The 57,671-nt window shown below is 55.9% G+C and carries 53 protein-coding genes and 2 pseudogenes (2 of these 55 running past the window's edge); 29 read left to right on the forward strand and 26 right to left on the reverse strand.

The genetic code is table 11. The features are described from left to right. A protein-coding gene (locus tag ACR3EH_RS03075) for a FecR family protein (protein WP_253746365.1) crosses the window boundary here: on the reverse strand, nt 1-157 show its start. 788 nt of this gene lie to the left of the window's left edge; 157 of the gene's 945 nt are visible here — the first part of the coding sequence; the start codon lies at nt 155-157; its stop codon lies beyond the left edge, outside the window. A 469-nt stretch (nt 158-626) separates the two neighbouring features. Here ACR3EH_RS03075 and ACR3EH_RS03080 point away from each other — a divergent pair, with 469 nt between their 5' ends. From ACR3EH_RS03080 to tolA, 5 genes are read left to right on the forward strand one after another with little or no spacing between them, the layout of a single operon-like run. Next, entirely contained in the window at nt 627-1,061 is a 435-nt protein-coding gene (locus ACR3EH_RS03080) for a hypothetical protein (protein WP_171182559.1), read from the forward strand. Next, nucleotides 1,058-1,723 carry a MotA/TolQ/ExbB proton channel family protein gene (locus ACR3EH_RS03085; RefSeq protein WP_171675458.1) on the forward strand — a complete coding sequence of 222 codons (666 nt, stop codon included), beginning with the start codon at nt 1,058-1,060 and terminating at the stop codon, nt 1,721-1,723. The genes ACR3EH_RS03080 and ACR3EH_RS03085 overlap by 4 nt, the downstream gene beginning before the upstream one ends. Before the next feature lie 31 nt (nt 1,724-1,754). Beyond that, nucleotides 1,755-2,081 carry an ExbD/TolR family protein gene (locus tag ACR3EH_RS03090; protein WP_171182555.1) on the forward strand — a complete coding sequence of 109 codons (327 nt, stop codon included), beginning with the start codon at nt 1,755-1,757 and terminating at the stop codon, nt 2,079-2,081. Between the two features lie 4 nt (nt 2,082-2,085). Then, nucleotides 2,086-2,463: an ExbD/TolR family protein gene (locus ACR3EH_RS03095; RefSeq protein ID WP_171182553.1), complete on the forward strand. Its 378-nt coding sequence runs from the start codon at nt 2,086-2,088 to the stop codon at nt 2,461-2,463. Then, nucleotides 2,460-3,587 (forward strand): cell envelope integrity protein TolA, encoded by a 1,128-nt coding sequence (gene tolA, locus ACR3EH_RS03100; protein ID WP_171182551.1) that lies wholly within the window; start codon nt 2,460-2,462, stop codon nt 3,585-3,587. Before ACR3EH_RS03095 ends, tolA begins: the two co-directional genes overlap by 4 nt. A gap of 203 nt (nt 3,588-3,790) precedes the next feature. Here the strand turns inward: tolA and ACR3EH_RS03105 are convergent, their stop codons facing one another. Further along, nucleotides 3,791-4,702, reverse strand: a complete 912-nt coding sequence (locus ACR3EH_RS03105; RefSeq protein ID WP_171182549.1) for a LysR family transcriptional regulator — start codon at nt 4,700-4,702, stop codon at nt 3,791-3,793. 113 nt (nt 4,703-4,815) lie between these two features. Here ACR3EH_RS03105 and ACR3EH_RS03110 point away from each other — a divergent pair, with 113 nt between their 5' ends. Next, nucleotides 4,816-5,751 carry a VOC family protein gene (locus ACR3EH_RS03110; RefSeq protein ID WP_171182548.1) on the forward strand — a complete coding sequence of 312 codons (936 nt, stop codon included), beginning with the start codon at nt 4,816-4,818 and terminating at the stop codon, nt 5,749-5,751. A 14-nt stretch (nt 5,752-5,765) separates the two neighbouring features. After that, nucleotides 5,766-6,386 (forward strand): alpha/beta hydrolase, encoded by a 621-nt coding sequence (locus ACR3EH_RS03115; protein ID WP_171091852.1) that lies wholly within the window; start codon nt 5,766-5,768, stop codon nt 6,384-6,386. Here the strand turns inward: ACR3EH_RS03115 and ACR3EH_RS03120 are convergent. Continuing rightward, nucleotides 6,348-7,322 carry a LysR family transcriptional regulator gene (locus ACR3EH_RS03120; protein ID WP_171182546.1) on the reverse strand — a complete coding sequence of 325 codons (975 nt, stop codon included), beginning with the start codon at nt 7,320-7,322 and terminating at the stop codon, nt 6,348-6,350. The two genes, ACR3EH_RS03115 and ACR3EH_RS03120, sit on opposite strands and share 39 nt — an antisense overlap. Before the next feature lie 283 nt (nt 7,323-7,605). Between ACR3EH_RS03120 and ACR3EH_RS03125 the strand changes: the two genes are divergently transcribed. The 9 genes and pseudogenes from ACR3EH_RS03125 (at nt 7,606) to ACR3EH_RS03165 (ending at nt 17,035) form a co-directional block, all read left to right on the forward strand. Further along, nucleotides 7,606-7,860, forward strand: a complete 255-nt coding sequence (locus ACR3EH_RS03125) for a DUF1427 family protein (protein WP_171182544.1) — start codon at nt 7,606-7,608, stop codon at nt 7,858-7,860. 30 nt (nt 7,861-7,890) lie between these two features. Then, complete coding sequence (locus ACR3EH_RS03130) at nt 7,891-8,595, forward strand: hydrolase (RefSeq protein ID WP_171091846.1); 705 nt, start codon at nt 7,891-7,893, stop codon at nt 8,593-8,595. Nucleotides 8,596-8,726: 131 nt separating this feature from the next. Next, a complete protein-coding gene (locus ACR3EH_RS03135) occupies nt 8,727-10,460 on the forward strand; it encodes an amidohydrolase (protein WP_171182543.1) in 1,734 nt (577 codons plus the stop codon). 24 nt (nt 10,461-10,484) lie between these two features. Continuing rightward, nucleotides 10,485-10,793 (forward strand): GNAT family N-acetyltransferase, encoded by a 309-nt coding sequence (locus ACR3EH_RS03140; protein WP_171091841.1) that lies wholly within the window; start codon nt 10,485-10,487, stop codon nt 10,791-10,793. Next, nucleotides 10,777-12,387: an MFS transporter gene (locus tag ACR3EH_RS03145; RefSeq protein ID WP_171646749.1), complete on the forward strand. Its 1,611-nt coding sequence runs from the start codon at nt 10,777-10,779 to the stop codon at nt 12,385-12,387. The genes ACR3EH_RS03140 and ACR3EH_RS03145 overlap by 17 nt, the downstream gene beginning before the upstream one ends. After that, nucleotides 12,384-13,286, forward strand: a complete 903-nt coding sequence (locus ACR3EH_RS03150; protein ID WP_171182539.1) for an efflux RND transporter periplasmic adaptor subunit — start codon at nt 12,384-12,386, stop codon at nt 13,284-13,286. Before ACR3EH_RS03145 ends, ACR3EH_RS03150 begins: the two co-directional genes overlap by 4 nt. A gap of 55 nt (nt 13,287-13,341) precedes the next feature. Continuing rightward, entirely contained in the window at nt 13,342-13,794 is a 453-nt protein-coding gene (locus ACR3EH_RS03155) for a (2Fe-2S)-binding protein (RefSeq protein WP_171182537.1), read from the forward strand. A gap of 1 nt (nt 13,795) precedes the next feature. Continuing rightward, entirely contained in the window at nt 13,796-15,976 is a 2,181-nt protein-coding gene (locus ACR3EH_RS03160; protein ID WP_171182535.1) for a xanthine dehydrogenase family protein molybdopterin-binding subunit, read from the forward strand. Between the two features lie 81 nt (nt 15,977-16,057). Beyond that, nucleotides 16,058-17,035: pseudogene (locus ACR3EH_RS03165) on the forward strand (pirin family protein). Nucleotides 17,036-17,081: 46 nt separating this feature from the next. Here ACR3EH_RS03165 and ACR3EH_RS03170 read toward each other — a convergent pair. From ACR3EH_RS03170 to ACR3EH_RS03210, 9 genes are read right to left on the reverse strand one after another with little or no spacing between them, the layout of a single operon-like run. Then, nucleotides 17,082-17,903, reverse strand: a complete 822-nt coding sequence (locus ACR3EH_RS03170) for a 3-oxoadipate:acetyl-CoA acetyltransferase (protein WP_171182533.1) — start codon at nt 17,901-17,903, stop codon at nt 17,082-17,084. A gap of 1 nt (nt 17,904) precedes the next feature. Next, entirely contained in the window at nt 17,905-18,789 is an 885-nt protein-coding gene (locus ACR3EH_RS03175) for an intradiol ring-cleavage dioxygenase (RefSeq protein ID WP_171182531.1), read from the reverse strand. Nucleotides 18,790-18,828: 39 nt separating this feature from the next. Beyond that, nucleotides 18,829-20,586: an FAD-dependent oxidoreductase gene (locus ACR3EH_RS03180; RefSeq protein WP_171182530.1), complete on the reverse strand. Its 1,758-nt coding sequence runs from the start codon at nt 20,584-20,586 to the stop codon at nt 18,829-18,831. 1 nt (nt 20,587) lies between these two features. Next, nucleotides 20,588-21,685 carry a branched-chain amino acid ABC transporter permease gene (locus tag ACR3EH_RS03185; protein WP_171182528.1) on the reverse strand — a complete coding sequence of 366 codons (1,098 nt, stop codon included), beginning with the start codon at nt 21,683-21,685 and terminating at the stop codon, nt 20,588-20,590. Then, entirely contained in the window at nt 21,685-22,548 is an 864-nt protein-coding gene (locus ACR3EH_RS03190; protein WP_171182525.1) for a branched-chain amino acid ABC transporter permease, read from the reverse strand. The genes ACR3EH_RS03185 and ACR3EH_RS03190 overlap by 1 nt, the downstream gene beginning before the upstream one ends. Beyond that, the gene (locus ACR3EH_RS03195) at nt 22,545-23,255 is read right to left on the reverse strand and encodes an ABC transporter ATP-binding protein (protein ID WP_171182524.1); all 711 of its coding nucleotides are present in this window, start codon (nt 23,253-23,255) and stop codon (nt 22,545-22,547) included. The genes ACR3EH_RS03190 and ACR3EH_RS03195 overlap by 4 nt, the downstream gene beginning before the upstream one ends. Next, nucleotides 23,255-23,974: an ABC transporter ATP-binding protein gene (locus ACR3EH_RS03200; protein WP_171182522.1), complete on the reverse strand. Its 720-nt coding sequence runs from the start codon at nt 23,972-23,974 to the stop codon at nt 23,255-23,257. The genes ACR3EH_RS03195 and ACR3EH_RS03200 overlap by 1 nt, the downstream gene beginning before the upstream one ends. Before the next feature lie 49 nt (nt 23,975-24,023). Then, nucleotides 24,024-25,298, reverse strand: a complete 1,275-nt coding sequence (locus ACR3EH_RS03205) for an ABC transporter substrate-binding protein (protein ID WP_171182520.1) — start codon at nt 25,296-25,298, stop codon at nt 24,024-24,026. Nucleotides 25,299-25,323: 25 nt separating this feature from the next. Further along, the gene (locus ACR3EH_RS03210) at nt 25,324-26,385 is read right to left on the reverse strand and encodes a maleylacetate reductase (RefSeq protein WP_171182518.1); all 1,062 of its coding nucleotides are present in this window, start codon (nt 26,383-26,385) and stop codon (nt 25,324-25,326) included. Between the two features lie 105 nt (nt 26,386-26,490). Between ACR3EH_RS03210 and ACR3EH_RS03215 the strand changes: the two genes are divergently transcribed. Further along, entirely contained in the window at nt 26,491-27,420 is a 930-nt protein-coding gene (locus ACR3EH_RS03215; protein ID WP_171182516.1) for a LysR family transcriptional regulator, read from the forward strand. A gap of 193 nt (nt 27,421-27,613) precedes the next feature. Here ACR3EH_RS03215 and ACR3EH_RS03220 read toward each other — a convergent pair. Then, a pseudogene (locus tag ACR3EH_RS03220) lies at nt 27,614-28,321 on the reverse strand (IS6 family transposase). Nucleotides 28,322-28,451: 130 nt separating this feature from the next. Here ACR3EH_RS03220 and ACR3EH_RS03225 point away from each other — a divergent pair. Next, complete coding sequence (locus ACR3EH_RS03225) at nt 28,452-28,727, forward strand: hypothetical protein (protein WP_171182514.1); 276 nt, start codon at nt 28,452-28,454, stop codon at nt 28,725-28,727. A gap of 105 nt (nt 28,728-28,832) precedes the next feature. Here ACR3EH_RS03225 and ACR3EH_RS03230 read toward each other — a convergent pair whose 3' ends face one another. The 5 genes from ACR3EH_RS03230 to ACR3EH_RS03250 form a co-directional block, all read right to left on the reverse strand. Continuing rightward, a complete protein-coding gene (locus ACR3EH_RS03230) occupies nt 28,833-29,795 on the reverse strand; it encodes an ion transporter (RefSeq protein WP_171182512.1) in 963 nt (320 codons plus the stop codon). Next, on the reverse strand, nt 29,788-30,978 hold the full coding sequence (locus tag ACR3EH_RS03235; RefSeq protein WP_171182510.1) for a low temperature requirement protein A: 1,191 nt from the start codon (nt 30,976-30,978) through the stop codon (nt 29,788-29,790). The genes ACR3EH_RS03230 and ACR3EH_RS03235 overlap by 8 nt, the downstream gene beginning before the upstream one ends. A 199-nt stretch (nt 30,979-31,177) precedes the next feature. Further along, on the reverse strand, nt 31,178-31,831 hold the full coding sequence (locus ACR3EH_RS03240; protein WP_171182508.1) for a DsbA family oxidoreductase: 654 nt from the start codon (nt 31,829-31,831) through the stop codon (nt 31,178-31,180). A 3-nt stretch (nt 31,832-31,834) separates the two neighbouring features. Continuing rightward, nucleotides 31,835-32,554 (reverse strand): glutathione S-transferase family protein, encoded by a 720-nt coding sequence (locus ACR3EH_RS03245; RefSeq protein WP_171182506.1) that lies wholly within the window; start codon nt 32,552-32,554, stop codon nt 31,835-31,837. Then, nucleotides 32,541-33,149 (reverse strand): NAD(P)H-dependent oxidoreductase, encoded by a 609-nt coding sequence (locus ACR3EH_RS03250; protein WP_171182504.1) that lies wholly within the window; start codon nt 33,147-33,149, stop codon nt 32,541-32,543. The genes ACR3EH_RS03245 and ACR3EH_RS03250 overlap by 14 nt, the downstream gene beginning before the upstream one ends. Before the next feature lie 124 nt (nt 33,150-33,273). Between ACR3EH_RS03250 and ACR3EH_RS03255 the strand changes: the two genes are divergently transcribed. The 9 genes from ACR3EH_RS03255 (at nt 33,274) to ACR3EH_RS03295 (ending at nt 45,903) form a co-directional block, all read left to right on the forward strand. Continuing rightward, complete coding sequence (locus ACR3EH_RS03255; protein WP_253746361.1) at nt 33,274-33,645, forward strand: winged helix-turn-helix transcriptional regulator; 372 nt, start codon at nt 33,274-33,276, stop codon at nt 33,643-33,645. Nucleotides 33,646-34,253: 608 nt separating this feature from the next. Beyond that, the gene (locus ACR3EH_RS03260; protein WP_171182502.1) at nt 34,254-34,838 is read left to right on the forward strand and encodes an ANTAR domain-containing response regulator; all 585 of its coding nucleotides are present in this window, start codon (nt 34,254-34,256) and stop codon (nt 34,836-34,838) included. Next, nucleotides 34,835-36,004, forward strand: a complete 1,170-nt coding sequence (locus tag ACR3EH_RS03265; protein WP_171646739.1) for an ABC transporter substrate-binding protein — start codon at nt 34,835-34,837, stop codon at nt 36,002-36,004. Before ACR3EH_RS03260 ends, ACR3EH_RS03265 begins: the two co-directional genes overlap by 4 nt. 270 nt (nt 36,005-36,274) lie before the next feature. Next, complete coding sequence (locus ACR3EH_RS03270) at nt 36,275-37,639, forward strand: CmpA/NrtA family ABC transporter substrate-binding protein (protein ID WP_171182499.1); 1,365 nt, start codon at nt 36,275-36,277, stop codon at nt 37,637-37,639. A gap of 73 nt (nt 37,640-37,712) precedes the next feature. Further along, complete coding sequence (locus tag ACR3EH_RS03275; RefSeq protein ID WP_171182497.1) at nt 37,713-38,795, forward strand: ABC transporter permease; 1,083 nt, start codon at nt 37,713-37,715, stop codon at nt 38,793-38,795. A 5-nt stretch (nt 38,796-38,800) separates the two neighbouring features. Then, nucleotides 38,801-40,480, forward strand: a complete 1,680-nt coding sequence (locus tag ACR3EH_RS03280; protein ID WP_171182495.1) for an ABC transporter ATP-binding protein — start codon at nt 38,801-38,803, stop codon at nt 40,478-40,480. Between the two features lie 4 nt (nt 40,481-40,484). Next, entirely contained in the window at nt 40,485-42,920 is a 2,436-nt protein-coding gene (gene nirB / locus ACR3EH_RS03285; protein ID WP_171182493.1) for a nitrite reductase large subunit NirB, read from the forward strand. After that, entirely contained in the window at nt 42,917-43,249 is a 333-nt protein-coding gene (gene nirD / locus ACR3EH_RS03290; protein ID WP_171091868.1) for a nitrite reductase small subunit NirD, read from the forward strand. The genes nirB and nirD overlap by 4 nt, the downstream gene beginning before the upstream one ends. After that, complete coding sequence (locus ACR3EH_RS03295) at nt 43,249-45,903, forward strand: nitrate reductase (RefSeq protein ID WP_171646737.1); 2,655 nt, start codon at nt 43,249-43,251, stop codon at nt 45,901-45,903. The genes nirD and ACR3EH_RS03295 overlap by 1 nt, the downstream gene beginning before the upstream one ends. 307 nt (nt 45,904-46,210) lie before the next feature. On the opposite strand, the gene ACR3EH_RS03300 is transcribed toward ACR3EH_RS03295, so the two are convergent. From ACR3EH_RS03300 to ACR3EH_RS03325, 6 genes are all read right to left on the reverse strand, one after another. After that, on the reverse strand, nt 46,211-48,190 hold the full coding sequence (locus ACR3EH_RS03300; RefSeq protein WP_171182491.1) for a bifunctional 2',3'-cyclic-nucleotide 2'-phosphodiesterase/3'-nucleotidase: 1,980 nt from the start codon (nt 48,188-48,190) through the stop codon (nt 46,211-46,213). A 285-nt stretch (nt 48,191-48,475) separates the two neighbouring features. Next, on the reverse strand, nt 48,476-49,183 hold the full coding sequence (locus ACR3EH_RS03305) for an IS6 family transposase (protein WP_171675456.1): 708 nt from the start codon (nt 49,181-49,183) through the stop codon (nt 48,476-48,478). A gap of 94 nt (nt 49,184-49,277) precedes the next feature. Then, the gene (locus ACR3EH_RS03310; protein ID WP_170353132.1) at nt 49,278-49,730 is read right to left on the reverse strand and encodes a GNAT family N-acetyltransferase; all 453 of its coding nucleotides are present in this window, start codon (nt 49,728-49,730) and stop codon (nt 49,278-49,280) included. Between the two features lie 55 nt (nt 49,731-49,785). Further along, complete coding sequence (locus ACR3EH_RS03315; RefSeq protein WP_171675454.1) at nt 49,786-51,852, reverse strand: oxidoreductase; 2,067 nt, start codon at nt 51,850-51,852, stop codon at nt 49,786-49,788. Between the two features lie 75 nt (nt 51,853-51,927). Next, nucleotides 51,928-52,596: a TetR/AcrR family transcriptional regulator gene (locus tag ACR3EH_RS03320; RefSeq protein WP_371810722.1), complete on the reverse strand. Its 669-nt coding sequence runs from the start codon at nt 52,594-52,596 to the stop codon at nt 51,928-51,930. 172 nt (nt 52,597-52,768) lie between these two features. Then, complete coding sequence (locus tag ACR3EH_RS03325) at nt 52,769-53,098, reverse strand: DUF6614 family protein (protein ID WP_170463965.1); 330 nt, start codon at nt 53,096-53,098, stop codon at nt 52,769-52,771. A 77-nt stretch (nt 53,099-53,175) separates the two neighbouring features. On the opposite strand from ACR3EH_RS03325, the gene ACR3EH_RS03330 reads away from it, so the two are divergent. Then, nucleotides 53,176-54,468 (forward strand): NAD(P)/FAD-dependent oxidoreductase, encoded by a 1,293-nt coding sequence (locus ACR3EH_RS03330; RefSeq protein WP_170463967.1) that lies wholly within the window; start codon nt 53,176-53,178, stop codon nt 54,466-54,468. A gap of 21 nt (nt 54,469-54,489) precedes the next feature. On the opposite strand, the gene ACR3EH_RS03335 is transcribed toward ACR3EH_RS03330, so the two are convergent. Next, complete coding sequence (locus ACR3EH_RS03335) at nt 54,490-55,842, reverse strand: MATE family efflux transporter (protein WP_171675452.1); 1,353 nt, start codon at nt 55,840-55,842, stop codon at nt 54,490-54,492. Between the two features lie 27 nt (nt 55,843-55,869). Next, nucleotides 55,870-56,508 carry a TetR family transcriptional regulator C-terminal domain-containing protein gene (locus ACR3EH_RS03340; RefSeq protein ID WP_171189129.1) on the reverse strand — a complete coding sequence of 213 codons (639 nt, stop codon included), beginning with the start codon at nt 56,506-56,508 and terminating at the stop codon, nt 55,870-55,872. Nucleotides 56,509-56,671: 163 nt separating this feature from the next. Between ACR3EH_RS03340 and ACR3EH_RS03345 the strand changes: the two genes are divergently transcribed. Next, nucleotides 56,672-57,671, forward strand: partial view of a phytoene desaturase family protein gene (locus ACR3EH_RS03345; protein WP_371810725.1) — the 5' portion only. Its footprint extends 614 nt past the window's final position; 1,000 of the gene's 1,614 nt are visible here — the first part of the coding sequence; it begins with the start codon at nt 56,672-56,674; its stop codon lies off the right edge, out of view.

The following is a 57,671-nucleotide window of genomic DNA, read 5'->3' on the forward strand; positions in this document are numbered from 1 at the left end:
ACACGACATCCATCCCTGAATACACAGGCTGAGCTTTTCCCTCACGAATAAGCTGGGCACCTTGCTTGGCACTGATAACTTTTCCAATGCTGGCAACGGCTTGCAACGGCATGATCACAACAAAGCAAAGAACCAACACAATCTTTAACCACGACAAAATCGAGCCCCTTCCCCCTTTGGGTCCTGATACGTGCAAATTGCACTGTGCTCGATGTCCGCCCCTTAAAAAGTATACTTTTTGTTATTATAATGACGAAAAAATATAGACAAATATGCATTATTTGATGCGCGATTAGCAAGTTTTATATGCAAAGCATGTCCAATCCACCGTTCTGGCGTAACCCAGCATTTAAGCGGGCAAGCTGTTGTGTCTGCCCTAGATTGAAACTTTCGCCCTTTGCTCGCGGCGCCGCTACGGCTGGGTTTGATGTTCACAAGCGCTGTTGAAATTCTTTTTGTGCTTCGTATTTCTTACGATGTAGACGCACTCATCAACTTACGATGACGATCCTTTTACTCCTCGACCCTTCGTTACCCTTTACATAACGAACAACTGGGACAACAAACAAACGGCCAACTGATGGTCATCGCCCGCAAACTGAGCGCAACAAAATTGGAGTAAACTTATGTTTCTTAGTCGCCTTTTTGCAGCGGCCGTGTTGTGCGGGGGGCTGTCGTCATACGCGCTTGCGCAATCTGACGCCGAACAATCAGGCAAGCTGTTTATGGAATTGAACACGATCGAGAATATCGAGGGCTCCTGCAGGTTTACGTTTCTGGTCAAGAATGAAACCGGACATTCGATAGACAACGCGGTGTTTGAAACAGTCTTGTTTGATGTCGATGGTGGCCTTCTACAACTCTCTATTTTCAGGTTCGGTGAATTGCCGGCCGACAAAGCACGCGTTCGTCAGTTCGAGTTACCAAACCTGACTTGCGCCTCGGTTGGGAAAGCCCTGATCAATGGCGCACAGTCCTGCGTGGTGGACGGGTCCGAAAGTGAAATTTGCGAAGATGCCCTGTCGCCGAGCAGCCGGGTAGACATGGAGCTTTTGGGATGAGTCCACTGACCGCACTTCGTGAAATCTTTGCCCTTGGTGGGCCCGTCGTCGCGATCCTGATCGCGATGTCGGTTCTGACGCTGGCCGTCACGCTTTACAAACTCTGGCAATTTGCGGTCTGTGGTGTCGGTCGGCACAAGGTTCTGTCCGAAGCACTCGCCGCGTGGGACGCAGGTAACCAGAACGCAGCACGCGCAAAACTGGCTGGCAGCAAAAGCTATCTTGCGCCTATCGTTAGCGCTGCAATGGACGCATCGGGTGTGCCCGGGGCCGATGACAGGCTGGATGCCGAGGCGAGCCTTGTGCTCGCCGGGTTGGAGCGTGGCTTCCGCCTGCTGGACACAGTGGCACAGCTTGCACCCTTGTTGGGTCTTTTTGGCACGGTTCTGGGTATGATCAGCGCATTCCAAAGCCTGCAAGCCGCAGGGTCATCAGTTGATCCATCGGTTCTGGCCGGTGGGATTTGGGTGGCCTTGATTACAACTGCCGTAGGTCTGGCCGTTGCAATGCCGACTTCGATGGTTTTGTCCTGGCTGGAAAGTCGAACCGCGCGCGAGCGTGTTTTTGCAGACAAGGCTTTGCGCACGGTTCTGGTGCCAGGGCCCTCAATAACAAGCGCAGTTGGAACCGACGCGGTTTCAGTTGCAACGGAACATGCGTAACACCGCGCCATTTGTCCGGCGGCGTATGTCGATGACGCCCCTGATCGATGTGATCTTTCTGCTTTTGCTGTTTTTCATGCTGTCCTCGACCTTTTCACGGTTCAGCGAGATTGAACTCAGCAGTGCGGCTGCGGGCGAGTCAAGCGACGCGGAACCAACCGAGCGCTTTTTTGTTCAACTTGGCGCCACGCGGGCGGTGTTGAATGGCCAGCCCATGTCGCTTGACGACCTGGCCGAGCAAACCCTGACCGGTCAGGTTCTGGTCAGCCTTGATAGCGACACGTCCGCACAACGTCTTGTGGATCTTCTTGTTCGGCTGCGTGGTCGCGAAGGTCTGACGGTTAGCGTGCTGGAGTAAGTCGATGATCCGCGAAATCCGACCCGGCCGACACCGAGATTCAACTATTCCGCTGATCAATGTCGTCTTCCTCATTCTGATCTTTTTTCTGATCGCGGGCACGATAGCGCCGCCGTTGGACTCGGAACTGGATCTGGTAAACACCGCAGATCTAGAAGGCCGCGAGCCCCCAGATGCGCTTGTCCTGTATCCGGATGGCACGTTGCGCTTTCGAGGCAGACCGATAAGCGCCGAGGCATTCATGCAAGACCACGACGGCGGGCCTGTGCGGATCGTGCCGGATAGAAATGCATCTGCTCCCGTGTTGATGGAGGTTACCAGCAATCTGCGCCGGTTAGGTGCGCCTTCGGTTTTTCTGGTGACAGAACAGGCCCTCGAATGATCCGGCGGTCTTTATTCGTCGCACTCCTTGCGATCTCGGTTTCTGTGCTGGTGCATCTTGGGGGCCTAACCCTGACTGTGCCAAACTTTTCAAACCAAGCCACCGGAGAAGACCAAACTGACACTGTCGAGCTAGGCAATACATTCGAAGAGTTTGTCGATACCCAACTTGAACCCGTTCAGCCGGAGCTGACCGAAGCTCCGCCCCCGCCAGAAGAACCACCAGTTGAGCCGCGCGAGGCCGAGAGTCCCACAAGCGATGCCCGTGTCGCGTCGCCCGACCCAAAGCAAACCTATGCGCCCGATACCGGAGACTCGACGATCATTCAGCCCAGAGCGCCTGACGAAGCCGTCACCGAACCTGTGGAAAAAGCCCCTGATGACAATGGTGAAAGCGCTGAAGCCGCGGGATCAGATACCGCGACCGAAAACCCGGAAGCAACGCCCGATCAAACCATTTCACCGGTCGAGCCCTCTTCTGTCGAAGAACCGGTAAATGACGTACAGATTGCCGCATTGCCACCCGAGCTCTCTCCGGTCGACACCGAAGAAGCTGAAACCATCGAGCCCGTGACACCGGATACAGCGTTGAACCCTTTAGAGGATGACGCTGATGTACCTCTTCCCGAAGCGGAATCAGAGCAAACGGATCAGGCCCCTACATCGTCGCTTCGACCGCGACCACCAAATCGCAATGCGCAAACAGAACAGCCAAGATCATTGGAGGTTTTCAGAAACTTCGACAATCTGCGCTTTCCCGAACAGACAATTGAATCGCCTCTCACGGCCTTCAAACGAGAAGGTGTGGATGTCTTCCGACAGAGCAGAGGCAGCAATCGGTCTGGGGGACGTGGCCCCGGAAACTCGGACACAACAAACTATGCCGGTGAGGTTCTGGTTCATTTGAACCGAGCGCCAATCGTCTACGTTGCTGCGCGCGGATATGCGCGCGTGTTTTTTCAGATCGATCCCGATGGTTCTTTGGCTTGGGTCGAAGTCGTCGAAAGCTCTGGCTCGCCCGACATAGAACGTGCCGCAAAGGAACAGGTCCGAACCGCCGCACCTTTCCCACGCCCGCCCGGAGGCGCCAGTCGCAAGCTGTCATTCTATTACCAGATACGGTGATCTGATCTGCATCGAAGGGGCAACCAGAGTTCTGGCAAAGATGGGACGTGCTTGCTTTGCAGGCGCGCTGGACTTTTTGCCAGTCAAAAACGCTGTGGGCTTTGATGGCGCTGCGGTCAGACGAATTCGAACCAGTCTGAGTTTGCCGCGAAAACCGTGATCTTATTTGGTACAAAGTTGACAGCACTCGGCAAGTCCACGTGCTAAGCTGTTGTTTCCAGGTTCGGATGGCTCTGCACAAACGCTTCAAAGTACTCGGCAAACGTTCCGACGATCGGTGGGAGTTGTTCGTATGGCGGGTAGTACAGCGTAAGCCACAACGATGTGATAGACCAGTTTGGCATCACCTGCTCGACTTGCCCGCTGGCCAATCCCTTGTAAGTTATGAAATCGGGTAGAACACATATGCCGTCTCCAGCGACCGCAAGAGCGTAGAGGAAGTCTCCATTGTTGGAGATTACCTTTCCGCCTGCTTGAATCGAAACGTTGCTACCTGCATGAGAGAATTCCCAGGTTTCGGAGCGGCCTTGCGCGCTGTATGACATAAGAAAGTCTGGGTTCAGATCGCGCGGATGATCAGGCCTGGGAATGCGGTCAAACAGAGACGGCGCAGCAATCATGTGTCGTGGGACTTCGCACAGTTTGCGCCAAATTGTTGATTTATCGGTAGGCGGGCCCGATACACGTACAGCTAAATCGCAGTTTTCCTCGATCACATCGAGCAGGGTATCGGTGAAGTTGATCTCGACTGAAATATTCGGATAGACGAGACGAAACCCCGAGATCACTTGCGGCAGCAAAGTTACGCCCAGTGATACCGGCGCGGTCAGACGCAGATGGCCCTTGTCAGGTTGGTTGGCCCGTTGAAGGTTTCGTGTAACCTCCTCAAACCCCTCCAACAACGGTCGGTACTGCGCAAGGACAGTTGCTCCGGCGCTGGTTAATGAAACTTGACGTGTGGTGCGTACCAGAAGCTGTGTGCCGAGGTCTTTCTCAAGCTGCGCTATGATGCGTGTTGCTGATGCCGGAGCGATACCCAGTTCGCGCGCGGCCAAGGAAAAGCTTTTCTGGTCTGATACAGCGCGCAGGACGCGGATGGGCTTAAGCTCGATCATGTCAGCTTAATAATTCCGTTTTCGTCAATAATAAACCCACATGATTGTCTATTCACTTCAATAATAGATACGCCATCTTTGATGCAAGTTGAACACTCGCCCAGGAGCGGAACATGATCAAAGACATCAAAGGGCTGCACCACGTCACATCGATGGCTGCAGACGCCAGCATCAACAATGCTTTCTTCACCAACACCCTGGGTCTGCGCCGGGTGAAAAAGACGGTCAATTTCGACGCACCTGAGGTTTATCACCTTTATTACGGGGATGAGATCGGCACGCCGGGCTCGGTCATGACCTATTTTCCATTCGGCCAGATGCCTCGGGGGCGTCGTGGTGCCGGAGAGGTTGGAATAACGGAGTTTGCCATCCCTACAGGTGGTATCGCGTTCTGGAAACAGCATCTTGCATCTGGCGGTGTGACCGGGCTGACCGAAAACACCGTCTTCGGAGAAAAGCGTTTGTCCTTCGACGGTCCCGATGGCGACAGCTTTGCCTTGGTCGAAACTGACGTGCGAGGTCGGACAGCCTGGACCCAGGGCGGTGTTCCCGATGACGCTGGAATTTTGGGTTTCCGAGGCGCACGCTTTGCGTTGAAGGACGTCGACGCGACGGGTGAACTGCTGACATTCATGGGGTACCAGAAAGCTGAATCCGAAGGTGACGCTACTCGTTACGTGATCGAGGGGGGTAACGCTGCAGACACGATTGATCTGCAACAGCTGCCGTCAGGTGCTCCGACCGCTGGTCAAGGCGCTGGGTCCGTTCATCACATCGCTTTTGCCGTCGAAGACCGCGCCGCGCAGCTGCGTGTTCGGCAGGCTTTGCTGGATACCGGCTATCAGGTCACGCCGGTTATTGACCGCGACTACTTCTGGGCGATCTATTTCCGCACGCCGGGTGGTGTGCTGTTCGAAATCGCCACGAACGAGCCCGGTTTTGACCGTGACGAAGATACGGCCCATCTGGGTGAAGCGCTCAAGCTGCCCACCCGTTACGAGCCACATCGCAGCAAGATAGAAAGTCTTCTGCCCTCACTTGAACCATGATGACGGAGGTTGAGATGTCCAAAGATCTCTATCAGGCGCTGGTGCGGGCGCCGCAATCTGCCCGTCCGCTGGTTTTTGCCTTTCACGGCACCGGAGGGGACGAGCATCAGCTTTTCGAACTGGCTGGCGAGCTTGTTGCCGGAGGCGGAGTGGTCTCGCCGCGCGGTGATGTCTCTGAGATGGGCGCGGCGCGGTTTTTCCGTCGCGCCGCAGAGGGGATTTATGACATGGAGGACCTTGCGCGCGCGACTGAAAAGATGATCGCGTTCATCGAAGCCCATCGCTCAGAATATCCCGGCCACCCCGTCTATGGTTTCGGCTATTCGAACGGGGCAAATATTCTGGCGTCCGTCTTTCTTAAACGTCCGGACCTTTTCGAAGCGGTCGGGCTCTTGCATCCGATGGTGACTTGGGAACCCGAAGTAAATCCGCAGCTAAAGGGACGGAAGGTTCTGGTGACGGCGGGTCGGCGCGATCCGATCACGCCGCTGACGATGTCGGAACGCCTGATCAAATGGCTGTCCGAGAATGGCGCCGTGGTCACATCAGATATTCACGAAGGCGGGCACGAATTGCGCAACTCCGAGCTGACGGCCCTAGCGACCCACTTCAACGGGGACGTCAGCCTCGGCTGAATGATCAAGCAGCGCATTCAACGTAGACAACACAGCGGCTTCTTTGCGCGCCCAGGACATGAACTCATGGATATGCTCTTCACGCTCGCGCCCCGGGTGGCAACAAATGAAATAGTTGAACCCTGTCTCTACTACAGGACCGAATGGGCAGATCAGCCGACCGTCAGAAAGTGCCGAGTAAACCAGCAGCGATCCACACAGCGCTACACCCGCGCCTGCGATCGCGGCGTCCACAATCTGACCGCCCGGTGGTCTTTCGAACCGCATGGCTTTGGAAGGGTCTACCGCATTCGGGAGACCAGCGTGTTGGCTCCAAAGAACCCAGCTGGGAACCGATCCGGCCAGCATCGGCGTTGTGTCGTACAAAACCTGCGCGGCGTTAATATCGGCAGGAGACCTTATGCCAAATGTGTTCAGCACAGCCGGGCTGGCAACAACCAGCATCAGCTCACGGTGGAGCAACTGCGCATACCGGTCCGAAGGCGGCTCGCTTGCATATCGGATCTCGATATCGGCCGTGGCGTGGGTTTTGTGGTCCGAGGGGTTTTCGGACTCGATATGGACCTGAACGTCAGGGTGGTCCTTGGTAAACTTGTGAAGCCTAGGCAAAAGCCACTTACTGATCAGCGCATTACTGGAGCTTATACGAAGCTTCGGTGCTTTCTTGGGGCGGACCTCATCGACCACTTGGCGAATCTGCAGAAACGCTTCGCTGATCGTCGGCTGCAAGCGCTGTCCTTCAGGTGTCAGATGGATCGCGCGGGTCTTTCGCACAAACAAAGGCACTCCAAGGTCGGCTTCCAGCGCCTTTATCTGCTGGCTGACCGCGCCCGGCGTGACCGAAAGTTCATAGGCTGCTTCCTTGATTGATCCGCGCCGGGCCGCCGCCTCAAAGGCGCGCAAACTCAGCAAGGAAGGCAATCGGGTCAGTGGCATGGCAGCTCAAATTTATAGTTTAGCCCAGCTAATGCATACCCGCAGAACTTCTGCTTTGTCGAGTTCAAACTACACCCCACATCGTTACACAACAGAACCTGGAACTGAGTGAAATGATCGCGATTTACCAAAAGGCCTTGCAAGGACGTGCGCTGGACGGAGGGCTGGACAGCCGTCAAACAGCCTCGTGCCGTCGGTTTCAGCACCGAACCAACATGGGGACCGCACGCCCAGAAAACTCAGTCGTCAAAGCAATCGCATCCAAATTCCAACGAGGTCCAACGTGACTTGGCAACCCTACCTTATATCGCTCGCAGCGGGCCTTGGCATCGGGGTCATCTACGGCCTGATCGCAGTCCGCAGTCCGGCCCCACCAATCATCGCCCTTTTGGGCCTCTTGGGCATGCTTGCCGGAGAAGCCGCCGTGCAATGGATCAGGGGCCATTCCGACGCCGTGTCGCAGGCCCTGCATCTGAAATCCTTCGCCGTGACGAAGGCGGACCAAGTCGCAGAACCCAGCAAAACCGAAACCCTTTAACCCCATCCAAACTCAACCAAGGAACGAACAATGTCCAAACTTGATGTCCTGACCCCAGAGAACAGCCAGATCATCTTCATCGACCATCAGCCGCAGATGGCGTTTGGTGTGCAATCGATTGATCGTCAGACGCTGAAGAACAACACCGTTGCCCTGGCTAAAGCCGCCAAGATTTTCGGCGTGCCCACAATCATCACAACGGTCGAAACAGACAGCTTTTCGGGGCAAACCTATCCTGAACTTCTGGACGTTGACCCCCAGGCGCCTTTGCTGGAACGCACGTCCATGAACTCTTGGGACGACCAGAAAGTCCGCGATGCGCTGGCACGCGGGGCAGTTGAAGGCCGCAAGAAAATCGTGGTCTCCGGCCTTTGGACCGAGGTCTGCAATATCACCTTCGCGCTGAGCTGCATGGCCGATACGGATTACGAAATCTACATGGTTGCGGACGCGTCGGGGGGTACGTCGGTTGATGCCCACAAATACGCGATGGACCGGATGGTTCAAGCCGGAGTCATCCCTGTGACCTGGCAGCAAGTTCTGCTGGAATGGCAACGAGACTGGGCACGGCGCGACACGTACGACGCTGTCATGGACCTGGTGCGCGAACACTCCGGTGCCTACGGCATGGGCGTGGATTACGCCTATACGATGGTCCACAAGGCCCCATCGCGCACCCGTCACACTGGTCCGACACTGGACGCGGTGCCCGCCGGCAAGGTCGCCGCAGAATAATCTGCCGCGCCGCGCTCGCTCGGTCCCCTCATCCCTCCCCGTGAAACCGAGCGGGCGATTTCTCAAACCATTCTCATCTGTGCCCGACCGGCGGGCACCGACCAGTCCCGCTTTGCCAAAGGATGCAAATCATGGCCGCCCCAGACAAGATACTCTTCAACGGCAAGATCACGACAATGGATCCCGACATGCCCGAAGCTACAGCTGTGGCCATATCGGGGGATCAGATCACGGCTGTTGGTACAGACAAGGAGACACTCGGGCTTGCGGGTCCTAAAACCGAGACAATCGATCTGGGCGGCCAACGTGTGATCCCCGGGCTGATCGACAGCCACACGCATATCATTCGGCAAGGCAATAACTTCGCGATGGAGCTGCGCTGGGACCACGTTCCGTCTCTTGCCGACGGTCTGCGTATGCTAAAGGCGCAGGCGGAGCGTACACCTGCGGGTCAATGGATCCGTGTCGTAGGCGGCTGGTCCGTTGACCAATTCGCCGAAAAGCGTCTGCCAACAATTGATGAGATCAATGCGGTTGCGCCGGACGTGCCTGTCTACGTGTTGCACCTGTATGATCGCGCGTGGCTGAACAAAGCCGCCCTGCGTGCAATCGGCATCGACAAGCATTTCTACGAACCCTTTGTCTCGGGCCGTCTTGAGCGGGACAATCAGGGCAACCCGACCGGGTTGGCACTGGCGCGGCCCAACGCTCAGCCGCTTTATGCGCTGTTGGACATGGCACCCAAGCTGGATTTCGAGCAGCAGGTCACCTCGACCAAGCACTATTTCAAGGCGCTGAATGGGCTTGGATTGACCTCAGCTTTGGATTGCGCGGGTGGCTTCCTGAACTATCCCGATGATTACGGTGTGATCACCGAGTTAAATAAGCGCGGCGAGCAAACGGTGCGCATCGGCTATCAGCTTTTTGCACAACGTCCGATGTTCGAACTGGACGATTTCAAACGGTGGAATGACATCGTCAAACCAGATGAAGGCAACGACTACCTGAAATGCGTGGGAGCGGGCGAGATGCTGGTCGCGTCGGCCTATGATTTCGAAGACTTCAGCTACCCACGCCCCGATCTGCCCAAGCGGATGGAAGGAGACCTCAGGCCAGTACTGGAGTTTCTGTTCGAAAACCGATGGCCGATCCGTTTCCACTGCACGTATGAAGAAAGCGCCCACCGGTTGCTGAGCCTTATCGAAGAGGTCGGTCGTGACAAAGGGCTGGAAGAGCTGAACTGGATTTTCGATCACGGTGAGACGATTTCGGAATCCACCATGGAATGGGTCGCCCGGCTTGGCGGCGGTATCAGCTACCAAAACCGCATCGCTTTTCAGACGACAGCCTATCGCGACCGATACGGTGAAGACGCCCTGCGCGAGGTTATGCCGGTCAAGAAGATGATGGCATCTGGTGTGCCTCTTGCCGCTGGCACGGACGCCACGCGAGTATCCTCATACAATCCGTGGTTGGCCATTCACTGGGCCGTTTCTGGCAAGGGTCGCGGCGGAGACGTCATCTGGAGTGCGGCGAACCGCTTGGATCGGCACGACGCGTTGCGTCATTGGACAGCTGCAGGGGCTTGGTTCAGCCGGGAAAACGGCAAGAAGGGTCAGATCAAAGCAGGTCAATGGGCAGATATCGCCGTGCTCGACCGGGATTATTTCTCGATCGCCGAGGACGAGATCACCGAGATCGAGGCCGACCTGACGCTGACAGGCGGCAAGATCGTGCACGCCAAGGCCCGTTTTGCGGCGCATGAACCAGCCCCATTGCCGGAGCTTCCCGATTGGTCACCCGTTCCTATTTTCGGTGCCCCCGGCGCTACGGCGCAAAACCAAGGCAGCCTTGCCGCTGAATAGCGGAAAGACCTCAGGAGATATCCCATGTTGGACGACCAAAAGCTAAAAATCACTTACAGCGAAAGCGACACAAAAGCTCGGTACGGCGCTTCGGTGTCCGGGATCGTGAGTGAGGCGGAACTGACACTATCTAAGGTCACGCCCAGCCTTGTCATCGCCGATCATACGTTTGTCCCGGATGAGCTGCGTGGCCGTGGCCTGGCGAGGGCCTTGGCTGCACAGCTTGTGGCAGACGCGCGCGACAAGGGTCTCCGCATAGTGCCTCTTTGCCCGTTTGTGCGGTCCTACGCCGAAAAAAACCGCGAGGAGTTGGCAGATGTCATCCAGTGGTAGCATCGCAAAACCTGCACCTGCGGCATCAAACTCGGCTTGGGCCCCGTTCAAACATCGGGCGTTTGCACTTCTTTGGGTCGCGACCCTAATCTCCAACGTCGGCACGTGGATGCATGATGTGGGCGCGGGTTGGTTGATGACAACGCTCAACTCATCCCCTGCTGTGGTCTCGTTGGTGCAGGCGGCAACAACCCTGCCGGTTTTTGTCTTTGCCTTGTACGCCGGAACGCTGGCGGATCGGCTTGATAAACGCAAATTGCTAATCACAGTGAACGTGGTGCTTCTGGTACTGGTGTCGGTGCTAACCGTGTTGGTTCAGCTTGAACTGGTAACACCCACGCTGCTGATCCTGTTCACGTTGGCCATCGGAACTGGCACAGCTTTCATGGCTCCTGCCTGGCAAGCGATCGTGCCAACCCTGGTGCCGCGTGATGCGTTGCAGCCAGCCATTGCGTTGAATTCAATGGGCATCAACATCAGCCGTGCCATTGGCCCTGCTTTGGCGGGCGTTCTGATTGCATCGGTCAGTCTGGCGGCCCCGTTTGCTGTCAACGCGGTCAGCTACCTTGTGATCATCGGCGCTCTGTTGCTTTGGAAGCACGAAGGCGGTGTTTCGAAGACATCTCAGCCTGTATTCAACGCAATGATGACTGGCATGCGGCACGTCGCTCATAACGGACCGCTCAAGGCAACATTGATCCGATCCTTTGCCTTCTTCATCTTTGCCTCTGCCTATTGGGCGCTATTGCCATTGGTTGTCCGGACAATCGAAGGCGGCGGGGCGACGCTTTATGGTCTGTTGCTGACTTTGATCGGTGCAGGGGCTGTTGCGGGTGCTTTGACCCTCCCGCAGTTCCGCGCGAGGCTTGATGCAAGCACGACAGCTGCAGGCGGCACCATCGGCACTGCCGTTGCCATGGCTATTCTTGCAACGGCGACAACACCTCCGTTGGCTTATGTCGCCGCATTGTTGGGTGGCTTTAGCTGGATTGCCGTTCTCACCACGTTCAATGTTTCGGCGCAGACGGCGCTGCCCAATTGGGTCAGGGCCCGAGGATTGTCTGTGAATCTGATGGTTTTCTTCGGGTCCATGGCGTTTGGATCAGCAATCTGGGGCCAGGTGGCCACGGCATCATCTGTGTCGATTACCTTGCTACTCGCAGCAGGAGGCCTGATCGTCGGCATGCTTCTAACACGCAAGTTCCAGCTTGGTCAGGGCGTCGATCTGGACCTAACGCCCTCTATGCATTGGCCTGCACCACAGGTTGCCCTTGAGGAGGACGGCATGGAATCCCGCGGTCCTGTCATGGTCGAAGTCGATTATCGCATCCGCCCCGAAGACGAAGCGGCATTCCTGTCCGCGATCCAGGAATGGTCGGGCGAGCGCTGGCGCGATGGCGCCTATGATTGGCGTGTCTTCCAAAGTGCCGAAGACCCCGAGCTATGGGTCGAAGCCTTCATGGTTTCATCTTGGGAAGAACATCTGGCTCAGCACGCTCGGGTGTCGCGGCAGGATCAGGATGTTCAAAAGACCGTCGCAGCTTTCGACACAAGAGAAAGCGGACCCGTCGTCCGCCATCTGATTGCGCCATGATGAGAGTGTTTGAGATGCTTTGCCCATCCACGTCAAAATGGCGCGGTTTGCCGGTCATGGTTCTTGCAGCTTTGTTCGGATTTCACGGGCCTGACTGCGCGTCAGCGGGAGACCTAGGATTTGAAGGCCGTATCGAAGCAGTTGAACGGTCGGACGTGTACAGCCGCGCAGAAGGCATTGTCGAAGAGGTACTTGTCGCCCAAGGCGATTATGTGGAGGCAGGCACTCCACTGCTTTGGCTGCGAAATGATCTCGAAAAACTGGCGGTTGATGCCGCAATTTCAGAGCTGGCCAAGGCCGAGGCTTTGCTGGATCAAGCGCGCGATAAAATGGAACGCGCCGCTCAGTTGTCCACGCGAGGAACCGCAACAGAGGTCGCCTTGTTCGAAGCGGAAACCAACCTGAAATTGGCTGAGGCGGAAACCGCATTGGTGGAAACGGAGTTGAAGGTCGCGCAAACGAATTACGACGACACGTTCATCCGCGCGCCGATCTCTGGCCATGTTGAAGATCCACAGGTCGGGCCGGGGTCACTGGTTGAGTTCAGCTCTGGTGACCCGCCCTTGTTTCAGATCGTGAACCTTGACCGCCTGCGCGTTGTTTTTGAGATCCCTTACGCCCACTGGGTTGAGGAGATGAACGGGAATGACGCGCGTCCAAGGGCATCTTCGGATTTGGCCCAGTTTCGCATTGTGTCGGAAACTGGCGCGGTATTGCAAAAGCCATTCACGCAAACTGGTTCGGCCGTCTGGGTGGACGACAAAAACGGCAAAATTCGGGTGTGGGCGGATTTGGAGAACCCCAACCCGGCTTTGCTGCCGGGATTGAAAGTTCGTGTCACGCCTGTGGTCCCTTCGGGCACCGGAGTCCGGCAAAACCACTCCATGGTCAGGCCATGACGAAACCCACTCCACGCGACCCCATCAATATCAGGCATCAAAAGGACTGTTCCAAATGATCAAATTCGAATTGAACGGCCGACCCGTAGAGGTTGATACCCCCCCTGACGAAATGTTGCTGCTGGTCCTTCGGGACACACTCAAACTGAAGGGCACGAAATACGGATGCGGTGCTGCCATGTGTGGGGCCTGCACGGTGCATGTGGATGGTGTTGCGAGCTTCGCGTGTCAGATGTCGGTTAGCGACGTGGAGGATGCGCAAGTCACGACGATCGAAGGATTGTCCGAAGACGGCTCGCATCCTGTTCAGAGGGCCTGGATCGAAGAGCAGGTTGCACAATGCGGCTATTGCCAGTCGGGCCAAATCATGCGCGCAGCGGCACTTCTGGCGGGCAATCCATCCCCGACACGACAGGAAATCGTCGATGAGATGAGCGCGAACCTTTGTCGCTGCGGAACCTACAACCGCATTTTCAAAGCCATCGAACGCGCAGCCAAGGAGGTTTGAGATGACTATGACCATGAACCGCCGAGGTTTTCTAAAAGGCGCCGCTGGCCTGACGTTCTTCATTGGAGTGGGCGGGCTGTCATCGGTCCGCTCTGAGGCCGCAGTTGGAACGCTGGATGTCAATCATTGGTTGACGATCCGGGCCGACGGAAGCATCCGGATCGTCTTCCCCTCGACCGAAATGGGGCAAAGCAGCTATTCCACACTGCCGCAGATCCTCGCTGAGGAACTGGATGCAGCATGGGACGACGTTGAGATCGAACAGTTGAACGCTGATGATCGGCGCTTTGGAAATCAGCTTTTTGGCGGTGTTTTGTACACGGCTGGCAGCACTGGAACGCAGTTCTACTTTGACCCGATGCGCAAGGCAGGCGGGCAGGCGCGCGACGTTCTATTGCAAATCGCAGCGCGCGAATGGGGTGTGGACAAAGCCAGCCTTAGGACCGAACCAAGTGTTGTTTTGGGCCCGGATGGCCAGCAGGCAGGGTATGGTGAACTTGCGGCGCTCGGTTCAAGGGATGTGACGGTACCAGACGCTGAAACCGTGCCTCTGAAAGACCCATCCGCGTTTCGGATCATCGGGCAAGACCTACCGCGTCGCGACGTTCCGGCCAAAAGCACAGGTCAGGCTGAATATGCCATTGATGTGGAAGTGCCCAATATGGCCTATGCAGCTGTCCTGCGCGCACCAGTCGAGGACGAGGTGCCGCTTTCCATCAACGACGCTGCCGCACGCGAAGTACCGGGCGTCATCGATATCGTAACAGTACCGGACGGCGTCGCCGTCGTCGCGGAAAGCCTTTGGTCTGCCTTGGGGGCACGGGGCTTGCTTGAGGTCGAATGGTCCACCACCTCACCCTTCCGAACCTCAAAAAGCGAAGAGACGCTGGCCGAATACGCCGCAGCTGTCAGCGCTCCTGAAGCGTCGGGTGCAACCTGGGCCGAGAAAGGCGACGCCCCCGCAGCCATTGGCAACGCTGACCGTCAGTATTCGCAGCTTTATTTGTCGGATTATGCCTACCACGCTCAGATTGAGCCGATGGCAGCTGTCGCGGCAGTCGATGCGGACGGGCAAGGTGCTGAGGTTTGGGCAGGCACGCAAACGCAGTCGTGGACCGCGCGCACCGTGTCGGAGGTGTTGGGCATCCCTGTCGAAAGCGTTCGACTGAACATGATGACAATGGGCGGAGGATTTGGTCGACGCACAGCCCTGATGCAGAACTATGTGCGCGATGCAGTGCTGTGCTCGAAAGCTATTGGACGCCCTGTCAAAGTGATCTGGCCGCGTGAAGACGACTTAAAGCAGGGAACCTTCCGTCCCGCTGCAGCGCAAAAGCTTGAGGCAGGTCTGACTGCGGACGGAAAACTCGACGGGTGGTATCACAAGGTCGCTACACCAACGGTGATCGGGTTTTTCAATCCCGTGCGTTGGGACGCGGTTAACCCGAACGATGTGATCTCGATGCGCGGTGCAGAGAGCAAATTCTATGGGATTAAGGATTTCCGCGCCGATCACCTGATCATGGAAAGGCACGCGCGCCTTGCCCCCTATCGCGGTATTGGCGCGTCCTACACGGCCTTTGCGGCAGAGTGTTTTATGGACGAACTGGCAGAACAAGCCAGGCGGGATCCGTTGGAGTTCCGGCTGGACCTTGTTTCAGAAAACCCGCGCGGGCGGCACCTGCTCGAGAAAGTGGCCGAAATGTCCGATTGGTACAATCGGGGTGATCGAAACTTAGGTCTTTCCTTCGCTGGCTACAGTTCATCAATGGCGGCAGGTGTGGCGGAAGTTGAAGTCGACGCGGACAGCGGAGAGATACAGATCACCAACTTCTGGGCGGCCATCGATGCGGGCCTGATTGTCACGCCGGACAACGCGCTCAATCAAATCGAAGGTGGGATCGTATTTGGAATCTCGATGGCTCTTTCCGAAAAGATCGACATCGAAAACGGCGAGGTGGTGCAGAGCAACTTCTGGGACTACGAGATCACACGCGCGTCGCAGATGCCTGAGATAGAGATCTACGTCGCGGAGGTCGATGCGCCGCCTGTTGGTGTCGGCGAGGTTGGCACTCCGATGGTGCCTGCGGCCATTGCTAACGCGTTCTACGCCGCACAAGGCAAGCGCTTGCGCCACATGCCGTTTACACCGGATCGCGTCACCGCCACGCTGGAAACGTAGGGGCCTAAGGATGCTGCCGGTCATTTCCTGTGACCGGCGGCGCATTTGCCAAGACCCGACTACAAACAAAGGACCCACTGCATGAGCTGGAACCCCACGCATAACCCTGAGTGCCCAAATGCCTCAGCAGACAGTGTTGAAACTCTGATCATTCCGCGCGCCCGTGATCTAGGTGGCTTTGAAGTCAGGCGCGCGTTGCCTGCGCCTGAACGCCAGATGGTCGGGCCATTCATCTTTTTCGATCAGATGGGTCCAGCAGAGTTCATCACGGAAGGCGGCATAGACGTTCGCCCACATCCGCATATTGGTCTTGGAACCGTAACCTATTTATATGATGGCGAATTTGAACACCGCGACAGCCTCGGCACCCATCAGATGATCTATCCGGGAGAAGTGAACTGGATGGTTGCAGGCAAGGGCGTCACGCATTCCGAACGCACCAGCGCGGAAACGCGGGCGAAGCGCAACCGGTTGTTTGGTATTCAAACCTGGATCGCGTTGCCAAAAGACCGCGAGGAGATGGCACCGGACTTTGAACATCACAAGAACGCGGCTCTTCCAGAGCTTCAAGATACAGGCATCCAAGCAAAGCTCATACTCGGATCTGCCTATGGCAAAACCGGCCCCGTGACGATGCAGTCCGAGACGTTTTACATCGACGTCATTCTTTCTCCGGGCGCGCATTTTCCATTGCCTGACGATCAGGAGGATCGTGGAATCTATGTCACTGAAGGGTCTGTTGAGGTTGCTGGCGACGTCTTCGAAGCCGGGCAAATGATGGTCTTTCGACCCGGTGACAAAATCAGCGTTCGGGCTGTTGAAAAGGGTGCGCGTCTCATGGCGCTGGGCGGTGCAACCCTGAGCGAGGAGCGTTATATCTGGTGGAACTTCGTTTCATCGTCGCGAGACAGGATTGAAGAGGCCAAAGAGTCTTGAAAAGCGGCGGATTGGGCCAATGGTCCATTCAAACTGCCGCCGGGTGACGACGCCGAGCATATCCCGATCACGCCAGAACTTGAGCAAACCTTGCCCAATAGAATAACCGAGCCTTCGGCCTGACTGTCAGACCGGGATTGTAGGATTTCCAAAGTGCGCAAAACCCGGTCTAGAGGCCCAAAATATTTCGTGCCTGGCCGGCTGTCGCAACCGGGCGGTTGTATTGGTCACAGATCTCTGCAGTGCGCGTTACAAGCGCTGCATTTGATGGTGCCAGCGTATTGCGATCCAGGCGTACGTTGTCTTCGAGGCCGGTTCGTGCATGGCCGCCAGACGAAATTGCCCAGTGGTTCAGAACCTCCTGCTGGGCGCCAATGCCAGCAGCGCACCACGGTGCACCCGGAAACAGTCGGTCAACTGTCTTCACGTAGAAGTCGAATACGTCCCGATCCGCAGGCATTGCGTTTTTCACACCCATGACAAATTGCACATAAGGCGTGTCCTTGATTTGCCCTTTCTTGTGCATCTCGGCCGCCTTCAGGATGTGGCTCAGGTCGAAGGCTTCGATCTCTGGTTTGACGTCATAAGTCACCATCTCTGCTGCCAGCCAATCGACGAGATCGGGTGGATTTTCGTAAACGCGCGTGGGAAAGTTGTTCGACCCTACCGACAACGAGGCCATATCCGGCCGCAAGGGCAACATGCCGCCGCGCGTCTTGCCTGCCCCCGACCGCCCTCCTGTCGAAAACTGGATGATCATGCCAGGGCAGTGTTTCTCAAGCCCCTCTTTCAACCGTGCGAACTTATCAGGGTCACTCGAAGGCGTTTCGTTGTCATTTCGAACATGGGCATGGCAGATGGATGCCCCTGCCTCAAAAGCTGCCTGTGTACTTTCGACTTGTTCCTCGACTGTTATGGGCACCGCCGGGTTATTGGCCTTGGTTGGCAAGGACCCGGTTATTGCAACACAGATGATACAGGGTTCGGACATTTCAGGCCTCTTTCGGTGCGAGGACAAAGTCGAATTCGACATCCCAATAGGGCCCCTCAAAGCCAACTCCCGCAGAACGTGTCGGGTCATCGACGCGGCGGAATTCGGCGATCAGGCTTTCTTTGACACCAAAAACGGAATCCGAATGGAGGTATTTGTCCTCGGGGTCAAAAATGTGGGTTGTCAGTTCGTCATACCCTTCCTTTGACACAATGTAGTGCAAATGGGCCGGGCGAAACGGATGGCGACCCAACCGGTTCAACAAATCTCCGACGGGGCCATCGTCAGGAATAGAATAATGTTTGGGCCTGACAGCGCGGAACCAGTATTTTCCGTCCGGTCCCGTTCTAAAAACACCGCGCAGGTTAAAGTCGGGTTGGATGCCTTTTTGCTGAACGTCATAGAACCCTTCGTCGTTTGCCTGCCAGACGTCGATTTTGACGCCTTCCAACGGTTTGCCGTCAACGTCTGTCACACGCCCGCGCACCACCATATCTTCGCCCTTTTGATCAAGGCATATGTTATGCCCCATTGCGTATTCAGGGGCATCGCCAACGTGAAATGGGCCCAACACGGTGTTTTCGGAGGCTCCGGTTGGGCGACGAGAATTCACGGCATCCACCAGCATCGACACGCCCAGAACATCGGACAGGAGAATATACTCCTGCCGCCAGTCATCGCACATGTGCCCGACCTTGGTCAGGAACATGATCGCCTCGAACCATTCCTGCTGCGTTGGTTCGATTTCCTTCACTGCTTCATGAAGCTTTCGGGTGATGACCTCCATCACCTGCTTCAGCCGTTCGCTTTCTGCGTTTTTGTTCCGTGCGGTGACGACCTCGGCCGAGTTTTCTTCGGTAAAGTATCCCATCTCATGCGAGTCCATTTTGGCCTCCTAACTTGTATAAGTTTGCTCTGGATTGGGTCATCGGGAAAGCACCTTGGTCAAAGCGCGGCGCAGTTCGGCTTCGGCATCCGTAGCCATCTCGGCTGAGCGCCATGCGACGTGTTGATCAGGGCGGACCAACAAACAGCCCGTATCTGAAATCTCGGACGCCCGCGCCCAATCCCCGGTGTGGTCAACATAGGTCTGGCGCGGGCCGATGACGTGACAGCGAATGGGCATGCCCAGCTCTTTCGCGATCATTTCAGCCGCTTTTACCCAGGCCTCGCCACCAATTCCGGTCAGCACAGTGAATTCTCCGCGACCGCACAAATCCAAAGTTGAATGCTTGTTCCCAGTATCATGATCAAACACCCAGACATGTGGAATGCGCGCACCAGGCCAAGTCGTCGGCTGGTAGTGCAACTCAGCATCCTGATCAAAACCGGGATTGGTTTGACCATCCGTTTCAATCGCACAGGAGTCGTAGCGTTGGTTCATTTCCACGCCATGCGCATCGAACTCATATTTCTTGAAGGCAATCGCCTCGCGAATGGCTTGTCTTTGTGCCGCAGCTTCAGGCGTTGATCCCGAGCGTGCCTCAAGGTTGCTTTGCATGACCTCTGGATCGACGCCTTCGGCCATTCCGAGCGATTCAAAGATCGGTCCGAATTCACCGATGGATTGATTGGCCCGTGTGACGATCTGCTTTGCCACTGGCGAACGTTCTTCGCTGTAGCTTTCCAGCAGGTTCTCTCCGGCATGGCCTTTCAGGACAGCCGCCAGTTTCCAGGCGAGGTTGAAGCTATCCTGAATCGACGTGTTCGACCCCAGTCCGTTCGACGGAGGGTGTCGGTGCGCCGCGTCGCCCATGATGAAGACGCGATCTTTCTGCATATGGGTCGCGTACATGTTGTTGACGGTCCAGGTGTTAGCGCTGATCAGTTCGATCTCAAGCTCGGGGTCGCCAACAAGCTGGCGCGCTACCTGCGTTGCCATGGCCTCGTCAACTTCGGGTGCTGGTTGGTTGATGTCATAGCCCCAAACAATGAGCCATTCGTTCCAAGGGCGGACCATGCGGACCAAACCCATGCCGATGCCACCGACATTCGCACCCGGTTGCATCACCCAGTATAGGACCGAAGGCCGATGCGCGACATATTTACTGAGATCTGCCCGGAACAGGATGTTCATGGACCCGCCGACGCCCATCTGACCTTCGAAAGGCAGACCGGCATGTTCGGCGACCAGAGAATTGCCCCCATCCGCGCCCACCAGATATTTCGACCGGATCGTGATTTCTTCGCCCGACAATCGATCCAAACACGTCGTTGTCACACCATCTGCATCTTGCTCATGTCGCAAGTATTCGGTGCTCATCCGCGCTTGCGTGCCTCGGCGGCAGGCCGTGCCAAATAAGATCGGCTCCATGAATGTTTGCGGAAGGTCGTTCATCATCGTCGGGCTGGACAGCAGGTGTTCAGCCTTGGACAGTGGATGATTGCCCCAGCTTTTCATCCGTCCGATTTCCTCACCCGCGAGGCTTTCGCAGAACACATTTTCACCCATCAAGTCCTGATGCGCGGCATGCATATAGGCTTCGGCCTCGACCTCGTGACCCAGATCGCGCAGCACCTCCATCGTGCGCTGATTGGTGATATGTGCCCGCGGCGTATTGGCCAGCCAGCGATAGCGGTTGATGACCATATTCTCGACGTCGTAGCTGGACAGCAAAGCCGCCGTTGCAGAACCCGCAGGTCCGGTCCCGATAATCAGAACATCCGTTGTGATGGTGGCCATGTTACGCCTCCCTCTGTTTGTCAGATTGAATTGAGTTGAGGCCGTCCTTTGGGTTCGTCAGCACAAGGCGACGGCGCACAGGGAAAATCTGAAGCCCAGTCTTTTCTGAGATCAGCCCCCACAGACCGCGGGGGGCGAAGAGCATGACGGCGATCCCGATTAGACCAAGCACCATGAGATACCACGAGCCGTAGTCGGCCAGCAGGCTCTGCAAGATGAAGAAGATCAGCACGCCCAGGATCGGGCCTTCAATGGTTCCAATTCCGCCGATCACGACGATGAAGATCACATAGGCCGTCCAGTCGGTGACCGAGAACGCTGCATCCGGAGAGATGCGCAGTTTCTGCACATAGATCAAAGCACCGGTCAGCCCGGTTCCTGCGGCTGAGACCAAGTAGACCAGCCATTTCATCCGCACCGCATCCACGCCGACGGATTTCGCTGCTTCGACATTGTCGCGTACCGCAGCCAATGCCAGCCCGCGCTTTGTTCTGAGCAGCCAGTAGATACCCGCAATCGTTGCGATCACCAGCGCCAAGGCCAGCCAATAGGTCAGGATGTCCCGCGCTGCTGCACCGCGAACGTCAAACGTGGTCTGTATCCATTCGGTGGCCCACATCTCACGCGTTGCGGTGCGCGGCAGAGAGGTTCCGGTGCCTCCGCCGAGCACTTTCCATTGCGCCACTAGCAGACGCATAACCTCGGCGATGACCCATGTGCCGATGGCAAAATATGCCCCTTGCAGGCGGAAGGCGAAAAAGGCTGTGGGTATGGCTACAATCAGGGCTGCAACACCGCCCAAAAGGATCGCCGGAACCGGGTCCATCCCCCAAAGGATGACACCGCCAAACATGGCATAGGCTCCGATGCCTACGAAGGCTTGCTGCCCGACGGACACCAGCCCGCCATATCCTGCGAGCAGGTTCCAGAATTGCGCCAAAACCAACATCGTGAAGATAAAGAACAGGTCTTGGATCAAGCCTCTGCTGGCGAAGGTCGGCAGCAGGATGAACAGGATGATCAGAGCGATACAGACAGCTCCGGCGCTATAAGAGGCGCGGGTCTGGGTCTGGACACGATACGTCGAAATATCAGCCATCAGTCCACCGCCCTTGGAAACAGGCCTCTGGGCTTGATCAGAAGCACGATGAGAAAGGCCAGATGACCGGCCAGGATTTGCCATTCGGGATTGATCGCCGCGCCGACAGTCTGAGCGACACCGATAATGATGCCTCCGACAAGCGTGCCCCATAGGCTGCCGAGGCCACCAATGATCACAGCCTCAAAGGCATAGATCAGGCGCGCTGGGCCGATATTGGGGTCAAAATTCGCCCGCATGCCCAGATAAAGCGCTGCCAAGGTCACCACGAGCATTGCGATGGCTGTAGCGCTGGCGAAAATACGTTCTGGGCGGATACCCATCAAACCCGCCGTCACCGCATCATCCGAGGTCGCGCGAAACGCGCGGCCCAACTCCGTGCGGTAGAAAAGTTGGTTCAGACCGACGATCACAAGGATCGCCGAGGCAAAGGTCAGCAGCGGCAGCACGCCGAGGTTCAGCCCGCCCATCTGAACGGACGCCGTTGCGATTTCACCCGCAGGCAGACGTTGGCTATCCGCCGAGAACCCTTCGAGTAATGCGTTCTGCAAGACGACCGACAAACCGAACGTCACGAGCAAGGGCGGCAGGATATCAGGCCCCAGCACGCGGTTCAGCACATGTCTCTGCAAGGCCCAGCCCACGCCAAACATAATCGGCGCGGCTATGATCGCGGCCAGAAACGGAGAAAGACCAAGCAACGAAACCAGCAGAAGGATCAGATAGGCGGCAAAGACAATCAGATCGCCATGGGCCAAGTTGACCAATCGCATGATCCCGAACACGAGGCTCAGGCCTGCCGCAAACAGCGCGTAGAGCCCGCCCAACAGAACGCCTTGAATGATGGTGTCGATCCAAATCATGCGGCGGCTCCTCCGAAATAGGCATCGTGAATGGCCTCGCGGCTGAGCGTGTCTGCGGTGCCTTCCAGCGTGACGCGACCCTCCATCATGCAGTAGACGCGGTCTGCGACTTTCATCGCCTGGCCAATGTCCTGCTCCACCACGATCAGGCTAGCTCCGGCCTCCTGAATGCGAGGGACGGCATCGTAGATGTCCTTGATGACCACGGGTGCCAGACCAAGGCTAATCTCGTCACAGAGCAGAACGCGCGGGTTGCTGATCAGGGCGCGGCCTATGGCTACCATCTGCTGTTGCCCACCAGAAAGGGCTGTGCCCGGGTGGTTTCGACGCTCTTTCAGGATCGGGAACAGGTCGTAGATTGTTTGCAGGGACCAATGGCCCGATACCTTTCGGCCATAGGTGCCTATCAGTAGGTTTTCCTCGACACTTAGGGAAGGAAACAGCCGACGCCCCTCGGGCACCATTGCCACTCCGCGTGCCATGATCTCATCTGAGGTCAGATCGCCGATGGGCTGGCCGTCAAAACGCACCTGATCAGACCCGTTGGTCAGAACCCCCGAAATCGAGCGCATGAGGGTCGATTTCCCGGCCCCGTTTGCGCCGATGATGGCGACGGTTTCACCTTCGTTCAGGTGGACGTCCACACCGTACAGGGCTTGGAAGTCTCCGTAATGGGCGGTCAGCGCGTGGGTTTCCAGCAGGCTCATCAGACTTCGATCCCCAGATAGATTTCTTTGACTTCCCGGCTGTTCATGATCTCGTCCGGATCGCCCAGACCGATGACCTTGCCGAAATCCAGAACCAGCAGCCGTTCAACGACTGAGGTGAGCGCATGCAGGACATGTTCGATCCAGATGATCGTGACGCCACTGCTATGCAGCCCTTTGATCGTGTTGATCAGCGCGGTGCATTCTGCGTCGGTCAAACCCCCGGCGATTTCGTCCAGCAGCAGCAGCTTAGGATTGGTTGCCATCGCACGGGCCAACTCCAACCGCTTGCGTTGCAACAGCCGCAATCCACCGGCCGTGTCATTGGCCACATCCAACAATTCCGTTTGCTCAAGAATGCGGGCGCAATCCTGTTCAACCTCGTGTTCGGATTTGCTCTGCCCGTGCGTCGCGGCCACCAGCAGGTTTTCGAACACTGTCAGATGATCAAACGGCTGAGGGATCTGGAACGAGCGCCCTATACCTGACAGGCAGCGTTGCATGGGGGGCACGCGGGTCACATCCGTCCCGTCAAAATGGATCGATCCCGCGTCAGAAGTCAGATTGCCCGTTATCAGGTTGAACAACGTGGACTTGCCCGCGCCATTCGGACCAATGATCCCAAGGGCCTGCCCCTGCGAGACATCAAAACTGACATCGTCAGTGACAGTGAGCGCACCGAAGCTTTTTGAGACGTTTTTGAGCGAAAGAATGGTCATACCGGAGTTCCTGCCCCGGAAAAGATCCGGGGCACTGGTTTCGTTGCGATCAGGAGATTTCTTCCATCACACCTGCGGTCGGGATTTCGGGTGCCGAGGAGTTGTCGACGATCACGAGGTCATAGCTGCCATTGTCGAGTAGCCGCCATTGCCCCCCGACCAAGGGTGTTTTCGCAACGTTCTGCGCGGCGAAGGGCGGTAGGCCCGCACCATCAAAGGCGATCCGGCCAACGATCGAGTCCAGCTGCGTAGCTGCGATGGCTTCGGCGACCGCATCGCCATCACCCGCGTCATCAACGCGGCCCATGACATTTGCTGCCATTTCGAACAGCGCATGCACAAAGCCGATGGGTTGGGTCCACTGACGGTTGGTGGCGGCCATGTATCCTTGCGCCAGTTCAGCTGAGCTTGCGCCGGTCAGCGATGACGAGAACGGATGGGTGGGGGACCACCAAACTTCAGAGCTCAGGTTGTTGCCTGCGTCGCCCAATGCCTCGACCGCTTGCGGGAACAAGATGGCCTTGCCGATACTCGCGGCTTTCGGGGTGAAACCTTGCTGCTTGGCTTGGCTCCAGAATGTGGTGAAGTCAGGCGGGATCGGAACGCCGGTTACGATTTCAACATTCGCCTGCCGGAACGCGTTGATCTGGGCGGAGAAATCGTCAGTCAGGTTCTGGTACCGCCCGGGATCCGTCAGCGTATAACCCAACTCTGAGAGAACAGGTGGGAAACCTACATTCGGGTCGCCCCAGGCATTGCCATCACCGTCATTTGGGAACAGAGCGCCGACTTGTTTGTTGGTCTCCAACTGGTTCCACATTGCCGTGAAGACCGAGATCACGTCCTCAAGACCCCAGAAAAAGTGATAAGCGTAATAGAACGGCTCCCAACTGGCTGGATCACCGGGATTGCCCTGCTGGCCAATGAACCATGGCTGCCACGGGGCAACGGTCGAAATGCAGGGCACTTCCTCGGCCTCACAGGTCGAGGCAACCGGGTTGGTGGTTTCGGGTGTCGAGGCAACCAACATGAGGTCGATCTCATCGTCCACGATCAGCTCGCCCGCGACATCTGCGGCGCGGTTCGGGTTCGACTGACTGTCCTTAACGATGACCTCAAAATTCGCACCGGCCTCGGACGCGGCGAAGTTTTCCAAAATGTACCTGTCTGCCTCAGAGAACGCAGCCAAAGGCCCTGATTGTGGGCTAACGTAGCCTAGTTTGATCTTTGCGCCCTGAGCGATAGCGGGCGCGGCGAGCGTGCCGGCGGCCAGCCCGAGGCCGGTTGCAGCGCTGGATTGCAGCAATTTGCGACGTGTGATCATGTGTCCCTCCCTTGACACGGTGAACTCAAACGCCTGGGGCGTTTCCTGCCCAAGCATTTTGAAGCAGCGCCCGCAGTCCATCAGCAGTGACCGGCTGCGGGTTCCAATACGGGTTCTTGAGTGCGATTTCTGTGGCGCGGTCCAGATCGGCCTCAGACAGGCCAAAGTCTTTTAGAGCCATCGGTGCGCCCATGGATTTGGAAAAATTCCAAAGCGCCTGACCGGGCTCGGAGCCTCCAAGAATGTCCGACACAGGCGTCAACAGGCCCGGTACACCCGCCGCGTTGTAGGCGATGGCATGGGGCAGAATGACTGCGTGGGTTTCCGCGTGTGGCAGATTGAAGGACCCGCCCAGCGTATGGCAAAGCTTGTGATGCAACGCCATTCCGACCAGACCAAGCACCGTACCGCAGGCCCATGCGCCACGCTGCGTTTCTTCTCTGGCTTTCAGGTCGTCGGGGCTTGCCACAACGGTCGGCAGGCCCTCCGCAAACGCTTTAAGGCCATCGATAGCCAATTCCGTGGTCTGATCCGTACGATCCTTGGCATAAAGCGCCTCAGTTGCATGAGCCATTGCGTTCAAGGCGCTGGTCACGGTCATTGCGGGTGGCAATGACGCCACAAGTTCGGGATCGTACAGAATGACCCGCGGCAGAACCTTTAGGTCTGTAAGGGTGGTTTTGATGCCATCCTCAGTCTGACCCAGGATCGGAGTAGCCTCGCTGCCGGCATATGTGGTCGGGATGGCGATTTGTGGCAAACCGGTCCGAAGAGCAATCGCTTTGCCTAAGCCAATCGTCGAACCTCCACCGATAGAAACAATGCTATCGGCTTTGACTGACAACGCGTGTTCAACCGCTTCTTCGGTCACGTCGACAGGTGTGTGCATCGTTGCCCGGGTGAAGACGCCTGCCGCTCGATCCCCAACAGATGTTGCAAGCTCCATTGCCATATCGACTTGCTGAGGCGTCGACAGGATCAGCGCCTTGTTCGATCCCAGCTCCGCCAGCTCCGCGCAGATGTCGTTGCGCAAACCTGCGCCGAACCGGACTTTCTGGCCATTGATGCTGGTAGTGCTGAGAGCCATTGGGCGGGTTCCTGACAAGCGTTGGATTGCGGGTCTGGAGGGAACGCTAGCAGGCAAAGACAGCGCTCTTGATCGAATTATCGGCTGTTAATATAACTTTGAGGTATGAAGCTTGATCCAAGACATCTCGAGATTCTCGCGGCTATTGTCGAGGCCGGAGGGTTGACCGAAGGCGCTGCTTTACTTGGGAAATCTCAACCCAGTGTCTCCAGAAGTGTCTCGTTGTTAGAAGACCGAGTGGGGGAGCCTTTGTTCCTGCCCACCCGAAGGCCCTTGCAACCAACTGAGCTTGGTCTCGCTTTGGCTCAGGAGGGACAAAGAATTCTGAACGCGGGTCGTCATGCGAGCCGACTGGTCGACGAGCACCGTCAAGGCCTTGCTGGTGCGGTTCGGGTTGCGGGCACACCGATCTTCATGGACGGCGTCATCTCGAACGTGATTGCAGAGTTTCAGGCCGAGTACCCCAATATTCGGATCGACCAATCCTATGGGTACCCCACTGAACTTTTGTCCCAACTGTCCGCCGAAACTCTGGACCTCGCCATTCTTCCAATGCGCCCGGCTGACGTTTCTGATGAGTACGAATTTCGTCAAATTCTGCCTGGTCGAAACGTCATTGCGTGCCGCGTTGGGCATCCATTGGCGCGCAAAAAAGAGGTAAAGCTGGAAGATATCACCGAGTTTTCCTGGATCGCGCCACCTGCGAACAGCCCGCTGTTTCGTGACTTGAGAAACACGCTGGACGGCATCGGTATGCGAGACTTGAAAATCAGTTTTACCGGCGGGTCTTTGAGTGCGGTTGTCAACGTTCTGACGGGCTCAGATTCCCTAACCGTTTTGCCTTTTTCTGTAGTCTACATGATGCAAAAGCAAAAAACTCTGACAGCACTGCCGATAAAAATCGGTGATCCCGACCGACACTTGGGTTGCGTTACGCTAAGCGCCCGAAGCATGCCGGCTTCGTCAAACCGCGTGCTTGAGTTCATAAAGCAGAAGTTTGAAATGCTTGATCGATTGATTTGTAACGCGGGATGATCTTTCTGAATGGTCTTGTGTAATAAAACATGAGAAATGGGGTGACTATGTGAAGCCCACACGAAGTTTGGGGCGGATGTTGTTCAATGCGTGCAGCCTCAAGGGTCCTTTTGGGTTTGGTGGTCATCTGTGTGTTTCAAGGTGCTGTAAGACGAATTCTAACCAGCCTCAGTTTGACGCTAAAACCGCGTACCTATCTGGAACAAAGTTGACGCCACTCGGTGAGAACAGCGGTGCGTGTCAGCTTGAAGGTGTCTCGGCTGGCTAGCGTTCTTTCCTTGTTGAAGTTGTTGTCGACAGAGGAGTGGAAGGAGGCGAACTTCTGCAGGCTTCGCATGCGCCTGAAACGTTGCATGGCGCGTTCGCGCCGTCGGAACGGAAGGTGCGAATTCCCGACGTGGTTGTTGAGCCACCTGTTCGTCCTTTGTTTTTCGGTAACGCCAAGCAATCTGAGAGCGGCCCGGTACGATGCGAAACGATCCGTGACGACAGTTTCCGCTTTGCCGTGCCGCTTCATCAATTTCTTGTGGAATTTCAGTACTGAAGCTGTGTTTCGGCGTTTGGTGACAACGGCTTTCAGTACCTCGCCTTCGTTATAAACAGTCCGCCAAAGATAATGCCGCTTGCCATTTATCTTCACGAAAACCTTGTCCACGTGCCATTTCCATTTCGAGAACGCGCGCAGTTGCTAAAAACGCTTCCGGCTTATCTAAGCGGCAAACATCGGGCCAAACCTGTTCCACCAATATCGGACAGTTTCGCGACTCACGTCGATGCCTCGCTCGTGCAACAAATCTACGACACTCCGAGGCGAGAGCGGGAACGGGATGAACAGCATCACCGCAAGGCGGATGATCTTGGGACTAGTAAAAAAGTAATTGAAAGAGGTAGGTCTGATCATTGGCAAAAGCTGCGCAACACCCCTGCCCGGCTCAACCCACGTTCTTGTGACAAGACCCTCCGAGGTTCTATCCGGTCTCGCGAACAGGCAATTTGCTAAAATCGAAGCGGCGAAACAGCCCGATCCAGTAATGCACCTAAAGACCTATCTCGATCGATTTCTGGCGTCCAACTTGTCGCTGCCTGATGACGCGCAGCTGACTGTGCGAGCGTTATTGGACGTTCACGCAAATGCCAAAGTTTGGCCTATGAAGGCCTATCTGGACAGCTTGAATGAGATCGCCAGCCACACCCCGGTCGGGCAGGAATTAAGTAAAATCAAACTCCACGCCCGGGTATTTCAACTGATCGGAGCCGTGCGGTATTTTGCCATTTCGATGAACGCGATTGGGGGAATGTACGGATAAACGAATACCGGCGAACTGACGGCTCGTTTTTCCAAGCAAATCTCAGACACGGTAGACAGCTTGTTCGGGTCGTCACGCTGACGAGTGCAGAACGGAAGAGACTGTTCAAGGCCTGTCACTTTGCTTCGTTGGCTGACCGCAGGTAGGACAGTGATCAACCTGTGACATCGTTTCGGTATGCACGCGGTTTCGGATATGATCGGCAGCGCGGCGCGAGAGACCCAATTGCTTGCGAACTGCGTCAATTTCTTTCTCATCGGCCTCGCAGATATCGCCGTCTTCCAATGCCTTTCGAAATTCACGTTCCAGGCTGGCCCGTCGGCGGTGCAATTGGTCGTTCAGGCCACTGGCAATGATCCCTGCAGGCAACGCAGCCATACCGATTCCAATCACCGTGATCGCAGCGCCGAAGATCTTACCGGCAACTGTCACGGGCGTCACGTCGCCGTAACCAACGGTCGTCAGCGTTGCCATCGCCCACCACATCGCCGCTGGGATCGAGCCGAATGCCTCCGGTTGCGCCTCGTGCTCTGCCAGCCAAGCACCGCTGGCCGCAAAGATCAGCATCACCATCAGGATGAAGAAACCCGCAAAGAATGCGCCAGCCTCTTCCTCAAACACAGCAAGCAGCATGCCGAGTGCAGGCGAGTACCGAGTGAGTTTGAGTAGCCGCAACATACGGAAGGTTCGCAGTAGACGCAGATCAACCGGGAAGATCAAGTAGAGCAGCGCAGGTAAAATCGCCAGTAAATCGATGATGGCGATCGGGGAGACGGCCCATGCAGCGCGCGTTTTGTAATTTGGGTTTTCAGTGGCGACCCACAGCCTTGCCGCGTATTCGACCACGAAAACAAACAAAGAAAGACCCTCAAAGAAGTTCAGCGCCAAGCCCCAACGGAAATATATGGAGTCAACCGTTTCCAGGATAACGGCGGCCACGTTCAGCGTGATTAGGGCAATTAGAGCTATTTCAAGCAACCAGGGACCGGTGGCCGCCCGGTCCGGGCGCTCGAGCCACCAATAGACTTTTCTTTTTAGATAGCCTGAACTTGTAAGTGCCTCACTCATGTCGAAACTGCGTCCAGGCGCGCGTCAGGGGGATCACGATTTGCGATAGCAAAGCTGTCCCCCAGATCAGATTGCCTACCAAAGAGGGGACATGTGGGACGACAAAGAAACAGCCGATTGCAAGAATGATCCCAAACACCCGCACATCCCAGCGTCCAAAGTCCGATGCGAGGCGGTGTTCAATAACGTTCTGAAGCACCCAAAGCATAGCGATATATCCTGCCAGGCCGAAACAGCCTATGGCGGCATATTCGGTAGGATATGGTTCCCAAAATCCGACTTTGACCTCGGCAGCAAGAGCCACGCCGACCATGACGCCGCAAAGCATCAAGATCAGGTGCGCAAGCCACCAGATGACCAACGTCGACACCTTTTTGTCCTTTGGTTTGGCGTTGCCGACAAAGTCGAAATAGATCCAACACATCACGAACATCGAAACGCCACCGATGACGAAGTTGACCAGCACATCAGGTGATACTTTGTAAATGCCTTTCTCGGACAAGGTGACGACCAGTTTGAAGAACCCTTCGCCCAAAACGATCAGTGTCAGCAGAGCAAACCGTTCGGCCATGTGGCCAAGGCGGGGAACGAACCGCTCAAACCGCAGGACAGTGACTCCCGGGATCATGTACATTGCCTGCGTGGCCACCATAGCTGCCGCGAATACCCAATAGGCAAGCGAAGTTGGCAAAAAAGCCGCGATGGCAAAGATCACCGCAAAGACCGAAAAATTGCGGATCTGGGCGGTCGACATCGACTTGCCTGATGAATTGGCTCGCCGGGCGCGATAGTACAGCGCCGCGATCATGGCCCTGTTCGCAGCAAATCCTAACGCGAAGAAAACCCAACCCTTTCCGTCAATAGCCGGGATCGCAGCTGCCATGAACATCACAGTGCAGATCATCACGGCCATAATCAGCCTGTGCCAGAAATCGGTGCTGACGTAGATTGAGTTGAATATGCTGAGTTCGCCCCATGCGTACCAGAGCGTGATGAAGACCCCAGCGAACACAAGAAACCCATGTAGATCGAGATGATGCGACAAGTAGTTGCCCAGCAGAAAGATCGTCACGACATGGATCAGGTCGTAAAACAGCTCGGCCCAGTGGACATGGTCGTGCGCGTGGTCGAGGTCTTGGTGATGTTGCGGCTTCCGCCAGATGGGGTGATCATGCAGTGCCATGAATTAGGAACTCTTACAGGTTGAGAGGCTATAGTGGCCGGCTTGCGGCCACCCCGACTGAGGTTTTACTTTAAGAGGAAGGTTGTCGCGGAGACTAACGTCATGCAACCCCAACAATGGTTATTCAGCGATGGCACGCCGGGCAACACCCGTTCGATCGTGGAGTTGTTGCGCCGGAAGGGTCCGGAAGTCACGGGCGTTAAGCGGCCCTGTTGTCTCGTAAATGCAGCAGGATGCGGGCGTAGTTTTCCTCGCCCTGTGCGCCGGTCACAAGGTGATGGTGATCGAACACCATTGCGGGCACACCCTGAACACCTCGGCTGATCCAGTATTGCTCTTTCTGGCGTATGCGGTCAGTCCGGTCACGGCTTTGCAACATTGCCTGCGCGTCCGCGTGGTTCAGCCCGATGCCAGCGGCCGCATCGGCCAGAACCTTTATGTCCGAGATGTCCTCGCGGTGTGTAAAGAACGCCGAAAAAAGCGCCTGCTTCATTTCGTGGCCTTTGCCTTGCTCGGCGGCCCAGTCAATCAATTGATGCGCGCAGAAGGTGTTATACATGCGCATGTCATCGGCGTAATTGAACGTGAACCCCAGTGCTGCACCCATCTCGGTCAGGCGGGCTCGTGCCTGGATCGACCCTTCCAACGTGGTCCCGTATTTCGATGCCAGATGGTCGCGCAGGTTCTCGCCGCCTTCTGCCATCTCAGGGTTCAGTTCGAATGGTTGCCAGTGGAGATCAAGTTCGACGCCGGTGTCGCGTGCGGCTTTGGCCAGCTGGTAGTAACCAATCACACACCACGGACAAACAACGTCGGACACGATATCGACACGGAGTGGGGGAGCATCTGGCACGGCTTAGGTTCCTTTCACGTCGCCGGAAAAACGCGCCGCGTTTTCCTTGGCAAAGGCGCTGGCATCTGCGCTGGTGTCCCAGAACTGAGGGTTAGCCTTGGGGATGGTCAGCGCTCGCTGCACGGCGGGCCGGGCATCGATACGGTCAAACCAGGCGTTCAGATGCGGAAGATCCGACACATCCACCCGGGCCCAGACATAGGCACGCGCCCACGGGTACAGCATCATGTCAGCGATGGTGTATTCGTCCGCTGCAATCCATTCACGCCCGTCCAGCCGTGTGTTCATCACCTCCATCAATCGGCGGCTTTCGTCCACGTAGCGACGGATCGAGAACGGCTCTTCATGGCCATTTGGCGCAGCGATATGCTGGAAATACATCGCCTGTCCCATCATCGGTCCCACATGGCCGACCTGAAACAGCATCCACTGCACAACCTCGGACCGCTTGACCGGGTCCGACGGCAGGAATTTTCCATATTTCTCGGCCAGATGCCACAGGATCGCGCCGGATTCGAAGATGGCACGGCCTTCCGAGCGGTCCTCAATCGTTGGGATCTTTCCGTTTGGGTTCAGCGCTAGGTAATCCGGCGCCTTCTGTTCCTGTTTGGAAAAGTTGATATGGGTCAGTTCGTAGGGGATACCTGCCTCTTCCAGAAAAATGACCGGCTTGTAGCCGTTCATCGTGCCTGCGGTATACAGGTGAATATCAGGCTGGGACATGTTCAACCTCGACAAAAGTGGATTTCAGATGCGCGTCAAATCGAGCGAAATCGGCCTCGATTTCGGGGTTCTTCATAACATCGAAGGCAGCGAATGTCGGTAGGGCCTGCATACCGAAGAACTTGGCGTTGAGATGAATCGGGCGCAGCAGATCGTCGACGCTTGCTCCGGCAAAGAACGGCTCGGCGGGGTTGTCGAATGCTTCTTTCGGCGCATTGAATGTCACCGACAGCATGTATGTCATTCCGTTCAGTGATCCACCCATGCCGTAGTTGGCTTTTGGTGCGTCGGCGGTGCGACCGTCGCCTGTGCATAGGCGGCCATCCATTCCGGCTGTGTAGACCTCATCCATATATTTTTTGAAGATCCATGGGACGCCCATCCAGTTTACCGGGAACTGCATGATGACCGTATCTGCCCAAACGTGCGCCTCGACCTCTGAATTTGCGTCATAGCCATCAGCAACGGTGGTCATGCGTACTTCGTGGCCCATTGCGGCCAACGTGTCACGTGCGCGTTCGACGAGGCTGGCGTTCAACTGTCCGGGGGCGAACTCGTAGGGCTGGGCGCCGTTCACGATGAGGATTTTACTCATGTCCGTATCCTATATGTGCATTCTCTGAACCCTTGACTTTCGCCGGGTTCAGAGAGCATTTGAGAGTGCAGGTGTGAGAAATCAACTAGTATACTTTTAGTAACCTAGCTATCTGAGCGAAAGGATGACGATGCGAGCGCGGATTGAAGAGGACGCCAAGGGCCGTCGACAGGTCTCAGAGACCTGTCTGGAGCCATGCGCAATCGAAAGAGGGATGCGGATCATTGGTGGAAAATGGACCGGATCGATCTTGTGGCACCTCAAAGATGGTCCCGTACGTTTCAACGATCTGTCGCGTATGATCGGTGGAGCAAGCAAGAAGATGATCGCTGAGCGGTTGCGCCAGCTAGAGGATCAGGGGCTGGTGAGCCGACACGTGATGGATACCGCGCCGGTTTCCGTGCAGTATTCTATCACTGACCTTGGACGCACGGCACTTGGGTTTCTCGACGAATTGCGAAAGTGGAGCGAGGAGTTGCCTAACCGCTTACAGTGATGACTTTAGTCAATTTTCAATGATCTTAAAGCTTGAGTTGTTCTGACTGCGTACCGAACGAGGTTTTCACCAATCTGTCGATGAAGTGACAAGGTTACTTGCAACGGTAGTCCAAGGGTTTGCTTTCCCGAAGAAAGCAGTGTGAACAAATTTCTGCCCTCCGCTCAGTGCCATTTGAACCGACAGGTGACGTAACAGCTGTCCCGCAGGCAACAAGTTTTTTTGAACTAGGTTCTGGCATCCACAGCGAACGGCTGCTTTGGTGGCCGCAACGCGGCAGCGGCTTTGCCAAGTAAGCGGCAGCAAAGACCAGTCGATATGCATTGCGATTTCCGCTTTGCCCCGCGTTTCGGCCATTGGCACTAAGCGCAGCGAATGTCTGCCATCCGCCCATATTGTATTTCGCAATTGTCGCAAAACGCAACGAAGCCTCAATTCGCTAGGAAAGCCACTACGGCAGCTTTCTTTGATGGCATGCAAAAAAACTGTGCAGATATTGCGCTACACGCAAAATATAAGCTGAGAAATTGGGCGGACCGGCAGTCCGATGACTGCGTTTGATGACGTTGCAATTGCGATCAATGAGGCTTGGGCTCACTTGAGTTTCTATGAAACAACACCTGACTGTCGTTGTAGTAGAGCAGAATCAAGAACGTGCCTTTGCAATTGTAGACGCCTTAAAAGAGTCTGGGGACGTGGAGGTTTTTGTGATCGGCAATGTCTCCGGGCTGGCACGCAAAATCGCTACGCATGGCCCAGACATTGTTCTGATTGATATCGACAATCCCTCGCGCGATATGCTGGAAGAGCTGACCGTCGCGTCGGGTCCATTGGAACGTCCCGTTGCTATGTTCGTCTCGGGCGCAGCGGGCGGGTTGGCGAAAGCCGCTGTTGAGGCTGGGGTGTCAGCATATGTGGTCGACGGGTTGCAGGCTGAACGCATCAAACCTGTGATCGATACGGCCATCGCCCGCTTTCAGGTACTACGCCAGATGCGGACCGAACTGGCCGAAACCCGCCGTGCGCTGGAAGAGAGAAAAGTGATCGACCGCGCCAAAGGGCTGTTGATGAAAGCAAAGGGCGTGTCAGAGGACGAAGCTTATGCCCTGCTGCGCAAAACCGCGATGAACCAGAACCGCCGGGTCGCGGATGTGGCGGAAGCCCTGGTCACTGCTTCGGGGTTGTTGTCATGAGAACCGTTGCCCTACCCGTCGCCTACATGCCTCTGGTCGACGCGGCTCCGCTGATCGTTGCGCGCGAGATGGGTTTTGACCATGCCGAAGGCATCTCGCTCGACCTGCGTCCGGCCCCTTCATGGTCCTCTCTGCGCGACATGCTGGCCTTTGGGCATGTGGACGCAGCACATCTGCTGTCACCTGTCCCAGTTGCCATGGCCTTGGGTCTTGGTGGCATTGCCACACCGCTATCCGCTGTGTCTGTCTTGTCCTTGAATGGCAACGTTATTGGCGTTGGATCTCAATTGGCTGAGCGTCTGGCCGATCAGGGCTATGACTTCGATTTCTCCGATGCCGCCGCCGCTGGGGCCGCGCTGGCAAAGGCCGCTGGCGACGTTTTGGTGTTTGGCGTGCCCTTTCCGTTTTCAATGCATGTTGAGTTGCTGCGCTATTGGGTTGCGGGAACCGGACTCGCCTCGAAGCAGGTCGAAATCCGCACCGTTCCGCCCCCTCTCATGGCGCAGGCGCTTGCGGGTGGCGAGATTGACGCCTTCTGCGTGGGCGAGCCTTGGGGCTCATTCGCTGTGGATGACAATGTTGGAGCCTTGCTTTTGCCCGGTAAGGCGATCTGGACCTGCGCACCTGAAAAAGTGTTGGCGGTCAGAAATCACTGGGCAGAAAACGAACCGCATTTGCTGGGCGCACTCATGCGGGCCGTTTGGCGTGCGGGTCGTTGGCTGTCAAACGCGGACAGCCGAACAACCGCATCCGAGATGCTGTCGCGTAAAACATACCTTAACGTCTCTCCCGAGCTGATTGACCGAGCGCTGATGGGCGAATTCACTATCTCGGCACGCGGTGAGCAACGCCGTGTAAAAGGGTTTGTCGAGTTCTACGACGGTGCTGCCACCTTCCCTTGGCGCAGTCAGGCCAAGTGGATCGCGCATCAGCTGGCACTACGGAACGGGATCGATGTTAGCACGGCCGAACGTCAGGCAGCCCGAGTGTTTCGCAGCGATCTCTACCGGCGCGAACTGTTCGGGTTAGGTGCCGAAACCCCCGGAGCGTCGGAGAAGCTGGAGGGGGCGCTTCCAGTGTCGACTGCTGTAGCGTCGACAAACGGAAGCCTGATTCTGCCGCCGAATGTCTTCTTCGACCGTCGTATTTTCGAGCCGACAGGGTAAGAGCGCCTATTTTTTTTGCATTGCAGCATCAATTCACGCTGCAATGCAGAAAAATCGCGTTTTGACGCCAAAAACTGGATGACCGCCTAGATCAAGGATGTCTTAATCGGGTCATCGGTAGGCAACGAAGCCCACCGTCGGAATTCGCCCAACTGTTTGGGCACCTCACAAGAGCAAAGCCGCTCGACCAACCGCCAACTCCTCCCGGCGGTGTGTGTCGGCGGCTTTTTTGTTTGCCCAGCGGGTTGGGCTGAACCGAAAGGGATCGAAATGAAAAAGCTTTTACTAGGCCTCGCTGCGACAACGGCGCTTGTGTCTCCGGCACTGGCCGAACTGGAACTGGAAAAAGACGAGCTGACCTTTGGCTTTATCAAGCTGACCGACATGGCACCGTTGGCCGTCGCCTATGAGAACGGATATTTTCTGGACGAGGGTCTGTTCGTGACGCTTGAGGCACAGGCTAACTGGAAAGTCCTGCTGGACGGTGTGATCGACGGGCAGCTGGATGGCGCGCATATGCTGGCCGGACAGCCTTTGGCCGCAACCATTGGCTACGGTACCGAAGCCCATATCATCACGCCATTTTCGATGGACCTGAACGGCAACGGCATCACCGTATCCAACGAAGTTTGGGAAGAAATGAAGCCGAACATCCCCAAGATGGAGGATGGTCGCCCGCAGCACCCGATCAGCGCCGAGGCGCTTGCTCCGGTAGTCGAGAAGTACAAATCCGAGGGAAAACCCTTTAACATGGGCATGGTCTTCCCGGTTTCGACACACAACTACGAACTGCGTTATTGGCTGGCGGCAGGTGGACTGCATCCAGGTTTCTATAGCCCCGAAAATGTGACCGGTCAGATCGGCGCGGATGTGTTCCTGTCGGTGACGCCTCCGCCGCAGATGCCTGCCACGTTGGAGGCCGGTACGATCTTCGGCTACTGCGTGGGTGAGCCGTGGAACCAGCAGGCTGTGTTCAAGGGTATCGGCGTACCGGTGATCACTGACTATGAGCTGTGGAAGAACAACCCCGAAAAGGTCTTTGGCCTCAATGCCGAGTTCGCTGAACAGTACCCCAACACCACTCTGGCCGTGACCAAGGCCCTGATCCGGGCCGCGATGTGGCTGGACGAGAACGAAAACGCCAACCGCCCCGAAGCGGTCGAAATGCTCAGCCGCCCGGAATATGTGGGCGCAGACTATGAGGTCATCGCCAACTCGATGACCGGAACGTTTGAGTATGAGAAAGGCGACAAGCGTGAGGTTCCCGATTTCAACGTGTTCTTCCGCTACAACGCGACCTATCCCTTCTATTCGGACGCGGTCTGGTACCTGACCCAGATGCGCCGTTGGGGTCAGATCGCCGAAGCGAAACCAGACAGCTGGTATGACGAAGTCGCAAAGTCTGTCTACAAGCCCGAAATCTATCTGGAAGCCGCACGCCTGCTTGTCGACGAAGGCCTTGCGAATGAGGCCGACTTTCCTTGGGAGAGCGATGGTTACAAAGCGCCGACCCCAGCCGAGGATATCATCGACGGCATCGCCTATGACGGTCGTACCCCCAACGCCTATCTCGAAAGCCTGTCCATCGGTCTGAAGGGCGATCAGAAGATCGTCGGCTCGGACGTGCAAGGCTAATCCCGAAAATCCGCGCCCGGCATCTGCCGGGCGTGGCCCAAATATTGCCCCGCCATCGCAAGGACAAGATCAGATGACAACGGTCGATCCAGAATTCAACGCAGACGCCGCCCGAGAGGCGCGCCGCGCCCGCCTGTTCACCCGCATCAACGCCGCAGACAAGTGGTTTCAGGTGCTTGGCCTTAGCTGGGCCACCCCTGTTCTGAAGGCTGCCGCCGGAGACAATCCTCGCGCCCAGGTGACCGAGATCTGGCGTTTGCTGATCGTGCCTTTGTTGTCGATCTGTGCCTTCCTGCTTCTGTGGGCGACACTGGCCCCGAAAGTGCAGACCTCTTTGGGTGCAGTACCCGGACCGGCTCAGGTCTGGGAAGAAATGCTCAACCTCAACGAGGACGCACAAGCGAAGGCTGCCAAACGCGCCAAGTTCGAGGCTATGGTAGAGAAACGGAACCAGAAGCTGATCGATGCGGGCCGGGCGGATGAGGTCAAGCAAGTCGCCTATACCGGTGCGCCGTCCTACTATCAGCAGATCTGGACCTCGATCAAAACCGTGTTCTTCGGGTTCCTGATCGCGACCGTAGTAGCCGTACCTTTGGGGATCGCCGCTGGTCTGTCCCCAACTGCGAATGCGGCTCTGAACCCACTGATCCAGATCTTCAAGCCGGTCTCGCCGCTGGCATGGCTGCCGATTGTGACCATGATCGTCTCGGCGGTTTACGTCACCAATGACGGCTGGTTCGCGAAATCCTTTCTGATCTCGGCCATCACCGTGACACTTTGTTCGTTGTGGCCGACCCTGATCAATACCGCACTGGGCGTGGCGTCCATCGACAAGGACCTAGTGAACGTCTCCAAAGTTCTGAAAATGAACACTTATACCAAGATCACCAAGCTGGTGCTGCCTTCAGCGCTGCCGCTGATTTTCACCGGCCTGCGCCTGTCACTGGGTGTCGGCTGGATGGTTCTAATCGCCGCGGAAATGCTGGCGCAGAACCCCGGTCTGGGCAAATTTGTCTGGGATGAGTTCCAGAACGGTTCCTCCAGTTCGCTCGCCAAGATCATGGTTGCAGTCTTCACCATCGGCATCATTGGCTTCCTGCTGGACCGGGTGATGTACGCGCTGCAATCCCTGTTTACCTTCACGAATAACCGGTGATCGAGATGAGCATTCTTAGCTTCAAGAACGCCTCGAAATCCTTCGGCGAGGGCACTGCGCGCACGGATGTGCTGAAAGGCATCGATCTGGACGTGCAAGAGGGCGAGTTTCTGGTGATCCTCGGCTTCTCGGGCACCGGCAAGACCACCCTGATCAACCTGATGGCGGGGCTTGATAGCCCGACCAGCGGAGAGGTCACGTTCAAAGGCGCTCCGGTCAAAGGGCCAGGCCCGGAACGGGGCGTGATCTTTCAGAACTACTCGCTGATGCCGTGGCTAACGGTCAGCGGCAATGTGGGGTTGGCGGTCGATACGGTCTTCCCCGGTCTTAGTAAGACCGAAAAGGCCGAGAAGGTAGCGCATTATGTGCAGATGGTGGGCCTTAGCCATGCTGCTACGCGCCGCCCCGCAGAACTGTCCGGCGGGATGCGCCAGCGGGTCAACGTGGCGCGCGCCTTGTCGATGAACCCTGAGGTTCTGCTGCTGGATGAGCCTTTATCGGCGCTTGACGCGCTCACCCGCGCCAATCTGGCGGATGAGATCGAGCATATCTGGGAAGCTGACAAGAAAACCTGCGTTCTGATCACCAATGATGTGGACGAAGCGATCATTCTGGCCGACCGCATAATTGCCCTGAACCCTGATGGAACGCTGGGTCAGGAGTTCCGCGTGTCGATCCCGCGCCCGCGCGAACGCAGTGCCATGAACAACGATGAGACGTTCAAGCGCCTGCGCGCTGATGTCACCAAATACCTGATGGATGTGGGGATCGAGGCCAAGGTTGAAGGCTCGCGCATCCTGCCCGACGTGACGCCAATTCATGGCGTGCCCACGGCGGTAGCAGAGGCGCAGAAGGGGATGATCCAGGACCGGTTCCTCGACTTCTCACAATTGCACAAGGTCTACCCTACGCCCAAGGGCCCTCTGACCGTGGTCGAAGATTTCGACCTGAAAATCGACAAGGGCGAGTTCATCTCGTTGATCGGCCATTCGGGCTGCGGCAAGTCCACCGTTTTGACCATGGCAGCCGGGCTTAACGGCATCTCGAAAGGCGCGATCAAACTGGACGGTCGTCACGTCGAAGGGGCTGATCCAGAACGCGCCGTGGTGTTCCAATCGCCTAACCTGTTCCCCTGGCTCAGCGCCAAAGAGAATGTCGCGATCGGTGTGGATAAGGTCTACCCAAAAGCCAGCATGGCCGAGCGGCAGGATGTGGTCGAATACTATCTGGAACGCGTTGGTCTGGCCGATGCGATGGACAAATCCGCCTCTGACCTGTCGAACGGGATGAAGCAGCGCGTCGGCATCGCCCGCGCTTTTGCCCTGTCTCCCAAACTCCTGTTGCTGGATGAACCTTTTGGAATGCTCGACAGCCTCACCCGCTGGGAATTGCAGGAAGTGCTGATGGAGGTCTGGTCCCGCACTAAGGTCACCGCGATCTGTGTGACCCATGATGTGGACGAGGCGATCCTGCTGGCCGACCGCGTGGTGATGATGACCAACGGCCCACAGGCGACCATCGGCAAAATCACCAAGGTCGACCTGCCACGCCCACGCACGCGCAAAGCCCTGTTAGAGCACCCAGATTACTACGCCTACAGGCAGGAAGTCCTCGATTTTCTGGAAGAATACGAACATGGCGCCAAACCCAAAACACCTGCCCCCAAGGCGATTGCAGCGGAGTGAGATCATGAAGCAAAGACTTGTAGTCATTGGCGCAGGTATGGCCTCGGGGCGGGTGCTGGAGCACCTGACCGACGCCGCGCCGGATGCGTTCGACATCACCCTGTTCAACGCCGAGCCGCGCGGGAATTACAACCGCATCATGCTCAGCCCGGTGCTGTCGGGCGAGAAAACCTATGAAGAGATCGTGACCCACGACGATGCCTGGTACGCCGCGCGGGGCATTGCCTGCCGCTTTGGTGAGAAGGTTGAGAAAATCGACCGCGAGATGAAGGTGGTCGAGGGTGCAAATGGCCACATTCCATACGACAAACTGGTTATCGCGACGGGGTCGAACCCGTTCATGATCCCTCTGCCCGGCCATAATCTGGACGGAGTGATTGCCTATCGCGATCTGGAAGACACCCAGCAGATGATGGGTATGGGCCCGAACAACAAGGTTGTCGTGATCGGCGGCGGCCTGCTGGGGCTTGAGGCCGCTGCGGGCATGGCCGCGCATGGGGTCGACGTGACCGTCGTTCACATCATGGGCCACCTGATGGAGCGTCAGCTGGACGAAGCCGCAGGGTATTTGCTGAAGAAGTCGCTGGAAGACAAAGGCATCAAGATCTGCCTGCAGGCGAACTCCAAAGAAATCCTTGGGGAAGACGGCAAGGTCCGCGCTTTGTTGCTGGATGACGGGACCGAACTGCCCTGTGATCTGCTGGTCATGGCGGTGGGCATCCGACCCAATACGGCGCTGGCGCAAGAGGCTGGTCTGGCCACCGGGCGTGGCATTCATGTGGATGACCAGATGGTGACCTCGGACCCGGATGTCTTTGCGGTTGGTGAGTGTGTCGAACATGACGGAGAGGTCTTTGGCCTTGTCGCACCGCTCTACGATCAAGCGAAAGTCGCAGCGCAGGCATTGCTGGAGGAAGACGCTGCTTTCATGCAGAAAACACTGTCGACCAAGTTGAAGGTCACCGGCTGCGATCTGTTCAGCGCTGGCGACTTCGCCGAAGGGCCAGGACGTGAGGATATCGTGTTCCGAGACCCCTCGCGCGGGGTCTACAAACGCCTTGTGATCGAAGAGGATCGTCTGGTTGGCGCCGTTATGTATGGCGACACGGCCGATGGCAGCTGGTTCTTTGGCCTGATCAAGGATGGCACCAGCATCGAAGAGATGCGAGAGACACTGATCTTCGGCCCGGCCTATCAGGGGGGCGATACCGCGGACCCTCTCTCAGCCGTTGCAGCATTGCCGCCTGAGGCGGAGATTTGCGGCTGCAACGGCGTATGCAAAGGCGAGATTGTCGAGGCGATCAACGCAGGCGCCGACGATCTGGACGCGGTTCGTGCAGGCACCAAGGCGAGTGCGTCCTGCGGCACCTGTACTGGGCTGGTGGAACAGGTGTTGCAGGTCACATTGGGTGACGACTTCCAGATGCCAACGGCGCAACCAATCTGCGGCTGCACCGATCTGACGCATGAGGATGTACGTCGTCTGATCAAGGGCCAGGAACTTAAAAGTCAGGCTGCCGTCTGGCAAGATCTTGGCTGGACGACGCCCAATGGCTGCCATGTCTGCCGTCCGGCGATCAACTATTACCTGCTGACGGATTGGCCGCTGGAGTATCAGGACGACCCGCAAAGCCGCTTTGTGAACGAACGCAAACACGCCAACATCCAGAAGGACGGCACATTTAGCGTTGTACCGCGTATGTGGGGCGGGATCACCACGCCTGACGAACTGCGCGCCATTGCAAATGCGGCGGACAAGTACGATGTGCCCACCGTCAAGGTTACTGGCGGTCAGCGGATCGATCTGCTGGGCGTCAAAGGCGAAGATCTGCCCGCCATATGGTCAGACCTGAACAAGGCCGGGCTGGTCTCTGGCCACGCCTATTCCAAAGGTCTGCGCACGGTCAAAACCTGCGTCGGCACCGATCATTGCCGGTTTGGTACACAGGACAGCACTGGGCTTGGCATCAAGCTTGAGAAAATCCTGTGGGGGTCGTGGACGCCGCACAAGCTGAAGCTGGCCGTATCCGGCTGCCCTCGAAACTGTGCCGAGGCGACGTGCAAGGACATCGGCGTGGTCTGCGTGGACTCAGGCTATCAGATCAGCATCGGCGGGGCCGCAGGCATGGACGTCAAAGAAACCGAATTGCTCTGCCAGGTTCCCACCGAAGACGAAGCAATCGAGATTGTGATGGCCGTCACGCAGGCCTATCGCGAAGGCGGTAAATATCTGGATCGCCTGTATAAATGGTTGGGTAAGGTCGGAATGGGCTGGGTCCAAGCTCAGGTTGTTGAAGACCTTGAAAACCGCGCCGCCCTGGTCGCCCGGTTCGAACTGTCGCAGAGCATCTACCGCAAAGACCCGTGGGCCGAACACGTCAAAGAAAAAGCGCGGACCTACGCGCCAATTGCAGATTTCACACTGGAGGCCGCGGAATGAGCTGGATCGACATCGGACATATCGACGAGGTTCCCTTGCGAGGGGCGCGTCTGGTCAAGACGCATATTGGCTGCATCGCAGTCTTCCGTACTGCCGAGGCGGAGGTCTTTGCCGCGACCAACAGCTGCCCGCACAAGGGCGGTCCGTTGTCTGAGGGTATCGTGCACGGGCAGTCGGTGACCTGTCCTTTGCACAATTGGGTATTTGACCTGAACACGGGCGAGGCGCAGGGCGCTGATGCTGGCCGCATCACCATCTATCCCGTGCGCCTTGAAGAGGACCGTATCCTGTTGGACGACAGCGCAGTTACCCGGCGGAGCGCCGCCTGATGGACGGAAGTGGTCTGCCCGAAGTTCGCTCGACTTGCGCCTATTGCGGGGTCGGTTGCGGTGTGCTTCTGCGACCCGATGGGGCCGGAGGCTTGACTGTTCGCGGTGATCCGGATCATCCGGCGAATTTCGGGCGTTTGTGCTCGAAAGGCTTGGCTTTGGGCGAAACAGTCGGGCTGGAACATCGGTTGCTGGCTCCTCGCGCCTTCGGCCTGGACACAAACTGGGACAAGGCGCTGCAGCTGGTCGCAGATCGGTTTTCTGCTGCAATCAAGAACCATGGACCGGACAGCGTGGCATTTTACGTCTCGGGGCAGTTGCTGACAGAGGATTACTACGTCGCCAACAAGCTGATGAAGGGTTTCATGGGGTCGGCCAACATCGACACCAATTCTCGACTGTGTATGGCGTCAACAGTGGCCGGACACAAACGCGCCTTTGGCACAGATACGGTGCCCGGGACTTATGAGGATCTGGACGAGGCTGATTTGGTTGTCTTGGTTGGCTCAAACCTTGCTTGGTGCCACCCCGTTCTCTATCAGCGCGTGATAGCCGCACGTCAGGCGCGCGGTACAAGGATTGTGGTTGTCGATCCGCGTCGAACAGCAAGCTGCGATCAAGCAGATCTTCATCTGGCGTTGCAACCTGGCAGCGACGTGGCGCTGTTTAATCGACTGCTAACCAGAATTCACCAGACGGGGCATGTGGCACCGGATTTTCTGGATCGCAGCCATGGGTACAATGAAGCCCTCGAACTCGCCCAGCTTGATGATCCTGATGAGACCGGGCTTACCCCAGATGAAATCGAAGCGTTTTGCGATCTGTGGATTGGAACCGAGCGGGTTGTTACGATTTTCAGTCAGGGCGTGAACCAGTCTTCCAGTGGTACAGATAAGGTCAACGCGATCCTGAACTGCCATCTGGCCACCGGGCGGATCGGGCGCGCAGGGATGGGTCCGTTCTCGGTCACCGGTCAGCCAAACGCCATGGGTGGTCGAGAGGTTGGCGGTCTGGCCAACATGCTCGCATGTCACTTGGATATTGAAAACGAGGCCCACAGATCAGCCGTCCGGGACTTCTGGAAAGCACCAACGATGCCGGAGGAGCAAGGGCTTAAAGCGGTGGACTTGTTTCGCGCTGTCGAACGCGGTCAGATAAAAGCACTTTGGATCATCCACACCAATCCGGCGGCCACCATGCCGGATGCCGACCGGGTGAAGTCAGCGATCGAAAGTTGTCCATTCACAGTTGTCAGCGACCTGACTGCCCGGACAGACACCGCGCGTCTCGCAGACGTATTGCTTCCAGCGGCAGGATGGGGCGAAAAATGCGGCACTGTAACCAATTCAGACCGCACGATCAGCCGACAACGCGCCGTTTTAACCCCTCCGGGACAGGCACGCGCGGATTGGGATATTTTGGCCGAGGTGGGTCGCCGCATGGGGTGGACCGAGGCATTTAGCTATAAGACCCCTGCTCAGATTTTTCGAGAATACGCTAAGATGACCTCGCTTGCCGTAGCATTTGGCAAAGACTTGGATATTACAGAATTTTCGGACATTGATGACGCGGGCTACGAAGCGCTGAGCCCGACAATGTGGCCGACGACATCCCGCAATTCGAATGGTCGTTTTTTTGGTGATGCGCAGTTTTTTCATCCTGATGGCAAAGCACGTTTTGTTCCCGTCACCCATCGTTCACCCAAAGCGGCGACTTCTGAACAATACCCGTTTCTGTTGAATACAGGACGAAACCGGGATCAGTGGCACACTATGACCCGGTCTGGGTTGTCTCCGCGTCTTTCGGCCCATTTGGCTGAACCATATGTCGAGGTTAATCCGAAAGACGTTGATCGGTTGGGTATTGGTGCCGCAGACTTGGTCGAGCTCAACAGCGCAGTCGGAAACGGCATCTTTCGACTTCGCATCACAGACACGGTCGCTCCAGGTCAAGTGTTTGCTCCCATTCATTGGACAGGTGAAACGGCACCAACAGCCCGTGTGGATGCGCTTGTTCCAAGTGTAGTTGATCCAGTCTCTGGACAACCTGAGAGCAAGGCGGCGGCTGTTTCGGTGCGACGTATGAATGCTTCGTGGTACGGCTTCGCCGTGTCTGTCGATGCGGTCTCACCTACGGCAGAATACTGGGCAATGAGCAAAACGGCCAAGGGTTACAGGATCGAGTTAGCAGGGAAGCAAGACATTGACGATTGGGAACAGAAAGCCCGAGATTGGTTTGGACTACCCGATGCCGTAGTGACCTCAATCGAAGATCCCAAACGCGGCTCGCACAGGATCGCGTTGTCTGACGGTCAGCGCCTTTTGGCAGCGCTCTTTGTCTCGCGCCAACCTATCACACTGATGCGAGATTATTTGGCAACATTGCCTGAGGTCTCATTCCATCAGATTCTGTCTGGCCGGTCATCTACTGCGTCTGAAGATTGCGGACCGATCGTCTGTTCGTGTTTCGGCGTCGGGCTAAAAACCATCATCGACGCCATTCAAGAAAAACGGTTGATCAATGTGGACGATATCGGAAATGCCCTTCAAGCTGGAACGAACTGCGGTTCATGCCGACCAGAGTTGGCTGACTTGGTCACCGAGCATTCGAAGTTGAAACGCAAAAACCCGAAGAATTGCCTTCAAGAACAATAAAGATTGGCGTGGGATCTTCGAGCAGAACTGCGGTTTGCTTTAGTTGGCGTTCTAATTAAGCATGGGTTCTGTTCATTCTATACCACATATCCAATTTAGCCTTACTTGGGGACGACGACGGCTTTGCCTTCTATTCCAGAACTCCACCCGTGTCCGAGTTTCGCGTCTGAAGTAAATGTCTCCTCTGACGAGCCGCACTGTAGCTACAGCGCCGAAATTCGCATCGCCACTACGGGCCTCGAGTCAACTGAAGCAAGCCCGCCACCTTCCTTATTTGATGGCGGGTGATATTCGCGCCCAAATTGAGTCAGAGCTTGATCCGGAAGGCTGCAAAGCCGTCAGCACCTTCTCCGGCGTCCTCGATTGTGACTCCCTTGACGTCGCCCATATAGTCTCGTGCTTTTGGGCCGGTCTCGAACAATACAGTCGTGTCCGCAAGCGGAGCAAAAGACCAGTTGGCATCTGCCTTTGGATCAATCGTTCCTTGCTCGACAATGTAGCGCACGATGACATCGCGGTTCGTATCTGGGGCTTCGAATACAATTGTGTCACCCAACGCTCCGGGGAAGGATCCACCGCCTGACGCACGATAATTGTTGGTGGCGATAATGAACTCCATGTCTTCGGTAACCGGTTCGCCGTTGTACGAAAGATTCACAACCCGCGCTGCATCCGGGTTAATCTCTTCGCCTTTGGGTCCGAAGCGCGAGGGTTGGGACAGGTCAATTTCATAGGTCACGCCATCCATGACGTCGAAGTTGTAAGATGGGAATTCCGGGTTCAGCAGGATTGCATCTTTTGAACCCGTTTCAACCTGATTGAACATTCCGGCCGACCGTTCAAGCCAGCCTCTGACTTGCGCACCATTCACGCGGACCGCGCGGACCGTATTCGGATAGAGATACAGATCGGCAACGTTTTTGATGGCAACGTCACCAACGGGAACATCGGTGTAGTATTCCGGACCGCCGCGGCCACCAGCTTTGAAAGGTGCTGCCGCAGACAGGATCGGCAGGCCTTCATGTTCGGTGCCTTTCAACATCTCTTCGACATACCACTTCTGTGCAATTGATACGATTTGGACAGACGGGTCATCCGCGACCAGCGCGAAATAGCTGTGCAGCGGGGCCGAGGTCTTACCAACAGCGCGACGCACATAGGCCAGCGTTTCGTCGTGAACTGTCGCAACCGAGTCGAGGACTCGCTGATCATCTTCGACCAAGGCGGTGATGGATCGGTCTTCGTTCCTTTGGGAAATAGGTCGCGCCTCGGATGTGGTTGTCACCACACGCCATTTATTTCCATCCCGTTCCAGCAGCAGATCCAGTACACCAAGATGCGAGCCCCAGAAGCCGCCCATGACGGCGGGCTTGCCCATCAGTGTGCCTTTTTCAACATCGATGCCGGGACGGTCCGCAAATGTTGGCGACGGAAAGACCAAATGGTTGTGACCCGTGGCAAGCGCGTCGATCCCTTCAACGCCAGCCAGCACGACCGAAGCGTTTTCCATACCGTCTTCATGGTTGGCGTCGCCAATTCCCGAATGCGACAACGCAATGATCAGGTCGCAGCCCTGTTCCTGCATCTCAGGCACATAGGCTTTGGCCGTCTCAACAATATCCCGCGCTTCGACATTGCCCTCGAGATGCTTGCGATCCCAGTTCATAATCTGCGGCGGGGTGAACCCGATCACACCAATCTTGATCGGATGCTTTGTGCCGTCACCCACTTCAATCTCTCGGTCGAGAATGGCGTAGGGTTGAACGAACGTCTTGTCCTCGCGCGGGCTTGCGCCTTTCTCCTTTGCTACGTTAGCCAGAACCACTGGGAAATCCGCACCTGCCAAAGAGGTCTCAAGAAAGTTCAACCCATAATTAAACTCGTGATTGCCCAGTGTGGCCGCATCATAACCAACTGTGTTGAATGCGGTGATTATTGGGTGGCTGTCACCTTCTTTCATACCGCGTTCATAGGCGATGTAATCACCCATCGGATTGCCTTGAAGAAAGTCTCCGTTATCAACCAAAATCGAGTTGGTCGCTTCCGCGCGGATTTCATTGATGATCGAGGCCGTACGGGACAGTCCTACCGTGTCGCGGGGCTTGTCGGCATAGTAATCATAGGGGAAGACGTGAACATGAATGTCTGTAGTTTCCATGATCCGAAGATGCGCTTGGTTGTTGGCCGCGGCAGCAGAGAAAGGATGAAGCGTAACTGCAGCAGCACTCGCAGCTGTCGTGTACAGAAACTGGCGACGCGAAAATAGCGGACGGTTAGAGAACGACATGGGGCACCTCTCAAGTGGGTTGGTCAACGCGTCTTGTTCTGGCTATTCACAACATCCGTATGACACGAGTTGCGAGAACATCTGTCGCGTTATTCATAGGCGGGTGTATTCAATACCATACCCAAATACCCGGATTTTGCTATGGTGTCGCAGGTAGTGAACTTAAGCTTCTCTTTGCTTGATCAAACTAACCCTTAAATTTCCTGAAGATACGAAGTTGAATGAAGCGGAGGGTGCTGTCAGACGAATTCGAACCAGTCTCAGTTTGCCGCGGAAACCGCGAACCTATCCGGAACAAAGCTGATGCCACTCGCTAAGAGCGGCGGCGCGGGTCAGCTTGAAGGTGTCTCGACTGGCTAGCGATCTTTCCTGGTTGAAGTGATTGTAGACGGAGGAATGGACGGAGGCGAATTTCTGTAGACTTCGCATGCGCCTGAAACGCTGCATCGCGCGTTCGCGTCGTCGAAACGGCAGGTGTGAATTCTCGGCGCGGTTGTTGAGCCACCTGCCCGTCTGTTGTTTTTCGAACGCGCCTATTTCTCTGAGCGCAGCCTTGTAGGAAGCGAAGCGATCTGTGACGACCTCCTTGGCGCAACCGTGCCGTTTCATCAATTTCCTTAGGAATTTTAGTGCTGCAGCCTTGTTTCGGCGCTTGGTGACAACGGCTTCCAGCACTTCACCTTCGTGAACTACTGCACGCCACAGATAATGTCGCTTGCCATTCACCTTTACAAAAACCTCGTCCACGTGCCACTTCCATTTCGAGAACGCGCGCAGCTGCTGCACACGCTTCCGTCGGATCTCAGCTGCAAACATTGGACCAAACCTGTTCCACCAATATCGGACGGTTTCGTGGCTCACGTCGATGCCTCGCTCGTGCAACAGATCTTCGACATTTCGAAGCGAGAGCGGGAAACGGATGTACAGCATCACCGCAAGGCGGATGACCTCGGGACTGGTTTTGAAGTACTTGAAAGAGGCAGGTTTGGTCATGGGCAAAAGCTACGCAACCGTCCTGCCTGCCTCAAGACAAGTTCTTCTGACAAGACCAGCGCTAAGACGAGTTTTTCTGGCAAGTCGCTACCAATTATTCATCTTTTTCATAAACTATAAATGGCGTTCTCTTAGCGACTTTGTCGTACAGAACTCGACCGGGATAATTAAATTCTTGAGTTGTCCAGTAGGTGGTCGGAACACCGTCCTGCTTGGCGATCTGGAAGACAGTTTCGATTAGAGCTCGACCAACACCTTTTCCTCTAACCTGCTGATCAGCGAAGAGATCCATCAAATAACAGGTATCCTCCACCGACCACATGAACCTATGGTAAAGGTAGTGCGCTAGTCCAACCGGTTTCCCTTCTAACTCAGCGATGAGGCAATTGTATTCACCTGCATCTGTTGACAACAATCTGTTGAACGAAACCTCGTAGACTTCTTCTGAGACAGAGGTCTCGTAGAAATCCAAGTATGCCGTCCATAAGCGCCGCCACTCTTCGTTGTCTTTCAATTCAAGCGGACGGATGATTAAGCCTTCCGGCATGGGTGATTTCTCCTGCGTTCCCTTGAGTGCGTACAACCGAGATCGTCCAGCGCAGTCAAATCGGCTGCTGCCGGACATCCAGACGATCATGTCTAAGTGGAATGTCCTCATCCACTGCTTCGTCCAATTCCTGCGCGTATCGATGGCCTGAATAAACCGCTGCCGCAATTATCGCCGGAGCGTCGCAATCTCCTATGCGACGAAGGCTGAACGGCAAATCCTCGGAACTCGCCCGCCCCAGCAATCCCCTGTAGAGACCATCATTTGGCTTCCGAGCAGTAACCATCACTATGTTGGCAACCGGAACATTCACATTTGGACCGCCATAGGCGCACTCCAACTCTGCGATTTCGCCATCAAATTGCTTAAGCGACTTTGACGGCAGGACCTCGACCCCTAAGCGAATCAAATGCGTTCTGATGCGCCAACGTTCGGACGTATTTCTTGCCCAGTCAGAAACACTGTCAAACGGTGTGACCAGCGTGACGGGATGTCCCTGCGTTCTGATTTTTTCAGCAACAACACTGGCCATGTAGTAGCCATCACCATCAAAAACGAGCGTTGGTCCAATGGGAAGATTCCCATCCATGATGTCATCGGGAGTAAAGACCCGACCTAAGGCTGACCCTTTTGCGACCGGGGCGAAACGTTCTTCGTCAAAATGCTCTTTTCGCCAAGTCGCGCCGGTTGCGATCGCAACGTGGTCAGCATCGACGGCCAAGATATCGTCAACTGTCAGCGGGCTTTCACGGTAGATTTCAACGTTGGGCATCTCCATCAATTGCTGCTCGCGATAATCTTTGACGCGAATGTACTCGCTCATTCCAGGCAGAGCCGCTTCGCGCGAGACCCTGCCACCCAACTCACGAGTAGCTTCCGCCAATTGGACATCATACCCACGCACGCCAAGTGCCCGTGCCGCTTCCAGTCCGGCAGCGCCTGCCCCGACAATCAAGACGCGCGCATCTGAGGATTTCTTACGAATGATTTCAGGGTGCCAGCCTTTGCGCCACTCCTCTCCCATTGTTGGGTTCTGAGTGCATCGAATAGGTACCCCTATCGAGTCACTGGCGTAACAAACATTGCATCCGATACACTCGCGGATCGCGGACAAGCGTCCTTCTTCGATCTTCTTTGGAAGGTAAGGATCAGCGATTGAGGGGCGTGCAGCCCCAATGAAATCCGTAATCCCCCGCCTGACTTGCGAGACCATGGTATCAGGTGACGTGAAGCGACCAACGGTCACGACGGGCTTATCCGTCACGGACTTGACCCAATGCATATAGGGTTCAAGAGCAGCTTCTTTAGTAAAACGGGAGACACCCATCTCAACCGAGTAATCTGCGATGTTGATATCCCACAAATCCGGAAGATCGGAGAGCATCTCAAACATCTCTCGTCGCTCACCATAGATTGGCTGGCCATCCTCGCCGATCTCTTCGTCAGCCGAGAACCGAACGGCCACGGCGCACCGGTCGCCAACGGCGTCCTTGGTTTCCTGAATCAATTCTCGGGTGAGACGCACCCTATTTTCTAAGTTGCCACCATATTCGTCACCGCGCGTATTCACGCGCGGATGCAAAAAATTCGAGATCAGGTATCCGTGCGTTGCATAGACATAGACAACGTCAAATCCAGCGTCCCGTGCCCTCAATGCGGCCTTTCGATGCCAGCGGCGTAGATCCCGGATGTCCTGCTTGTCCATTGCACGGGTCTGAAAAGGGTGCCCTTTCGTATTGGGACGGCTGTCGACGTCCATGCTCGGCAACCGGGAAAACAAGTTGTTCGAGTTGGCGCCTCCGTACCAAAGCTCAGCACCTGCCAGGCTACCGTATTCGTGTACGGCATCGGTCATAAGTGTGTGCGCCCGAACATCACTTTCATCCCAAAGCGAAGCATAAGGATGCGGTAGGTCATCAGACGACGGGTGGATCGAGTTATACTCTGTGCATATGACGCCCCACCCCCCTTGCGCCTTCACTTTTCGCATTGCAGCAAGAGTACGCGGATATTGCCAACCCATACCTGTACAGTGCGGCACCTGATAGAACCGATTTGGCGCAGTAACTGGCCCGATTTGAACCGGTTCGAAAAGGATATCGTAGCGAGGGTCCCTATCCATTTTTTGATCCTTGGTTGGCTGCGCCATGCGCTGGCTGATCTTGTCTGGAGTGTCCGGTTTGAAAGCCGCTCTGTTTCAACCACCGTTTTTGAACGCGGGCATTCGAAAGTGATCTGGGTAGATCTTGGCAAGAAAGGCGGCAATGTGATCCCGGGCAACCGAACGTTGAAAGTTCTCGGGATAGGTCAAAAGCTCCAACCAGATTCCGTCGTACAGAGATTCCAGAATATTGACGACTTGCCTTGGCGGTATGTCCTTGTATCCACCGTCTTCAGCAATCTCTGAACACAGTCTCAGTGCTACGTCGTACCGCTCCTGATCGATGTCATTGATCAGACTGCGATAGACTTCGCGCCGTCCTGCCTCTCCAAAAAACGCAAACCAAACAGCTAGCTTTTTTGGCGTGCAAATCTGAGGGTAAAAGTGCGCATCGACGATCGCCAACAATTTTTCAGGCGCTGACAATCCTGCATTGTCAAAGGCTTCCAACCACTGTTCGTGGTGTTCCTTTGCTAGAAACAGCAACGTTTCTTCCAGCAAGTTCTGCTTACTTTTGAAGTGGAAGTTGACGATGCCCAATGACAAACCTGCAATCTCGGTCACTGTGGACATGGTCGTTCCACCAATCCCGTTTTCGGCAATCGAGTCGATTGTCGCATTGATGAGTTGTTGTCTCCTCACCTCCTTGGTCTCGGTACGACGCCGTCCCTCAGGGTTTGTTTTTTCGATTGGCGATTGTCTCACCAAAATGCATCCCATCTACTAAGCACTTCTTTTGTCTTGCCTGCCCCCAACAGCCGTTCTCACTCAGCGCGTGGACGATTGACATCTAAGCGATAGATGCCATTGATTGAACGATCATTCAATGGAAAAGAGAAAATGATTTGAAAACATCCGGACGTACGCAATCGCAGATCTAGAGTTCCGACCAAAAAGTGAAAACCGGATCGTGCACCAAAGAAATAACTCTACGATGCAAAGCCCCCAAAGGCTCAACGCGGCCTTCAATGGCGGCCCAAGCCGCGTCTGCCTGCGATTGATCCCTGAACTCTACAACAGCCATAAGCGTATGGTTGCGCAGCTCGTCGGTATCGTAACCACTTGCGGGGATGCGCCTGCACAAAGGCGTACCCTCGGCGGCAAGGTCCGTCTTGATCAAGTGTTCGACAAACGCGTTCCACGCCTGCTCGAATGCATCGAGCTCGACGGTTGGTTTCAATTCGAATTGGTTCAAAAGTCTGGGCATTCGTCACATACTATCCGGCAAGTATCACGAGCCAAACCTACGTAGTTCCCCCCACAAGGCAAGCGCGAGGCCACTAGATGATCCGAAACGAAAACCCAGTCATCGCAAATAGCCTGTGGTCAGCAACAGCAGGCTATTCGTCAGAATGTCCACAATTGGTTGGCGAACAGCACTCTGACGTGACCGTGATTGGCGCCGGGTTTACCGGGCTTTCGGCAGCACTTCACCTGGCCGAGAAAGGCGTCAAAGCTGTTGTCATCGATGCGCATCATCCGGGCTGGGGAGCTTCTGGACGTAATGGCGGTCAAATCAATGTAGGCCTAAAGGACGGGCCGACGGGCATCAAAACCAAATTTGGTGACATCTGGGGAACCAGAATGATCCGAATGGCCGGTGACGCCGCCGATCTTGTGTTTGACTTAATAACTCGGCACGGGATTGAGTGCGACGCAAATCGTCCTGGCTGGCTGCGCGCGGCGCATAGTAAAAAAACACTCAGTGAACTACACAAACTAGCCGAGGATTGGGACAACCACGGCGGGGGTATGGTATCGCTTGATCAAAGCGAAATGCAGCGACTGACCGGGACCGAAGCTTACCTTGGCGGCGTTCTGGATCGCCGCGGCGGTGTTTTGCACCCGTTAAACTATGCACTTGGGCTGGCCGAAGCAGGTCGCCGCAATGGCGTGCAAATTTTCGGTGGAACGCCTGCCAAGCAGATTTTGTCAGAGGCCGGTCGCTTTCGTATTGAAACTCCCAAAGGAGCGGTTATCTCAGAAAAAGTGCTGATCTGTACGAACGCCTATTCTGGAGATCTGCATCCGCGCTTGGCTAAATCCGTTTTGCCCGTTCGCTCGGTCCAAGTCGCTACGGCGCCCCTGTCCGACAATGTCCGCCAGTCAATTCTGCCAGAAGGCAACGCTTTGTCAGACGCACGACGCCTGCTTCTGTACTTCAGGCAAGACGCGGAAGGTCGCTTTCTTATGGGAGGACGCGGTACCTACAACGACAAGTCCACTCTCAAACAAATTGAGCGGTTGAAACGCATTTCTGTTGAACTTTTCCCCCAATTATCTGGAGTTCAGTGGGAATACGAGTGGGGCGGCTTTGTTGCTTTGACTAAAGATCACTATCCGCATCTGCATGAGCTCGCACCAGGGATTGTGACAGGTTTGGGATACAATGGGCGCGGCGTTGCCATCGCCACGGCAATGGGGCGCGTCCTCGCCAAATGGGCGACTGGAACCAAATCAGACGAGCTGGAATTTCCTGTCACCCCTCTCAGACCACTGCCTTTTTCCTTCGCGAAAGAGACTCTGGTCGAAGCAGAAATCCTGCGCCTGAAACTCTTAGACAAGTTGGGCCTTTAGAAGGCCCGCAAACAGCGCCGCCTAGCGGTTTTGGGAGAAGAAGCGATAGGTCAACGCGATAGCGGCCAATGAGAGACCTGAGCCGTATCCGATCCAAACTCCGTTGGGACCGAACCCAAGCCAAAAGCCCAGCGCATATCCAAGCGGCAAAGCAAAAACCCAATAGGCAATCAGGGTAATGGCGACAGGAACATGATTGTCCATCATGCCCCGAAATGCGCCTAGCATTGTCCCTTGCACACCATCTGCAATCTGCATTGCTGCAATCACAAGGAACATTGATATCGCAAGAGAAACGACCTCTGGGTCATCTGAAAGGCTATTTGCCAAAGGGGCACGGCCAAACACAATACCAGTGACGACCACGGTCATCCAACCAACGACGACCAACAGCGACGCTAAAACGATCGGATTCAACCTTTCTCTTTCATCGGCACCAATTGCTTGAGCTACGCGTATAGAAATCGCAATCGAAACGCCTAGTGGCACCATGTAAATGACGTCGCTGACTGCCGAAACGATTTGATGGGCGGCGAGCGCGGCGGCGCTGAACCAACCAAGCATAAGGCCGGCAACTGCGTAAGCGGCCCCCTCCCCCAAATAGCCAACGGAGATAATGAATCCTTCTTTGAGCTGCGCTTTGACCTCGGACCTGTCGAAACTCGCGGACCTCAGAAGGCCTCTCTTACTTTTCCACACTCGCAAAATCACGAGCGCTATGATCAACGGCACTATCTGAGACAACAGACTTGCCATCCCGGCGCCGAGGAGACCCAGACCCGGCCAGCCACCAACTCCGTGGATCAAAACATAATTTGAAGGGATGTTGAAACCGACCGCAAGAAACGCAAGACCAACGCCAATCCACGGATGGTTCATGGCGTCAAAGAGAGCCTTAAGCGTGTAGAAAACCGTGAAGGGCACCAAAAGAAGGCTCATCGCGATCCAGTACCCGCCTATTAGACTGACCACTTCAGGCGGCTGCCCAATCCAAGAGAGAGCAGGCTTAAGGCAGATCATTGCAACAGCGCCAACTGCCCCCACGACTAAGGAAACAAAAATTCCGGCGCTTGTTGCTGCTGCCAGCCCTTGGTCACTTGTTTTCCCAAAAGCTTCTGCCATGCGCACACCAATTGCGGACACAAAGCCGTAGAGCGCTGAATAGAAAATGATCAGCACCGAGGCCGTAATTGAGACCGCCGCCAGAGGAAGTGTGCCCAACGGGGCCACCATCACTGTGTCAACGACACCAATCAAAGCAGCAGCAGCAAGAGAAATGACTATCGGAAGAGCAAGCCGCGCAAGGTAACGCGCCTCTTTTAAGATCGCACCCCAGGATGGCCGAGGCTGCTGCGATATCCGCACTCGCGTCATATTGCTGGGCCTTTCAGTCGAAATTGACTAAGCCGTATCTCCAAGTAATTCTGGAACCAAACGAACAAGGCATCCCCAGGCAGCTTGCTCCGCCTGCTTTCGGCTCAGGCCTTCCGGAGCGAGATGCAATCGTTGCCAATAGCCATCTGTTAATGTCTCCATCCATTCAGCCATTTGATCTGCTGAAGTAACGTCGTCTGCTGAGAGCAATTCTTTCCAGATCAACCTCAAGGTCTCTCTTCGACGTGTCTCAAAATGCTCGGCAACTTCATCATACTGCAGTTGAAATCGAAGCTCGCCCCAGAATGCATACCAAAGGGGTAAGACATCCGGACCACACGCATCAGGGTGGAAGTCAGCTTTTATCAAAGCCCTTATCTTTTCGGCGGGCTTGTCCCCTGCTCGCTCTAAAGAAGCTGTCCAGTGCTTCTCGTAACGCTGGTACAGGTCACGCAAAGTTTCGGTCAGAAGACCTAGCTTTGATTTGAAATAAAATGCCGCAACACCCTGAGAAAGCTCTGCCTCAGACGCGACTGTTGCAAGCGTCGTTTTTGCCAATCCATGGGTCAATATTGAGCGGCAAGCTGCGTCCAGCAGCTGCCGGCGACGACGATCTGCGTTCTCCTTCCTCTCTTTGCGAGGACGTTTCCGCTCAGCTTCGACCAATTGTCGCTCCTCCTACGAATGCAGCCATCTACAGCGCGCAAAAAAGATGCGTCAATAGCTTGAAATTTATTTGAGCGCTCAAATAAACTTTACGAACGCGCACCCGATCTGTAAACGGGAGAGAAGGGGATGGAGAAATTTGACGGTTGAGAACAGATACGATGTGATTGTGGCCGGCGCTGGTCACAACGGATTAACCGCTGCAGCCTATTTGGCGCGCGCTGGCATGCGTGTTTTGGTGGTCGAAAAGAACGACTGGATCGGTGGCGCCGCAGTCAGCCGGTCGCTACACGAGGGCTGGACATACTCGAATTGCTCATACGTTTGCTCTCTTTTGCGGCGCGAGATTGCCAGGGACCTTGAGCTACCAAAATACGGACTTCAGGTAATTCCGTATGAAGGCGGCGCGAGCTTTACGCGCGATGGGGATTACTTCGCCTACTATTCCGATCACAACGCACTGAAGCGTGAGATGGCACGTCATTCCGCAAAAGATGCCGACGCCTATCGCCGCTATTCGCGAGCCATCATGCGGCAATGCCGTTTTGTCCGTCCGTTTTTACTTCGGGACGCACCGGACCCCGCTTCTCTCCATCCGCGCGATCTCGGCGAACTGGCGTACCTCGTAAAAAAAGCACATGGTTTGGGCAGTCGGGAGCTTGGTGAAACGCTGAAATTCTGGACAATGTCCATTGGTGACTTTCTGGATGAGCATTTCGAAAACGACTTGATTAAGGCCCATTTGGCAGGCTCAGGCATTATCGGCACCGGCCTCGGAGTGTACTCACCCGGAACGGCATATGTGCTGCTGCACCACTACATGGGTGACATTGACGGCGGCATCGGAGCATGGGGCTTCGCGCGTGGAGGGATGGGTGCAATTTCGAATGCCATTGCTGCCTCTTTCAAGGATCACGGCGGTACTATCCACACAGGTTCGGGGATTGAGAAAATCCTCAGCAAAGACGGACGCGTTGAAGGCGTAGCTTTGGAGGACGGCAAGGTTTTTCATGCCCCTGTCGTTGCCTCCAATATGGATATCAAACGCACAATTCTGCACCATTTAGATATGGCCGAGTTGCCGGATGATTTCACCAAGGCGGTGCGAAACTTCAAAATTCGGGGGTCCTCGGCAAAGCTCAATATTGCGCTTGACCGCTTTC

It is taken from the genome of Ruegeria sp. BG7, assembly GCF_056535685.1.

Bases quoted from the DNA above. Each gene is read 5' to 3' on its own strand.
- ACR3EH_RS03090 (WP_171182555.1), top strand. From the start codon at position 1,755: ATGACGCCCCTGATCGATGTGATCTTTCTGCTTTTGCTGTTTTTCATG.
- ACR3EH_RS03185 (WP_171182528.1), bottom strand. From the start codon at position 21,685: ATGGCTGATATTTCGACGTATCGTGTCCAGACCCAGACCCGCGCCTCT.
- ACR3EH_RS03325 (WP_170463965.1), bottom strand. From the start codon at position 53,098: ATGCCCAGACTTTTGAACCAATTCGAATTGAAACCAACCGTCGAGCTC.
- ACR3EH_RS03250 (WP_171182504.1), bottom strand. From the start codon at position 33,149: ATGAGTAAAATCCTCATCGTGAACGGCGCCCAGCCCTACGAGTTCGCC.
- ACR3EH_RS03195 (WP_171182524.1), bottom strand. From the start codon at position 23,255: ATGAGCCTGCTGGAAACCCACGCGCTGACCGCCCATTACGGAGACTTC.
- ACR3EH_RS03115 (WP_171091852.1), top strand. From the start codon at position 5,766: ATGTCCAAAGATCTCTATCAGGCGCTGGTGCGGGCGCCGCAATCTGCC.
- ACR3EH_RS03305 (WP_171675456.1), bottom strand. From the start codon at position 49,183: ATGACCAAACCTGCCTCTTTCAAGTACTTCAAAACCAGTCCCGAGGTC.
- ACR3EH_RS03205 (WP_171182520.1), bottom strand. From the start codon at position 25,298: ATGATCACACGTCGCAAATTGCTGCAATCCAGCGCTGCAACCGGCCTC.
- ACR3EH_RS03315 (WP_171675454.1), bottom strand. From the start codon at position 51,852: ATGGATAGGGACCCTCGCTACGATATCCTTTTCGAACCGGTTCAAATC.
- ACR3EH_RS03260 (WP_171182502.1), top strand. From the start codon at position 34,254: ATGAAACAACACCTGACTGTCGTTGTAGTAGAGCAGAATCAAGAACGT.
- ACR3EH_RS03210 (WP_171182518.1), bottom strand. From the start codon at position 26,385: ATGGCTCTCAGCACTACCAGCATCAATGGCCAGAAAGTCCGGTTCGGC.
- ACR3EH_RS03275 (WP_171182497.1), top strand. From the start codon at position 37,713: ATGACAACGGTCGATCCAGAATTCAACGCAGACGCCGCCCGAGAGGCG.
- ACR3EH_RS03080 (WP_171182559.1), top strand. From the start codon at position 627: ATGTTTCTTAGTCGCCTTTTTGCAGCGGCCGTGTTGTGCGGGGGGCTG.
- ACR3EH_RS03085 (WP_171675458.1), top strand. From the start codon at position 1,058: ATGAGTCCACTGACCGCACTTCGTGAAATCTTTGCCCTTGGTGGGCCC.
- ACR3EH_RS03170 (WP_171182533.1), bottom strand. From the start codon at position 17,903: ATGTCCGAACCCTGTATCATCTGTGTTGCAATAACCGGGTCCTTGCCA.
- ACR3EH_RS03295 (WP_171646737.1), top strand. From the start codon at position 43,249: ATGGACGGAAGTGGTCTGCCCGAAGTTCGCTCGACTTGCGCCTATTGC.
- ACR3EH_RS03235 (WP_171182510.1), bottom strand. From the start codon at position 30,978: ATGGCACTGCATGATCACCCCATCTGGCGGAAGCCGCAACATCACCAA.
- ACR3EH_RS03120 (WP_171182546.1), bottom strand. From the start codon at position 7,322: ATGCCACTGACCCGATTGCCTTCCTTGCTGAGTTTGCGCGCCTTTGAG.
- ACR3EH_RS03215 (WP_171182516.1), top strand. From the start codon at position 26,491: ATGAAGCTTGATCCAAGACATCTCGAGATTCTCGCGGCTATTGTCGAG.
- ACR3EH_RS03335 (WP_171675452.1), bottom strand. From the start codon at position 55,842: ATGACGCGAGTGCGGATATCGCAGCAGCCTCGGCCATCCTGGGGTGCG.
- ACR3EH_RS03105 (WP_171182549.1), bottom strand. From the start codon at position 4,702: ATGATCGAGCTTAAGCCCATCCGCGTCCTGCGCGCTGTATCAGACCAG.
- ACR3EH_RS03300 (WP_171182491.1), bottom strand. From the start codon at position 48,190: ATGTCGTTCTCTAACCGTCCGCTATTTTCGCGTCGCCAGTTTCTGTAC.
- ACR3EH_RS03175 (WP_171182531.1), bottom strand. From the start codon at position 18,789: ATGGACTCGCATGAGATGGGATACTTTACCGAAGAAAACTCGGCCGAG.
- nirD (WP_171091868.1), top strand. From the start codon at position 42,917: ATGAGCTGGATCGACATCGGACATATCGACGAGGTTCCCTTGCGAGGG.
- nirB (WP_171182493.1), top strand. From the start codon at position 40,485: ATGAAGCAAAGACTTGTAGTCATTGGCGCAGGTATGGCCTCGGGGCGG.
- ACR3EH_RS03310 (WP_170353132.1), bottom strand. From the start codon at position 49,730: ATGCCGGAAGGCTTAATCATCCGTCCGCTTGAATTGAAAGACAACGAA.
- ACR3EH_RS03140 (WP_171091841.1), top strand. From the start codon at position 10,485: ATGTTGGACGACCAAAAGCTAAAAATCACTTACAGCGAAAGCGACACA.
- ACR3EH_RS03270 (WP_171182499.1), top strand. From the start codon at position 36,275: ATGAAAAAGCTTTTACTAGGCCTCGCTGCGACAACGGCGCTTGTGTCT.
- ACR3EH_RS03160 (WP_171182535.1), top strand. From the start codon at position 13,796: ATGACTATGACCATGAACCGCCGAGGTTTTCTAAAAGGCGCCGCTGGC.
- ACR3EH_RS03135 (WP_171182543.1), top strand. From the start codon at position 8,727: ATGGCCGCCCCAGACAAGATACTCTTCAACGGCAAGATCACGACAATG.
- ACR3EH_RS03190 (WP_171182525.1), bottom strand. From the start codon at position 22,548: ATGATTTGGATCGACACCATCATTCAAGGCGTTCTGTTGGGCGGGCTC.
- ACR3EH_RS03225 (WP_171182514.1), top strand. From the start codon at position 28,452: ATGCACCTAAAGACCTATCTCGATCGATTTCTGGCGTCCAACTTGTCG.
- ACR3EH_RS03330 (WP_170463967.1), top strand. From the start codon at position 53,176: ATGATCCGAAACGAAAACCCAGTCATCGCAAATAGCCTGTGGTCAGCA.
- ACR3EH_RS03280 (WP_171182495.1), top strand. From the start codon at position 38,801: ATGAGCATTCTTAGCTTCAAGAACGCCTCGAAATCCTTCGGCGAGGGC.
- tolA (WP_171182551.1), top strand. From the start codon at position 2,460: ATGATCCGGCGGTCTTTATTCGTCGCACTCCTTGCGATCTCGGTTTCT.
- ACR3EH_RS03110 (WP_171182548.1), top strand. From the start codon at position 4,816: ATGATCAAAGACATCAAAGGGCTGCACCACGTCACATCGATGGCTGCA.
- ACR3EH_RS03155 (WP_171182537.1), top strand. From the start codon at position 13,342: ATGATCAAATTCGAATTGAACGGCCGACCCGTAGAGGTTGATACCCCC.
- ACR3EH_RS03180 (WP_171182530.1), bottom strand. From the start codon at position 20,586: ATGGCCACCATCACAACGGATGTTCTGATTATCGGGACCGGACCTGCG.
- ACR3EH_RS03255 (WP_253746361.1), top strand. From the start codon at position 33,274: ATGACGATGCGAGCGCGGATTGAAGAGGACGCCAAGGGCCGTCGACAG.
- ACR3EH_RS03265 (WP_171646739.1), top strand. From the start codon at position 34,835: ATGAGAACCGTTGCCCTACCCGTCGCCTACATGCCTCTGGTCGACGCG.
- ACR3EH_RS03130 (WP_171091846.1), top strand. From the start codon at position 7,891: ATGTCCAAACTTGATGTCCTGACCCCAGAGAACAGCCAGATCATCTTC.
- ACR3EH_RS03245 (WP_171182506.1), bottom strand. From the start codon at position 32,554: ATGTCCCAGCCTGATATTCACCTGTATACCGCAGGCACGATGAACGGC.
- ACR3EH_RS03150 (WP_171182539.1), top strand. From the start codon at position 12,384: ATGATGAGAGTGTTTGAGATGCTTTGCCCATCCACGTCAAAATGGCGC.
- ACR3EH_RS03200 (WP_171182522.1), bottom strand. From the start codon at position 23,974: ATGACCATTCTTTCGCTCAAAAACGTCTCAAAAAGCTTCGGTGCGCTC.
- ACR3EH_RS03230 (WP_171182512.1), bottom strand. From the start codon at position 29,795: ATGAGTGAGGCACTTACAAGTTCAGGCTATCTAAAAAGAAAAGTCTAT.
- ACR3EH_RS03145 (WP_171646749.1), top strand. From the start codon at position 10,777: ATGTCATCCAGTGGTAGCATCGCAAAACCTGCACCTGCGGCATCAAAC.
- ACR3EH_RS03095 (WP_171182553.1), top strand. From the start codon at position 2,086: ATGATCCGCGAAATCCGACCCGGCCGACACCGAGATTCAACTATTCCG.